The organism is Streptomyces sp. NPDC048623 (assembly GCF_040650755.1).
In the GTDB taxonomy this organism is placed as follows: domain Bacteria; phylum Actinomycetota; class Actinomycetes; order Streptomycetales; family Streptomycetaceae; genus Streptomyces.
In genome coordinates this window covers 70,188-126,445 of sequence record NZ_JBEZHV010000016.1, presented here as the reverse complement: position 1 = coordinate 126,445, position 56,258 = coordinate 70,188, and the positions used below count along the sequence as shown (strand labels likewise).

Sequence of the window (56,258 nt, the reverse complement as noted above, 5' to 3'; positions counted from 1 at the left end):
AGACGTACTGCGTGCACGAGCCCGAGGGCTTCTACGCGATCGGGCAGTTCTACACGGACTTCGCGCAGACCCCGGACGAGGAGGTGGTCGCCGCGCTGCGGCTGCGGCGCGGCGACCACGGGACGGACGCGATGGACGCCGGTGACGGCGTGGACACCGAGGTCCGGGTCCCGCTCGGCGAGGCCGGGGCCGGGGCCGGAGCGGGGGCCGTCGGGATCGAGGCCGGCGGGCGGCTGACCGTGCCCGGCGGTGCGACCGGCGTGGTCCTCTTCGCGCACGGCAGCGGCAGCAGCCGGCACAGCCCGCGCAACCAGGCCGTCGCCCGGACCCTCAACCGGGCCGGGCTCGGCACCCTGCTCTTCGACCTGCTGACCGAGGAGGAGGCGGCCGACCGGGCCAATGTCTTCGACACCCCGCTGCTCGCCGGGCGCCTGACGAGCGCCACCGAATGGCTGGCGAACCACCCCGGCACGGGCGGCCTGCGCACCGGCTACTTCGGCGCCAGTACGGGCGCGGCGGCCGCGCTGTGGGCCGCCGCCGAGCCGGACAGCGGCGTGGCCGCCGTGGTGTCCCGCGGCGGACGCCCGGATCTGGCCGAGGAACGCCTTGCCGACGTCACCGCCCCCACCCTGCTCATCGTGGGCGGCGCCGACCCGCTCGTCCTCGACCTCAACCGCCAGGCCGAAGCGCTGCTGCGCTGCGAGCACCGCCTCGTCACCGTCCCGGGCGCGAGTCACCTCTTCGAGGAGCCGGGCGCGCTGACGGAGGTGGGACGGCTTGCGGCCGGCTGGTTCGCCGAACGTCTGTGACACCGGGGCCCCGGAAGGCCTGCCTCGACGTCCTGGAAGTCCACCTGGAAAGCCTGGCGGCAGGCCCGGCACACGGCGGAGGAAGACGCCAGGGCCCGGGGCGGGCTACTTCCGCGCGCCGACGATCCGGTCGACCGCGGCCGCGATGAGCGCGTCGCGCTCCTCGTCGGAGAACACCTCGGGCAGCGTCAGCTGCTCCACGATCAGCCAGTTGAACGCGAGGATCAGCAGCTTCACGGCGGTCGCGTCGCCGGGGAGGTGGGTGCTCTCGTGGTACGCGACGTTCGCCTCGACGTCGGCCCGGACCCGCTCGGTGAGCACCGCCCGCAGCTCGGGCCGACGGGTGGCCTCCAGGCGCAGTTCCAGGAGCGCGAGATAGCCGGTGCGGAAGGAGCTGACGCGGCCGACGAGTTCGCGCATCAGGCGCGTGTACGTCTCGAGGTCGGGGCTCGCCACCCGCTGCCGGGCGATCGTCTCCTCGTCGGGCCGCAGCCGCTCGTACACCCGGGCGCCGGCCTGGGTGAGCAGGTCGTCGCGGTTGGCGAAGTAGTTGGACGCGGTCCCGGGCGGCACCGCCGCCTCGGTGTCCACCGAGCGGAACGTCAGCCCCCGCGCCCCCTCACGCGCGAGCACCTCGATCGCGGCGTCCACCAGCGCGGCCCTGCGCTCCGGGTTCCTGCGCGCCATCGTTCCCGCTCCCGTCCGTTGATCGGACCCCCTGCCTACTCCGGTGAGAGTACTACGGGTGGAGTGGATCCATGGCCCGGTGCCCCGCCCGGTGACGCGTCCGGGCAGCCGGAACCGGCCGCCCCCGCGGCGGGGGCGGCCGGGTGTGCACACACGGTCCTGCGTGGAACGGCGGATCGGCCCGGGGCGGCGCCGGCCCACACCGGCGGGGTCCCGGACGTGCTCCTCACGGTGGAGTAGACCACTGGGGCGCGTCAAGGCGGCGGACGCCCGTTGACGGAAAGGTCCGTACCAATTACCTTGCCGTTGGCTCCCGTTCGGCGGTCCCACAGCCGCAAGGCCGCACCCGAGCCGCCCCGCACACGGTCCCGCGACGCGCTCCCCACACCCCTCACACGCGTCCCAGGGAGACCCCATGGACAGCAGTCGGAGAAGTCGCTCACGACGGCACCACCGCGGCAGAGGCATCCTCGTCCTGCTCGCCGCCCTGCTCCTCCCGCTCGCCGCGCTCACCGCCCTCACCGGCCCCGGCGCCGCGCCCGCGCACGCCGCCGGCACGGTCACCGCGGGCTTCACCGCCGAGAACAACGGCAGCTGGTGGCGCGGGATCTACGTCATCCGCAACGGCACCACCGCCCCGCTGAACGGCTGGACCCTGGAGTTCGACCTGCCCGCCGGCGTGACGATCTCCTCCCACTACAACGGTGAGGCCACCGTCACCGGCAGCCATGTCACCGTCCGCAACGCGCACTACAACGGCACCGTCGCGGCCGGCGGCTCCACCGAGCCGTACAGCTACTGGTTCGTCGCGAGCGGCCCGATCACCCCGCCCACCCGCTGCACCGTCAACGGCGGCAAGTGCGACGGCAGCCCCGACGTGCCGCCCGGCGCCCCCGGCACCCCGCGCGCCACCTCCGTCACCACCCGCACCGTGACCCTCGACTGGACGCCCGCGACCGCCGGCGATCACCCCGTGACCGGCTACGACGTCCTCTCGAAGGGCGCCGTCGTCGCCACCTCCGCCACCACGACGGCCACCGTCGGCGGACTCGCCCCGGCCACCGCGTACGGCTTCACCGTCCGCGCCAAGGACGTCCGCGGCAACCTCGGACCCGAGAGCCCGCCGCTCGCCGTCACCACCGTCGACCCGGCGAGCGACCCCGAACCGCCCACCGCGCCCACCGGACTGCGCTCCACCGGCGTGACCTCCTCCAGCGTGAGCCTCGCCTGGAACCCGGCCGGCGACAACAAGGGCGTCGTCGCCTACGACGTCTACAAGGACGGTGCCCTCGCCCGTACCGTGCCCGGCACCGCGACGAGCGTCACCGTCAGCGGACTCGGCCCCGCCAACCCCTACACCTTCACCGTCCGGGCCCGTGACGCCGCCGACAACGCCTCGCCGTCCTCGAACGCCCTCACCGTCACCACCGCCGACCTGGCCGCCGGCCGGAACCTCAAGGTCGGCTACTTCGCCCAGTGGGGCATCTACGGACGCCAGTACTTCGTCAAGAACCTCGACACCTCCGGCGCCGCCGCCTCCCTCGACGTCGTCAACTACGCCTTCGAGAACATCGACCCCGTCAACCTCACCTGCCTCGCCGGAGTCACCAAGGGCGTCAGCACCGACCCGCAGGACCCCGACCAGGGCACTGGCGCGGGCGACGCCGACGCCGACTACGCCCGCCCCTTCAGCGCCGCCCAGTCGGTCGACGGAGTCGCCGACGACGGCTGGGGCAAGCTCCGCGGCAACCTCAACCAGCTGAAGAAGCTCAAGGCCAAGCACCCGAACCTCAAGGTCGTGGTCTCGGTCGGCGGCTGGACCTACTCCAAGTACTTCTCCGACGTCGCCGCCACCGAGGCCTCCCGGCAGAAGTTCGTCCGCTCCTGCGTCGACGTGTGGATCAAGGGCAATCTGCCGGTCTACAACGGCGCGGGCGGCGCGGGCGTGGCCGCCGGCATCTTCGACGGCATCGACCTCGACTGGGAGTGGGCCGGCTCGCCCGACGGGCACCCCGGCAACCACTACAGCGCCCAGGACAGGGCCAACAACGCCGCCCTCGTCGCCGAGTTCCGCAAGCAGCTCGACGAGCTCGGTGGCGAGCACAAGCTGTTGACCGCCTTCACCCCCGCCGACCCCGTCAAGATCGGGCAGGGCTGGGACCTCGCGAAGACCGGCACCGCCCTCGACTACTTCATGGTCCAGGGCTACGACTTCCACGGCGCCGGCAGCGACAACTCATGGGAGCCGAACCGGGCCGGCCACCAGGCCAACCTCTACACCGACGCCCAGGACCCCTACGGCTTCCACTTCAGCGTCGACGAGTCCGTGAAGCCGTATCTCGCGGCCGGTGTCGACCCCCGCAAGATCACGATCGGCATCCCGTTCTACGGCCGCGGCTGGCAGGGCGTCGCCGACGGCGGCGCGGCCGGCGAGTGGCAGTCCGCGACCGGGGCGGCCCCCGGCCAGTTCGCCGAGGAGGCCGGCGTACGGGGCTACTCCAACCTGCTCGCCATGGTGCCCGGGATGACCGTCCACCACGACGAACAGTCCGGCGCCACCTACGGCTACACCGGGCCCGGCGGCCAGTGGTGGAGCTTCGACGACCCCTGGTCCATCGCCCGCAAGACCGACTACCTCAAGTCCAAGGGCCTGCTCGGCGTCTTCATCTGGGAGATGTCCGGCGACACCGCCAACGGGACCCTGATGAACGCCCTGCGCACCGGCCTCGGCTGACCGCCCGCCGCCCGGCACGACGCTGTTCCCCGCCCGCGCCCGCACGGCGGCCGGGGAACAGCGGCCGGGCAACAGGGGCCGGGGAACAGGGGCCGGGGAACAGCGGCCGGGCGCCGTCACCAGGCCAGATCCTCCAGGGCGTCCAGATCCGGCACCGGCACCGCACCGCTCCCGCCCGGCAGCACGCCGTTCCCGCCCGGCTGGTCCGGACCCACCGGCAGCTCCGCCCAGATCGTCTTCCCCCGGCGCGCGTACCGGGTGCCCCAGCGCTGCGCGAACTGCGCCACCAGGAACAGGCCGCGGCCGCCCTCGTCGGTGTCCGCCGCGTGCCGCAGATGCGGCGAGGTGCTGCTGCCGTCGGACACCTCGCAGATCAGCACCCGGTCGTACACCAGACGCACCCGCACCGGCGGACGCCCGTACCGGATCGCGTTGGTGATCAGCTCGCTCAGCACCAGCTCCGCCGTGAAGGCCACCTCCTCCAGCCCCCACTCGGCGATCCGCGCGGACGCCGCCGCGCGCACGGGGGAGACCGCCGACGGATCCGCGGGCACCTCCCACTCCGCGATCCGGTCTGCCGGGACGCGCTCGGCACGCGCCACGAGCAGGGCGATGTCGTCCCCCGGCACCGGGAAGAGCATCGCCGCGAACACGTCCGCGCAGGTCTGCTCGGGCGTCCGGTCCGGCCGCGCGAGGGACTCGCGCAGCAGCGCGAGTCCCGAGTCGAAGTCCCGCTGCCGGTCCTCCACGAGCCCGTCCGTGAACAGCACCAGCTTGCTGCCCGGCTCCAGCTTGAGCCGCGCCGAGGCGAACGGCCGGTCGCCGAGACCGAGCCCGAGCGGCAGCCCGGCCGGCACCGCCGGGAACTCCACACTGCCGTCCGGCCGGACCAGGGCGGGCCCCGGATGCCCGGCGCTCGCCATCGTGCACGCCCCCGAGGTCGGGTCGTAGATCACATAGAGGCAGGTGGCGCCCGCCGTGCCCTCGCCCGGGCCGCCGTCCCCGCCGCCCGCCCCGGCCCCGCCCGGCATCCCCGGCTCGACCTCCTCGCCCAGCCGGTCGATCAGCTCGTCCAGATGGCTCAGGAGCTCGTCCGGGGTCAGATCGAGGGTGGAGAAGTTCGCCACCGCGGTCCGCAGCCGCCCCATCGTCGCCGCCGCGTGCAGCCCGTGGCCCACCACGTCCCCGACCACGAGTGCCACCCGCGCCCCCGGCAGCGGGATCACGTCGAACCAGTCACCGCCCACACCCGCCTTCGCCGGCAGATAGCGGAAGGCGACCTGCATCGCGTTCTGCTCCGGCAGCACCCGCGGCAGCAGACTGCGCTGCAGCGCCACCGCCATGGAGTGCTCCCGGGTGAACCGCCGCGCGTTGTCGATCGCGAGCGCCGCGCGCGCCGCCAGCTCCTCCGCGAACGACAGGTCGTCCTCGCCGTACGGCTCCGGCGTGTTCGCGCCGCGCCAGAAGTTCGCCATCCCGAGCACCACCCCGCGGGCGAGCAGCGGCACCGTGACGAGCGAGTGCAGGCCGTACGCGAGCGCTTGCGCCGCGCCCTCCGGGTCCTGCGCCCGCCAGCCCTGCGCGGCGGCCAGATCGGCCTGGATGACCGCCCGGCCCTCGTCGAGCGCCGTGGCCATCGGCGTGGTCGGCACCACGAAGCGGATCAGGTCGCCCACCGGCTGCAGCGGGGTGTCCGCGCGCACCCCGCTCAGCGCCGTCCGCCGCATCTCCGTGAACGCCCCCGAGGGCTCCTCGCCCCGCACCACCGGGTCGAGAAGCTCCACCGTGACGAAGTCGGCGAACCGCGGCACCGCCACCTCCGACAGCTCCTCCGCCGTCCGTACGACGTCCAGCGTCGTCCCGATCCGTGTGCCCGCCTCGTACAGCAGCCGCAGCCGCCCCCGCGCCACCTCCGCCCGGCCGGCCAGTGCGGCGAGTTCCGTGGTGTCCCGCATCGTCATCACACAGCCGCCCTCGGCGGCGCCGTTCTTCGTCGGCCGCACGTTCACCGCGAGCAGCCGGTCCCCGGCCAGGTGCACCTCGTCGGTCACGGCCCGCCCGGAGAGCAGCAGCGCGGCGGTACGGGGTTCCAGGCCGAGCTCGCGCACATGGCGCCGCTCCGCGTTCTCCGGCAGCTTCAGCAGGCGCCGTGCCTCGTCGTTCGCGAGCAGCAGCCGCCCGTCGCCGCCGACGATGACCACGCCCTCCTTCACCGAGTGGAGCACCGCCTCGTGGTGCTCCTTCAGACGCGTCATCTCCGCCGGGCCCAGACCGTGGGTCTGCCGCCGCAGCCTGGCGCTCACCAGACCCGCGCCGCTCACCGCGAGCGCGAGCCCGGCACCCGCCGCGCCGAGCAGCAGCGGCAGCCGGCCCTCCACGGCCTGCCCGACCGTCTCCACCGTGATGCCGCTGCTCACCATGCCGACGACGGTGCCGCGGTCGTCCCGGACCGGCACCACGGCGCGCACGGCGTCGTTCGGCTCGCCGTGGTAGATCTCCGTGAACGCCTCGCCGCGCGCCGCGCGCCCCACGTCGCCGGGGGACTTCAGGCCGATCAGGGACGGATCCGAGTCCGAGTAGCGCGTGCCGTCCGGCGCCAGCACGGCGACGAAGTCGACGCCCGAGCCCAGCCGGGCGGCCTCGGAGCGCGGCTGGAGCGTGGCGGTCGGATCGGGGGAGCGCAGGGCGACCGCGGTCCCCGGCGCGTGCGCGAAGGCCTCGGCGACGGCGAGGGAGCGGTTGCGGGCGTCGCGCTCGCTGTCGTACTTCCCCTGGAGCACCAGAGCGACCGCCGCCGCGGCGACGATGAGCAGCGCGATGACCGCCTGCAGGGCGAAGACCTGGCCCGCCACGCTCCGCAGCCCGGTCGGGCCCCTTGGTCCCGTCCGTCGCGCACCGGCGGACCGGTCCGCGCGTTTCGTCACGGTGCGCTCCTTCCCGCCCTGTTCGCCGGGGCCTCCTTCCATGCTGCCCCCGGCCCCAGTGCAGGGAAAACGGGGGACGGCCGGGAAGGGCCGGCGAGGGCCGGACGGGCCGGGAACGGTCACGGAGCGCGACCGGCGCGTGGGCCTTCCCCGCCGGCACCCCGCCGACACCCGGCCGTCGCCCGGCCGTCTTCCGGCCGTCTTCCGGCCGTCTTCCGGCCGGATCGGCGATCAGCCGGCCGTCCCCGCCGTGGCCGTCCGGGCGAGGCGGGCGAGCGTGGTGCGCATCCCGTGCCGGTTCACGGCGATCCGGCGCTGTGCGTTCGTCCCCGCGAAGACCGTGCCGAGCAGCGTCGCGAGCCCCGCGCCGCGCCCGGTGCGCAGGTCCTCCCAGGTCTCGGTCACCAGGGTGGCGCCGCCGGCGCCGTCGGCGTCACCGATGTCCTCGGCGCCTTCGGCGTCCTCGAAGCGGTAGCCCCAGCGTGCGATCGGCAGCCCGAACACCCCCACCTCGAAGACGAAGGCCTCGCCCGGGCGGGCCGTGGTGACCCGGCCCGTGGTGAACCAGACGAAGGGGCCGCGCCGGTTGAGCCCCACGAAGCGGGTGCCGGGCCGCACCGGCGGCCGCCGTACCCACACCGCGCGGCACTCCGGGCTCCAGCGCCCCATGTTCCGCAGGTCCGACACCAGTCCGTACAGCGTCGCGCGGTCCGCGTCCACCCGTACCGACTCCTCGAGACTCCACCGCCGTGCCGCGTCCGCCATGGGTCCGCTCCCCTCCGCCGTCGTGTTACCCGCGGGTACGGTAGCGGACGGGAGGGTCTGTGCGGACGCCGTCCGGACCGTTACGGTGGACGGAAGATCGTTTCGGCAGCCGGAAGGACACAGCATGTCGGTCACCGCCGACCTCCCCGAGCCCGAGGTCCTCGTCCACACCGAGGGCCGCGCCGGCTTCCTCACCCTGAACCGGCCGCGCGCCATCAACGCCCTCACCCACGGCATGGTGCGGCGGATCGACGAGGCGCTCACCGCGTGGGAGCACGACCCCGCCGTCACCACGGTCGTGCTGCGCGGCGCGGGCGAACGAGGACTGTGCGCCGGCGGCGACATCCGCGCCATCCACGCCGACGCCGTCGCCGGCGGCAGCGCCTCGGTCGCCTTCTGGCGCGACGAGTACCGGCTCAACGCCCGCATCGCCCGCTACCCCAAGCCGTACGTCGCCCTCATGGACGGCATCGTGATGGGCGGCGGCGTCGGGATCTCCGGCCACGCCTCCGTACGCGTCGTCACCGAACGTTCCCGGGTCGCCATGCCCGAGACCGGCATCGGTTTCGTCCCCGACGTCGGCGGCACCTGGCTGCTCGGCCGCGCCCCCGGCGAACTCGGCACCCACCTCGCCCTCACCGGCACCCAGGCCGGCGCCGCCGACGCGCTCCTGGCCGGCCTCGCCGACCACCACGTGCCCGCCGCCGACCTGCCCGCGCTCACCGCCGCCCTCACCCACGAGGACGCCGCCACCGCCGTCGCCCGCTTCGCCCGCCCCGCCCCGGCCGGCGAGCTCGCCGGCCGGCGAGCCTGGATCGACGCCTGCTACGCGGCCGGCACGGTCGAGGAGATCATCCAGCGGCTCACCGACTCCGGCATCCCCGACGCCAAGGAAACGGCCACGGTCCTCCTCACCCGCTCGCCCACCGCCCTCAAGGCCACCCTCGAAGCCGTCCGGAAGGCCCGCACCCTCACCTCCCTGGAAGCGGCCCTCCACATGGAGTTCCGCCTCTCCTGCGCCGCCCTCCGTTCCCCCGACCTGGCCGAGGGCATCCGCGCCCAGGTCGTCGACAAGGACCGCGACCCGCGGTGGACCCCGCCGACGCTCGCGGAGGTGACGGAACCGGACACGGCGCGCTGGTTCGCCCCGGGCCCGGAGGGAGAACTGGAGCTGCCGGCGCCGCCGGCGCGCTGAGCGCCCGGCCCGCGGGCGGACGCCCAGAGGCGGGGACCGCAAGAAGGTCAGTCCTCCGAGGTCAGTCCTCCGCCCACTCGTCCAGCGTGAACAGTCCGCCCTGCGGGTCCCGGACCGTCGTGCGGCGGCCCGGTGGGGCGGGCCAGCCGTGGTCGGCCTCGGGGACGAGCCGGCCGCCGTGGGCGAGGACCGCGGACTTCGCGCCTTCGAGGTCGGGGACCCGGAAGTGGACCAGCCAGCGGGGGCGGAGCTGGGGCTGCGGCGAGGCCGCCTCGACCGGGCCGCTGTTGAGGCGGGCCACCGCGTCGCCGCGGCGCCGGAGCACCACCTGTTCGTCCTCGTACGCGACCTCGAAGCGGTGCGGCGCGTCCTCGGCGCCGTCCACCCAGTCCAGGACGCCCCCGTAGAAGAGCGCCGCGTCGAACGCGTTGCGGGTGTGCAGCTCCAGCCAGGCCGGCGCGTGCTGCTCGCCGATCCGCCACCGGGACGACACCCGGCCCTCCCACACGCCGAACGCCGCGCCCTCCAGATCCGTCGCGAGCGCCGCGCGCCCCCGCGGCGGGAAGGCCACCGGCCCGACCCCGACCGTCCCGCCCCGCTCCCGGATCCGCGCCACCGCCGCGTCCGCGTCGGCCACCGCGAAGTACGCCGTCCACGCCACCGGCACGCCCATCCGGACCGCCACCTCGCCGATCCCGGCCACCGGCACACCGTCGCGCGCGCCGACCGAGAAACCCCGGCCCAGCGGCCCGTGCCGGAAGGTCCAGCCGAGCACCGCCCCGTAGAACTCCTCCGCCGCGCCGAGATCGCGCGCCGCCAGACTCAGCCAGCAGGGCGCGCCCGGCTCGTCCGCGCTCAGCGGCACCCGGCTCACCTCATTCCCGCTCGGCCCCCGACACGCCCCCTCCGGCCACCCTGACCCGTACGCCCCGGCTCTGCCACTTGTCACGGGCCGTGCGCCACCCGCTACCGGCCGTCCGCCGACGACACGGCATGATGTGATCATGCTGTTGACGTTCGAACCCGTCCTCGACCGGATCGCCGAGGAGATCGCCGGCCTCACGGAGCGCGGGCGGCCCGCCGACTACATCCCCGCGCTCGCCTCCGGCGACCCCGCCGACTTCGGCATGGCGGTCGCCGAACTCGACGGCACGGTGTACGGCGTGGGGGACTGGCAGCGGCCCTTCTCCACCCAGTCGGTCACCAAGGTCTTCACCCTCGCGCTCGCCCTCGCCCGCAAGGGCGACCCGCTCTGGGACCACGTCGGCCGCGAACCCTCCGGCAACCCGTTCAACTCGCTCGTCCAGCTGGAGTACGAGAACGGCATCCCGCGCAATCCGTTCATCAACGCCGGCGCCCTGGTCGTCACCGACCAGCTGCACCGCATCACCGGCGACGCCTCCGGCGTCCTGCTCGACTTCCTGCGCGCCGAGAGCGGCAACCAGGACCTCGACCTCGACCGCGACGTCGCCGCCTCCGAGACCGCGCACGGCGACCGCAACGCCGCCCTCGCGCACTTCATGGCCTCGTACGACAACATCGCCAACCCGGTGCCGACACTCCTGCGCGAGTACTTCCGCCAGTGCTCCGTCGAGGCGTCCTGCGCCGACCTCGCCCTCGCCACCGGCTTCCTCGCCCGCCACGGCATCCGCGCGGACGGCTCCCGGCTGCTCACCCGCAGCCAGGCCAAGCAGGTCAACGCGGTGATGATGACCTGCGGCACGTACGACGCCGCCGGCGACTTCGCGTACCGGGTCGGACTGCCCGGCAAGAGCGGCGTCGGCGGCGGCATCATCGCCGTCGTGCCGGGGCGCTGCACCCTGTGCGTCTGGAGCCCCGGCCTGGACGAGCGGGGGAACTCGGTCGCGGGCGTCACCGCCCTCGACCGGTTCACCACCATCACGGGCCTGTCCGTCTTCTGACGGTACGGGCCTCAGGGCGCCGCTGGGACGGGCGTCAGCGCCCGTCGAGGACCACCACGAACGCGTCCCGGCGCTCCTCGTCCTCCGCCGGACGCCACGGCGCCGTCACCGCGCCCCGCGCCCCCGCCGGCTCGTCGCCGGCGCCCAGCACCCGGTTCAGCCGCAGCGCCGGCGCACCCGGGCCGAGCACGACCAGCGTGCCCTCCGGACCGTCCTCGACGGACCCGGAGCCCTCCGCCGCCCAGTCGCCGTCACCCTCCAGGACCGCCGACACCGTCGGGTCCGGCGTGTGGGACACGCGCTGCGCCTGCGGCTCGGCGCGCCCCTGCAACAGCGCCGCCAGCCGGTCCACCAGAACCGGGTCGTGCGCCCCGTCGTACACATGACGGGTCCCGAGCACCCCGTGCTCGGACGTGCCGACGAGCCCCGCCTCCGCGCCCGCGAGCGGCGCCGCGCGGTACGTCATCGGCACCAGGTAGCCGCGCACCCCGCTCGCCCCGGCGCCCGAGAGGTCCCGCACCACCATGAACTCGATGCCCACCTCGCCCGCCGGGTCGTCGAGCCGGAACCCGCCGGCCCGCTCGAGCCGCGGGGCCGCGCCCGTGGCCACGTACCAGGGGCGCGTCGGCAGCCACGCCTCGAGGAGCTCCAGCTTGGTGGGGGTCATGGTGGTCTTGTGGATGACGGACATCGCGGCTGTTCTTCCCTCCGAGACGGTACGGGTCCCGGTCGTCGGACCGCCCGGGTCCCCGCCCCGGAACCGTACCGTCACGGACGGGCCGTCAGGCCTCCGCCCCCGGCGCGTGCAGCTCGCCCGAGCGGGCGACCCGCGCGTACCACCGGGCGCTCGACTTCGGCGTGCGCGCGAGCGTGTCGTAGTCGACGTGCACGGCGCCGAAGCGCTTCGCATAGCCGTACGCCCACTCGAAGTTGTCGAGCAGCGACCACAGGAAGTAGCCGTGCACCGGCGCGCCCGCCTCCACCGCCCGGTGCACCGCCTCCAGATGCGCGTGCACGTACGCGGTGCGCTCCGGGTCGTGCACCGAACCGTCCGCGGCGACCACGTCCTCGTACGCCGCGCCGTTCTCGCTCACCACCAGCGGAAGGTCCGGGTAACGGGCGGCGACCCGGGTCAGCAGGTCCGTCAGGCCCGACGGGTCCACCGGCCACCCCATCGCCGTCCTGGGCCCGTCCCCCTGGTGGAAGGCCACGTCGTCCGCGCCCGGCCACGGCGAGAACTCGCTGGCGCCGTGCCCGTCGTCCTGCGGCTTCTCGGCACCCTCGGCGACCCGCGAGACGACCGTCGGCGTGTAGTAGTTGATGCCCAGCCAGTCGAGCCGCTGCCCGGCCGTCGCCTCGTCCCCGGCCCGTACGAAACTCCAGTCGGTGACGTGCGCGGTGTCGGCGAACAGCTCCTGCGGATAGCGGCCCTCCAGCATCGGGCCCAGCCACACGCCGTTGCCGACGGTGTCGATCCGGCGGGCCGCCTCGCGGTCCTCCGCCGACCCGGTCAGCGGCCGCACCTCGTGCAGATTGAGCGACACGGCCAGCTTCGCCTCGGCCGACAGCGTGGAGCGCAGCGCCTGCACGGCGAGCCCGTGGCCGAGGTTGAGGTGGTGGGCGGCGCGCAGCGCGGCCACCGGGTCCGTGCGGCCCGGGGCGTGCACCCCGGAGCCGTACCCCAGGAAGGCGGTGCACCACGGCTCGTTGAGCGTCGTCCAGCGGCTCACCCGGTCGCCGAGCGCGTCGGCGACCAGCGTCGCGTACGCGGCGAAGCGTTCCGCCGTCGCCCGCTCGGGCCAGCCGCCCGCGTCCTCCAGCTCCTGCGGCAGGTCCCAGTGGTAGAGCGTGAGCGCCGGCTCGATCCCGGCCTCAAGGAGCTCGTCGACGAGCCGCCGGTAGAAGTCGAGCCCCTTCTGCACCGCCGGGCCGCGCCCGGTCGGCTGCACCCGCGACCACGACACCGAGAACCGGTAGGCGTTCAGGCCCAGTTCGGACATCAGCCGGACGTCGTCGCGGAAGCGGTGGTAGTGGTCCACGGCGACATCGCCCGTGTGGCCCTGGAAGACCTTCCCGGGAGTGTGCGAGAAGGTGTCCCAGATGGACGGCGTCCGGCCGTCCTCGGCCGCCGCTCCCTCGATCTGGTACGCGGCGGTGGCCGCGCCCCACAGGAAGTCGGACGGGAATCGGCGGACGGCGGTGAGCGGCCGGGTTTCGGACGCGGTCATATGAGAGCGCTCCCAACGGAAGACAGAAGGGGTGACATACGGCATACGGCATACGGACGTACCGGAGCGGTACGGGGAAGAAGTCGGCGCGCGGTCGCGCGGTCGCGCGGTCGCGCGGGCGTCAGCTCTTGACCGCGCCTGCGGTGATCCCGCCGACGATGTGCTTGCCGAGCACGGCGAAGACGAGCAGCAGCGGCACCGTCGAGATCAGCGCGCCGGTCAGCACCACGGCCTGGTCGACCGTGTGGTTGCCCGCTCCCAGGCCGGCCAGGGCCACCTGGAGGGTCGGGTTGCCGTCCGGGGTGAGGGCGATGAACGGCCAGAAGAAGTCGTTCCACGCCTGCACGAAGACCAGCATGCCGAGCACCGCCATCGCGGGCCGGGCGACCGGGAACACCACGTGCCAGATGATCCGCAGCGAGTGCGCCCCGTCCATCCGGGCCGCCTCCACCAGCTCGACGGGCAGCGCCTCGACGAGGAACTGGCGCATGAAGAACACGCCGAACGCGGCGACGAGCGACGGCAGCACCACCGACTGCAGCTGGTCGACCCAGCCCAGGTCGGTGACGATCTGGTACAGCGGGATCACGCTCAGCTGCGGCGGCACGGTCATCGTCGCGACCACCAGGGCGAGCAGTACGTTGCGGCCCTTGAACGGCAGCTTGGCGAAGGCGAAACCGGCCAGCGTGGAGAACAGCACGGTGGACACCGAGACCAGCGAGGCGACCACGGTCGTGTTCACCAGCGCCTCGCCCATGTCGACCTGGTTCCAGGCGAAGGACAGGTTGTCGAAGAGCCGCGGCCCGGGCAGCAGCGGCGCCGGCGGGCTGACCACCCGCTCGCCGGTGTGCGAGGCCGCCACCAGGTTCCAGTAGAGCGGGAAGAGCGAGACCAGCGCGGCGAGGCCGAGCAGGACGTAGGTCAGCGGACCGGCGTGATGCTGACGGCCGGCCGTCTGACGGAAGGACGAACGGAAGGACGGCCGCACGGACGGGCGGGACGACGGGCCGGACGACGGGCCGGACGACGGGCGAGAAGTCGGGCCGGACGACGGGCGGATACGGGTGCGCACGGGTTCAGCCCCCCAGCTTCTTGCGGTTCGCGCGGGCGACGAGCGACTGGACGCCGCCGATGAGGAGCAGGAGCAGCAGCATCACCCAGGCGATCGCCGAGGCCTGGCCCAGCGCGCCGGTGACCCAGCCCTTCTCGTACATCAGCAGGCTCAGCGTCTGGTACTGGTTGCCGCTGCCGCCGGAGATGCCGACACTGCCGCCGTAGAGCATCGGCTCGCCGAACAGCTGGGTCGCGCCGATGGTCGAGACGATGATCGTGAACAGGATGGTCGGCCGGATGGAGGGGATGGTCACGCTGAGGAACTGGCGCCAGCGCGAGGCCCCGTCGAGGGCGGCCGCCTCGTACAGATCCTGCGGCACGGCCTGCATCGCGGCCAGGTAGATCAGCGCGTTGTAGCCGGTCCAGCGCCAGGTCACGATCACCGAGATGGCTATCTGCGCGGGCCACTTGGAGGACTCCCAGTCGACCGGGTCGAAACCCACCAGACCGAGCGCCGAGTTGATGAGCCCGTAGTCCTTGTTGAAGAGCTGGGTGAAGACCAGCGTCGCCGCCGCGATCGAGGTCGCGTACGGGGCGAGGATCGCGACCCGGAAGAAACCACGGCCGCGCAGACGGTAGTTGAGCAGATGTGCCAGGCCGAGCGCCATGAGCAGCTGCGGCACGGTCGAGATCACACCGATGGTGAAGGTGTTGGCGAGCGCGTTCCAGAAGAACTCGCTGCCGCCGAGATCGGTGTAGTTCTCCAGACCCTTCCACTGCGGATCACCGCCCAGCTCCACCCGGTTGAGCGAGAGCCAGCCGGTGTAGAGCAGCGGGAAGAGCCCGAAGGCGGCGAAGGTGAGGAAGAAGGGGGCGATGAAGGCGTACGGGGTCGCCTTCAGGTCCCAGCGGTAGAGCCGGCGGCGCAGGGCGGACGGGCCGCCGCCGTCGGGGCGGCCGGCGCCGTGGCGCGGGGAGCGGGTGGGCGGTGCGTCGGGCGACGGGTTGCCGCCCTTCCTCGCCCGTACGGAGGTGGCCACGGGGGCGTCCTTCCAGTTCGGTGCGTACGGGTGGGGCGCTGCGGCGGGGACCCGGCGGCCTGTTCGGCGACCGGGCCCCCGCCGCCTCCCGCTACTGGTCGATCTTGTCGTCGACCAGCTTCTTGACGTTCTCCCAGGCCTTCGCCGGATCGGTGCCGCGCTGCTCGATGTCGAGGATGCCGTTGTCGGTGAGGAAGGTCTTCACCTGGCCGTCATAGCGGCTGATCGGGGCGGGCTTGATCTGGGCGGCCGCGGCCGCGTAGATCTCACCGACCGGGGTGTCGCCGAAGTAGGGGAGCTTCGCGCCGACCACGGCCGCCGAGGACAGGGTGTCCTTGGTGGACGGGATGTTGCCGTTGACCGCGAACACCTTGGCGTGCTGCGCCGGGGCGGTCAGCCACGCGGCCAGCTCCGCGGCCTCCTTGGCGTGCTTGCCGGACTTCGGCACGGCGAGGAAGGAACCGCCCCAGTTGCCCACCACCGGCGGCGTGGCGATGTCCCACTTGCCCTGGTTGCCCGGGCCCGCCTGGTCCTTGATGATGCCGGTCATCCAGCTCGGGCAGGCGACCGTGGCGAACTTCGAGTTCTTGAAGGCGGCGTTCCAGGTGCCCTTCTCGTCGAACTGGCGCAGCTTGGCGGTGATTCCGGCCTGCGCCGCCGAGACGGCGGTGTCCCAGGCCTTCTTCACGCCGGGGCTGGTCTCCCAGACGAGCTCGCCCTTGGTGTTCGCGTACTGCTCGGGGTCGCTGTTGACGACGGCGTTGAACAGACCGCTCGCCGAGTCGTGGAAGAAGGTGCCGGCCGGCGCGCTCTTCTGGTACGTCTTGCCGGTCTCCACGAACTTGGCCCAGTCGCCCGCCCACAGCTTGCCGACCTCGGCGCGGTCGGTGGGCAGCTTGGCCTTGGCGAAGAGCTCCTTGTTGTAGCAGATGGCCATGGGGCCGATGTCGGTGCCGAGAGCGATCACCTTGCCGTCGCCCGTGGTCGCCTGCTTGACCTTCCAGTCCAGGAAGGCGCCCAGGTCCGCGCCGCCGGTCTTGGACAGGTCCACCCACTTGTCCGCCATCGAGGGGCCGGTCGCCTCGGCGATGTAGCCCACCTCGACGGCCTGGATGTCCGCGAGGCCGCTGTTGCGGGAGAGGCGCAGCTTGAGGGTGTCCCAGTACTTCTGGCCGTCGGCCACGTTGGACTCGACGATCTTGATGTTGGGGTGGCTCTTCTCGTACTCGGCGTACAGCTTGGCGCCGGTCTTGTTGTCGTAGCCGAAGGAACCGTAGGTCCCGATCCGCAGCGTGATCGTGCCGCCGTCGGCGGAGTCCCCTCCGTCACCGCCGTCTCCGCAGCCGGTGAGCAGGGCCGTGCCGGTGACCAGGGCCGCCGTCGCCGCGAGCGCGGTACGGCGGGCGCGGCCGGGGGCCCGTCTGCTGCTGGATGTACGCATTCCACTCTCCTCGTCCCAAAGGTGGTGCTCGTCGTGCGCCGCGTTCGTACGTGAACGGGGTGCGTCACGTCGTGCGTGAAGCTCTTGTGTGCGGATGCTCGTGCATGCCGGTGCTGCTCGTGCATGCGGGTGGTGCGGGTGGTGCGGGTCGTGCGGCTCGGACGGCCGGAGCGTGCGTCTCTCTCCCGCCCGGTTGTCGGAGAACCGGGTGGGAGCGCTCCCACGTCGTCGATGCCGGAAGGTTCCTGCCTCCCGGGCGGCACTGTCAAGAGATGAACGCTGATTCGTTACGACCGGACGGGGGCGGCGCCTCCTGTCCCGGTTCGGGTACTGTGGGAGCGCTCCCATGGATCTCCCGGCGTTCGCTTGTCGAACGGCACCGGAGGGCGACGGGGGCCGGGAACGTGGCCTATCTTGACCTGATCGCCGCAAGGGACGGGGCGAGGCTCGACGAGGGGAGTACGAGGGTCGTGAGCGGACGCCGCAGTGGTAGGCCCACACTGGAACAGGTCGCGGTCCGGGCCGGGGTCGGCCGGGGCACCGTGTCCCGGGTGATCAACGGCTCGCCCCGGGTCAGCGAACAGGCCCGCGAGGCCGTCCACCGGGCCATCGAGGAGCTGGGCTACGTCCCCAACCAGGCCGCCCGCACCCTCGCCGGCAGCCGCACCGACGCCATCGCGCTCGTCATCCCCGAGACCGAGGCACGACTCTTCGCCGAGCCGTACTTCCTCGACATCATCCGCGGCATCAGCGCCGAACTGGGCGCGGCCGACCAGCAGCTGCTGCTGACTCTGGTCCGCTCCGAGCGGGAGCGGGAGCGCTTCGAGCAGTATCTCGCCGCCCGGCGCGTGGACGGCGTGCTGCTGGCCTCCGTGCACGCCGACGACCCGCTGCCCGAACGCGTCCGCGAACTCGGCCTGCCCGTCGTCCTCAACGGCCGGCGCACCACCGACGAACCCGCCGCCTACGTCGACTCCGACAACACCGGCGCCGGCCGCGCCGCCGTCGCCCACCTCGCCGGCCGCGGCCGCCGCCGGATCGCCACCATCACAGGCCCGCTCGACATGTACGTGGCCCGGGCCCGCCTCGACGGCTACCGCGAGGGCATCGCGGCGGCCGGCCTCGATCCCGACGAACTCCTCGTCGCCACGGGCGACTTCACCGAGGAGGGCGGCCGCCGCGCGATGCGCGCGCTGCTCGACCGCGCCCCCGACCTGGACGCCGTCTTCGCCGCCTCCGACGTCATGGCCGCCGGCGCCCGCGGTGTCCTGCGCGAGGCCGGCCGCCGTGTTCCGGAGGACGTCGCCCTGGTCGGCGTCGACGACTCGGCCGTCGCCCGCCTGATGGACCCGCCGCTCACCAGCGTCCGGCAGCCCATCGAGGAGATGGGGCGGACGATGGCGCGGATGCTGCTGCGGGAGCTGGCGGGTGAGTCCGGCGAGTACGGGGAGGGGCCGGCGGGCGCCGGGGAGGGTGCGCGCGAGGTGCTGCCGACGGAGCTGGTGGTGCGGGAGTCGTCCTGAGGGGCGCCGTTCCGAGCGCGGGGCGCGCCCACCGGGCGCCGCCCCGCGCCTGTGTCAGCCTCAGCCGAGGTGGCGGGCGAAGAACCTGAGCGTGCTGTCCAGCTCGTACGCCGGAAGGTCACCGTGCTTGCCGGGGTTGGCGTGCAGGGTCTTCTCGGCCGAGCCCAGGGCGTCGAACAGGGCCAGACCCTCGGCCCGCGGCACCCGCTCGTCGTCCCACTGCACCAGGAACTCCACCGGCACGGTGATCCGCGCGGCGGCCTCGGCCGAGGCGAGCGCCCCGCCCAGGCCCAGGACCGCGGCCCTGACCCGGGGTTCGGCGGCGACGAAGGGCACGCCGAGCCCGCAGCCGAGCGAGACGCCCCAGTAGCCCACCGGACCGGCGCCCACGTGGGGGATCTGCTGCACGGCGTCCAGGACGGCCCGCCATTCCGGCACGGTCTGCCGGGCCACGAGCGCCTGGAACCCGGCGATCAGCGGGGCCGGTTCCGCCCCGGCCTCGATGCGTGCCTGGTTCTCGGCCGCGAGCCGGTCGTACTCCTCGACCTTCGGCCGGTCGCCGTGGGCGGGGATGTCGACCGCCACGACGGCGAACTGACACTCGGTCACGAAGCGGCGGGCGCGCTCCCGTACGTCCGGGGCCTTCTTGTGCTGCCCGCCGCCGTGTCCCATCAGGATCAGCGGACGCGTACCGACGGCGCCGTCCGGCGTCCAGAGCACGCCGGGGATCTCGCCAGGGATCTCGTCGAGGGTGAAGAGCTGTTCGCGGACGCCGTCGACCGACGTCTCGGAGGTGAAGCGCATAGCGTTCAAGCCTTTCGGGATGCCTCTGCGGGCACTCCCCGAGCCATGCGGGGGAGGGAGGCCCGATCTGTCATCGTGTGGATCGGACTCACCTCCTTGATTCGCGGTAACGCACGGCGACGCGGAACCTATCACGGAGGGGGCGCGGGCATCGTCCCGCGCCCCCTCCGCGTCCATCGGTCAGTGCGTCACAGCGCCGGGTACGCGTTCTTCATGAGCTCCTGGAACTGGGCCGAGAACCACTTGCCCGACAGCGGGGCGTTCGGCAGGGCGCCGGACATGTTGTTGTTGTTCCGGGGGTTGCCGGTGTACGTCGGGTCGCACATGCGGTCGAAGCCCTTGCCCTCGTCGTTCGGGATCTCGGAGCTCGCCCCGTCGGACTCGCCCGGGGGCTTCATCCAGACGTACGCGTCGATGCCCGGCTCCGGGGCCGCCTTCGGACGTTCGCCGAGTCCCGCGCCCGCCTGGTTGCACCAGTTGCCGGGGTTGATGCGGCGGTCGTAACGACCGCCGTCGACATAGGTGTTGACGTCGGTCGTCGCGCCCGGGCCGGTCGGCCGGGCGGTGCCGCCCCAGCCGTTGCGGGAGGTGTCGATCAGCATGCCGATCTTCGGGTCGAAGCCGATCGAGACCAGCTTGTCGCGCATGGCCTGGGCGTACGACAGCTCGTCGGTGTAGCGGTTCCAGTCCACCCATGTGGACTGGCGCACCGAGGTCCCGTTCACCGTGTCGTTGATCGTGAAGTGGTCCTCCTTCAGGGCGCTGTAGTTGGCGGTGTTGACGATGAAGCCGGTCACGTTGGCGAGGGTCGATCCCTGGGCGGTCGCCGCCGTCTTGAACAGCTCGGCGGAGGGCCCGAAGTTGTCGTCCCAGCCGAGCCAGCCGTGGTGGCCGGCGTCCAGGTAGTTGTAGACGTTGGGAATCGCGCCCAGCTTGTTGAGGGCGTAGCCGACGCCCTTGATGTAGTTGCCGTTGGACTTCATCACGTCGCAGTTCGCGGTCGCCGTCGGGCGTCCGCTCACGTTGGTGACGAGGTTGGGCAGCGAGTCGAGCTCGACCGTGGTGACGATCCGCAGGCCCGCGTACTTCGGGTCGGAGAAGATCGCCGCGATCGGGTCGATGTACTGCGTCTCGTACTTGTCGATCTCCGTCGGGCCGAGTTCGCCGTTGGAGGCGAGGGCCGCGCAGTCCCGGCCGGGCAGGTTGTAGATGACGAACTGGACGACCATCTCGCCGTCGCCCTTCTGCCGGAGCGCTTCGTCGAGGTGCTCGCGCACGCCCATGCCGCCGTTCGCGCCGTCGATGGCGGCGATCCGGTCCACCCAGACACCGGTGGGCTGGTTGGACACCCGGGTGCCGCCGGGCTCCGCGGCCGCGTTGGCGGACCACTCCGGGTTCACGTACACCCGGGCGCCGGCGTAGGGGTTGTCGGCCTTGCCGCCGGCCGGCGGCGGCGTGGTGGGCGGGGTCGTCGGGGGAGTGGTGGGGGGTGTCGTGGGCGGGGTGGTGGGCGGAGTGGTCGGAGGGGTCGCACCGTTGCAGACGACACCGTTCAGCTTGAAGACCGTGGGCACCGCGTTCGTGCCGCTGTACGAGCCGTTGAAGCCGAAGGAGGTCGAACCGCCGGTCGCGAGCGTGCCGTTGTACGACATGTTCTTCGCCGTCACGGCGGTGCCGGACTGGGTGATCGTGGCGTTCCAGCCCTGGGTGACCTTCTGGTCGCCGCCGAAGGACCATTCCAGGGTCCAGGCGGAGACCGGGTCCCCGGTGTTGGTGACGATGACGTTGGCGCCGAAGCCGGTGTTCCACTGGCTGGAGATCTGGTAGTCGACCCGGCAGCCAGGTGTGGCGGCGCCGGCGGCGGCCGTGCCGAACACGGTCGCCGTGGCGCCGGTGGCCGTGATCAGCCCGAGCGCCGCGAGCAGGGCGGTGCGGCTGGTGGTTGTGCGGCTCATGGAGTGGATGGCCCTTTCCGTTTCCGTTCGGGCCGCGCGGAATGTGGCGCAACCCGATGCCGACGGTGCTGGATCCGCTCCCACTGGTCCGGCCGACCGTAGCGCCAACTGCCGCCAAGGAAAAGAGGAGTTGAGGAAATTTCCGTAGCCGTGTGTTCACCTCTTCGGCTCTCTTGACGGGGTCTCGTCGGCTCTGCACAGTGGGAGCGCTCCCACTGGTTCAGAGCTTGACCACTCACCTCGCACCACCCCACCCCCACCACCGCGCGAGGAGAACCACCCCATGCCCCCACGCCCGACCCCGGGAAAACCGGATGACCGGTCCCGGCGTTGCTTCCTACCCTGCCGTCATGAACCCCCTGGACGGCACGGACCACGCGTCTGACCAGCTGCTGAACGTCGTCGACATCGAGGCCACCTGCTGGGACGGGCAGCCACCGCCCGGCGCCGTGAGCGAGATCATCGAGATCGGGCTCGCCGTCGTGGATCTGACGGAACACCGGCGTGTGGCGCGGCACCGGATTCTGGTGCGGCCCGCCCGGTCGGAGATCAGCGCGTTCTGTACCGGGCTGACCGGGATCACTCCGGAGGAGGCCGCCGGCGGGGTGAGCTTCGCCGAGGCCTGCCGGATCCTGGCCGACGAGCACGACGCGCGGCGGCGTCCCTGGGCGAGCTGGGGCGACTACGACCGCAAGCAGTTCGACCGGCAGTGCCGGGCCACCGGCGTGGCCTACCCCTTCGGGCGGCCCGCCGAGGCCGGTCACACCAACGCCAAGGCCGTCTTCACCGAGGCGTACGGGCTGCGCAAGCGGCCCGGTATGGACGGCGCCCTGAAGATCGCGGGACTTCCCCTGGAAGGGCGCCACCACCGGGGTGAGGACGACGCCTGGAACATCGCCGCGCTCGTCCTCGACCTGGTGGGGCGTGAGGCCTGGGCCTGAGCCCGAGCGCAGGAACGCGGGCGGTCGGCCGGCGGGCGGCGGCGCCGGACGGGCCCGCAGCACCGGACGGGCCCGCGGTGCGGACCCGGCCGGCGCCGCCGCCCCCACGGCGGATCAGCGCACCGCGAGCAGGTGCTCCAGGGCGAGCTGGTCGAGGCGCTCGAAGGCCATCGAGCGCTCGGCCGCCGCCGTGGCGTCGAAGTCCTCGTACGCGGCACGGTCCCCGAGGAGGGCCGCGAGCCCGTCCGGGGCGGTCGGCTCGGCGAGTTCGTCGAGGCGCGAGGCGGCGAGGGCGGCGACCACCTCGGGGTCGGCGCGGAAGGCGGCGGCGCGCTCCTTGAGGATCAGGTAGTTCCGCATGCAGTTCTTCGCGGACTCCCACACCCCGTCGAAGCCGTCCGTGCGCACGGGCTTGAAGTCGAAGTGGCGCGGCCCGGCGTACCCGGCCGTCTCCAGCAGATCGACCAGCCAGAACGCCTGCCGCAGATCGCCCGCGCCGAAGCGGAAGTCCTGGTCGTACTTGATCCCGGACTGCCCGTTGAGGTCGATGTGGAAGAGCTTGCCCGCCCACAGCGCCTGCGCGATCCCGTGCGGGAAGTTGAGGCCCGCCATCTGCTCGTGCCCGGTCTCCGGGTTGACGCCCACGAGTTCGGGCCGCTCCAGGCGCTCGATGAACGCGAGCGCGTGCCCGATCGTCGGCAGCAGGATGTCGCCGCGCGGCTCGTTCGGCTTCGGCTCGATCGCGAAGCGCAGGTCGTAGCCCTGCTCCGTGACGTACTCGCCGAGCAGGTCGAAGGCCTCCTTCATCCGGTCGAGGGCCAGCCGTACGTCCTTCGCCGCGCCCGACTCGGCGCCCTCCCGGCCGCCCCAGGCCACGTACACCGAGGCGCCGAGCTCGACGGCGAGGTCGATGTTGCGGATCGTCTTGCGCAGCGCGAATCGCCGCACGTCCCGGTCGTTGGCCGTGAAGGCGCCGTCCTTGAAGACGGGGTGGGTGAAGAGGTTGGTGGTGGCCATGGGCACCGTGAGCCCGGTGCGGTCGAGCGCCGCCCGGAACCGCTTGACCGCCGTCTCCCGCTCGGTTTCCTCCGCTCCGAACGGAATGAGGTCGTCGTCGTGGAAGGTCACGCCGTACGCACCGAGCTCGGCGAGCCGCTCGACCGACTCGACCGGGTCGAGGGCCGGCCGGGTGGCGTCGCCGAACGGGTCGCGGCCCTGCCAGCCGACCGTCCACAGGCCGAAGGTGAAGCGGTCGCCGGGGGTGGGGAGGTATCGCTGCGGCATGTGCGGCTCCTTCGTGTCCTTCGTGGCGCGGCCCTGTGTTCCCGGCACGGGGAGGCTGGCCGCGAGATTTGTTTTCTGAGATAACTAATACAGCCGGGCGCCGCCCGGCGCCAGAGCCGACCCCCGGCCCAGGGGAACGAGACCCCGCTTCAGAGGGACGAGACCCCGCCTCAGGGGGAAACTTCCTCTCGCAGCGGAAAGAAAGGTGGCCCATGACCCAGCGCCCGGTGGTCATCGGCGTCGACAGCTCCACCCAGTCCACCAAGGCGGCCGTCGTGGACGCGGAGCACGGCACCCTCCTCGCCCTCGGCCGCGCCCCGCACACCGTCAGCGGCGTCGGCGGCGCCCGCGAGTCCGACCCCGAACAGTGGTGGTCCGCGCTCGCCCGGGCCGTCGCCGACGGCCTCCGGCAGGCCGCCGTACCGCCCGCCGCCGTGACCGGCATCGCCGTCGCCGGACAGCAGCACGGCCTCGTCACCCTCGACACCGCCGGCCGCCCCCTGCGCCCCGCCCTCCTCTGGAACGACACCCGCTCCGCACCCCAGGCCACCGCCCTCACCGACGCCCTCGGCGGCCCGAAGGCCTGGCTCGCCCGCACCGGCTCCGTCCCCGTCGCCTCCATGACCGCCGCGAAATGGCAGTGGCTGCGCGAGACCGAACCCGCCGTCGCCGCCCGCGCCGCCGCCGTCCGGCTGCCGCACGACTTCCTCACCGAACGCCTCGGCGGCACCGCCGTCACCGACCCCGGCGACGCCTCGGGAACCTGCTGGTACGACACCGGGCGCGCCGCCTACGACCCCGAACTGCTCACCCTCCTCGGCCTCGACCCCGATCTCCTCCCGGCCGTCGCCCCCACCGCCGCGACCCGGGTCGGCACCCTCACCCGAGCCGCCGCCGACACCCTCGGCCTCCCGGCCGGAGTCGCCGTCGCCGCCGGCACCGGCGACAACATGGCCGCCGCCGTCGGACTCGGCCTCGGCGCGGGCGGCCTGCTCGACCACCCGGTGCTCAGCCTGGGCACCTCCGGCACCGTCTTCGCCGCCACCCGCACCCGCCCCGCGAGCCCCGGCCTGGCCGGCTTCGCCGCCGCCGACGGCGGCTACCTGCCGCTCGGCTGCACCCTCAACTGCACCCTCGCCGTCGACCGCGTCGCCACCCTCCTCGGCCTCGACCGCGAGGCCGCCGAACCCGGCGACGGCCTCGTCCTCCTCCCGTACCTCGACGGCGAACGCACCCCCGACCTCCCGCACGCCACCGGACTCCTCACCGGCCTGACGCACGCCACCACCCCCGGTGCCCTGCTCGGCGCGGCCTACGAAGGCGCCGTCTTCACCGTCCTGCGCGCCCTCGACGACGTCCTCGCCGCCTGCGGTCTCGACCCCGCCGACCCGGCCGTACGGGACCGGCCCCTGCGTATCGTCGGCGGCGGCGCCCGCGGCCGGGCCTGGACCGACACCGTCCGGCGCCTCTCCGGCCGCCCCCTCGTCCGGCCCGCGGCGACCGAACTCGTCGCCCTCGGCGCCGCCGCCCTCGCCGCGGCCGCCGCCACCGGCGCCGATCCGGTCGCGCTCGCGAGCGAGTGGGGTACGGGGGAGGGCGAGGTGCTGCCGCCGGTGCCGCGCGACACGGCCACCTGGGACCGCATCGCCGGGGTCCTGGACCGGGCGGAGCCCCTGCTGACGGACTGAGGGACGCGAACTCCGGGCCGGGGAGGGGTCAGTACGCCGGCACCCGGGCGAACCGCTCCGTCACCCGCAGATCGGCCTCGATGCCGGCGATCGCCGCCGCCAGCTCCGGCAGCACCTCTGTCACGCACTCCTCGGGGGACCGGCGGCTGGCGTGCATGGCGACGTTCACGGCGGCCACCGCCCGGCCCGCCCGGTCCCGCACCGGCATCGCGATCGACCGCAGCCCCTCCTCCAGCTCCTGGTCGACCAGCGCGTACCCCGCCCGCCCCACCTCGTCGAGCAGGGCCCCGAGTTCGGCGCGCCCCGTCACCGTGTACGGGGTCAGGGCGCGCGGCTCCGAACCGGCGAGGCGCGCGGCCCGTTCCGCGGCCGGCAGACCGGCGAGCAGCACCCGGCCCATGGACGTGGCGTACGCCGGGAAGCGGGTGCCGATGGTGATGTGGACGTTCATGATGCGGCTCGTCTCGACCCGCCCGGTGTACTGCACCTCGTCGCCGACGAGCACCGCCAGCGACGTGGACTCGCGCACCCGTTCCGCCAGGGCCGCGAGGTGCGGCTGGGCGATCCCGGTGAGCGTCGTGCGGGAGAGCGGTGCGTAACCGAGGGCGAGGACGCGGGGCGTGAGCCGGAACTCCCGTCCGTCCACCGCCACACAGCCGGCATGCTCCAGGGTGATCAGCGCCCGCCTCGCGGTGGCCCGGGCCAGGCCCGTGGCCTCGGCGACCGCCGTCAGAGGCAGCGCCGCCCGGCCCGCGCCGAACGCCGTGAGCACCGTGAGCCCGCGCGCCAGCGACTCCACGAACCCACGGCCCAGCTCCCGCTTGGACCCGGCCGTCCATGCGGCGAGCCCTCCCGGCGCCGCCGCCGGGGTCTCGGGCGCCTCCCTGAGCACCTGCTCCATCGTCGCGGCCGCCTCCCGCAACCGCGGCAGGACTCGCGTGCGCAGCGACACGGGGTCGTGCCGGCTGGTGTGGCTCACCACGCTCAGCGCGCAGGCGATCCGGCCGGCCCCGCCCCGTATCGGCACCGCGAGTGCCACCAGGCCCGGCTCCACCCCCTGGTCGTCCAGCGCCCACCCGCGCCGCCCCGCCTCGGCCGCCCGCGCCGCGAAGTCCCCGGCGCCCGCACCCCGCCCGCCCGCGGGAGCGGTCGGGCACCCGTGTTCTTCCGGCCCGCCCGCTCGCCGCTGCCGCCAGGCCTCCCATTCGGATTCGTTCCACTCCGAGGCGAACAGAACCCCCGGCGCCGTGCGTTCGGCCGGCAGCAGGTCGCCGATGCGGAAGCTCACCGCCATCGCCCGCCGCCGGGTCGCCTGGTGCACGAAGCGGATCCCGCCGCCGTCGGCCACGGCCAGCGACACCGACTCGTCCAGCTCGTCCGCGAGCGCGTCCGCCCGGCCACCGAGGAGATCGGGCAGGCGTACGGAGGCCAGATAGGCGTTGCCGAGGGCGAGCAGCGGCGGCGCGAGCACCACGTCACGCCCCTCGAACCGTACGTACCCCATGCGGGCGAGTGTGCCGGTGATCCGGTCCACCGTGGACCGGGCGAGACCGGTCGCCCGCTCGAGCTCCCCGACCGGCATCCGTCCGTCGGCCTCGGTGAGCCGGCGCAGCACACCGATCCCGCGCAGCAGCGGCGTGACCGCCTCGGGCGGGACCTCGGCCTGGGCGGCGCCGGGCGCGGGAGCATCGACGGGAGCGTCGATCGGTGACATGGGCTCTCCGTGGTGGATCTTTCTTCCCCCGTAGTGAACACGACCCGGCCCGGGTGCGACATCCCGTCGATGGCTTCACGATCGAGGCCGGGTGTCGGGGCTGCCCGGTGTCAGAGCTGCCCGTCGGGAGCCGGGAGCGCGTCGAGCCGCGCCAGCAGACGGGCTCCCTCGCGGCTCATCACCTCAGGATCGCGCAGGGCGTTGGCCAGGAGCGACATGCCCTGGTACGCGGCGACCAGGGTGAGCGCCAGGCCCTCCGGGTCGGCCATGCCCAGGGCGCGGAACTGCTCCCCGGCCCAGTCGAGCAGCGCCCGGATCACCGCGCCGGCCTCGGCGTCGAGCGTCCCGTCGGCCCGCTTGTCCAGCTCGACCGCCAGCGTGCCCGTCGGACAGCCGCGCCGCGCCGCCAGTTCCCGCTGCCCCACCCAGGTCTCGACCAGGCCCTTCAGCCGCTCGCGCGGATCCGGCAGTTCCTCCAGGCGGGCGGTGAGCCCTGCCAGATACACGCGGTGCTCGGAGAGCGCGGCCAGGACCAGATCGTCCTTGGTCTTGAAGTAGTAGTAGACGTTCCCGACGGGGACCTCGGCCTCGCGCGCGATGTCGGCGAGCGTGGTCCGCTCGACGCCCTGTTCGTGCAGCACCCGGGTGGCCGCCGCCACCAGGCGTTGCCGCTTCTGCGAGGCCTGCGCCCGTCGATTCACTGAGTCAGTCACCCAACTCACTATAGACAGCCGCCCGTCCGCTGTGGTCTGCTGTCTCTCGCTCAAGTAAGTCAGTTAGCTGACTAACTCTGAACTCTGAACCCTGGGGGAGAAAAATGATCACCGTGACCGGCGCCACCGGAAACATCGGACGCACGCTGGTGGAGCTCCTCGCCGGAGCCGGCGAAGAGGTCGTCGCCGTGTCCCGCCAGGCCGCACCTGCCGCACCCACCGGCCCCGCCGCACCGGCGGCGCCCGGCGTGCGCTGGGCCCGAGCCGATGCCGGCTCCGCCGAGAGCCTGCGGCCCGCCCTCGACGGGGCACGCGCCCTGTTCCTTGTTCTCGGAGGGGAACTCAACAGCCGGGGCGAGCACCCCGCCGCCCTCCTCGACGTGGCGAAGGCGGCCGGCGTCGAACGCGTCGTCCTCGTCTCCTCCCTGGCCGGCGCGACCCGCCCGGAGGCGGTCTCGCACGCCCGGCTGCGCGAGTTCGAGGCGGCGGTACGGGAGTCGGGACGGGAGTTCACCGTGCTGCGCCCCGGCGGCTTCGCCTCGAACGCCTTCGCCTGGGCGGAGAGCGTCCGCACCCGGCGTACCGTCCTCGCCCCCTTCGGGGACGTGGCCCTGCCCGTCGTCGACCCGGCGGACATCGCCGCGGTCGCCGCGGCGGCGCTCACCGAGGACGGCCACGCGGGCCGCACCTACGAACTGACCGGCCCCGAGACGATCAGCCCGCGCCGCCAGGCCGCGGTGCTCGCCGAGGCGCTGGGGGAGGAGGTGGCCTTCGTCGAGCTCTCCCGCGCGGACGCCCACACCCACCTCGCGGGCTTCATGCCCGAGGAGGTCGTCACCGGCACCCTGGACATCCTCGGCGTGCCGCTCCCGGCGGAACTGCGGATCAGCCCGGACACCGAGAGGGTCCTCGGCCGCCCGGCGGCCCCGTTCGCCGACTGGGTCGCCCGCAACCTCCCGGCATTCCGTTAGGGCCTGTACGGACCGGGGCTCCGGGTCCCCCGGCGCTCACTCCGAAAGGAGGACGACCTCCAACCGGCGCGGGCCGTGCACCCCCTCCACCCGGTCGAGTTCGATGTCGCTGGTCGCCGACGGCCCGGAGATCCAGGTCAGCGGCCGTCGCGGGTCGAGCCGCGGCAGCGCGAGCGGCACCGACGCCACCACCTGCGCCGGGACCCGTACGACACACACGTGCAGATCGGGTACGAGGGTGAGCGCGCGCCGCCCCTGGGCGGGGCCGCCGTCGAGGACGAGGGTCCCGGTCTCGGCGACGGCCACCGCGCAGCCGGTGATCACGGCATCCGTGCCGTCCAGCTGTCGCGGCGTCAGATCACCTCCGTCCGGGCGGAGTTCGACGTCGTCAGGCAGTCCGTCCAGCCACTCCTCCGGCAGTCCCTGCGGTACGGCGACACTGCGTGCCCCGTGTCCGGCGAGGAGCCGGGCGACGAGGCCCGCGAGGCCGGCGGTGTCGGTGCGGTGGACGACGGCCCGGTAGTCCGCGAGGTTCTCGTGCAGCAGATCGACCAGCGCGGCCGGATCTCCGGGCGCATGCTGCTCCAGATACGCCCGCTCCGGTTCGGGAGCCTCGGGCGCGCCGGCGACGGCGGCCCGGATCCGGCCCAGGATCCGCTCACGGGAGCCGGAGCCGGGGCCGGTTCCCGACAGGCCGGCACGGGCGTCGGCGGGGGTGTTCTCGGCGCTCATGAGCGGTTCTTCCTCCACCAGTCGCGAAACGGCTCCTCCGGCATCTCCGGCAGGTCGCGGCTCTCCGTCCACGCCCCGGCGCCCGGCGGGTTCTTCGGGTGCAGGGCGCGGGTGCGGGAGGCGAGACGTTCACCGGCGGCGAGCACTCCCGGGTGGTCGAGGACCCACCCCGCCGCCTTCATCGCCGCGCGTTCCACGCGGTGGCCGGGGCCGCCCTGCCCGGCGACGCGCTCGCGCAGGTGCACCAGGACCTCGGGGATGTCGATGGCGACCGGGCACACCTCGTAGCAGGCCCCGCAGAGGGAGGAGGCGTACGGCAGCGAGGCGTCGATCTCGCTCGCGGTGCCCCTGAGCTGGGGCGTGAGGATCGCGCCGATCGGCCCCGGGTAGACGGAGCCGTAGGCGTGGCCGCCGGCCCGCTCGTACACCGGGCAGACGTTGAGGCAGGCCGAGCAGCGGATGCAGCGCAGCGCCTGCCGACCGGTGGCGTCGGCGAGGACGTCGGTGCGGCCGGCGTCGAGCAGCACCAGATGGAAGGCCGTCGGTCCGTCGCCGTCGGTGGTGCCGGTCCACATCGTGGTGTACGGGTTCATGCGCTCGGCCGTCGAGGAGCGGGGGAGTGTCTGCAGAAACACCTCCAGGTCCCGCCAGGACGGCACCACCTTTTCCACGCCCACGACCGAGATCAGCGTCTCGGGAAGGGTGAGGCACATCCGGCCGTTGCCCTCGGACTCGACGACGACGAGGGTGCCGGTCTCGGCCACCATGAAGTTGGCGCCGGAGATGCCGACCTTGGCCCGCAGGAACTTCTCCCGGAGGTGCAGGCGGGCGGCCTCGGCGAGCTCGGCGGGGGTGTCGGTGAGGTCCTCGGGCGCCGGGCGGCCCCATTTGTTCATCTCGGAGCGGAAGATATCCCGGATCTCGCCCCGGTTGCGGTGGATCGCCGGCACGAGGATGTGCGAGGGCCGGTCCTCGCCCAGCTGCACGATGAGTTCGGCGAGATCGGTCTCGTAGGCGCGGATGCCCTCCGCGGCCAGCGCCTCGTTCAGCCCGATCTCCTGCGTGGCCATCGACTTGACCTTGACGACCTCGGTCTCGCCGGTCGCCCTGACCAGGTCGGCGACGATCCGGTTGGCCTCCGCGGCGTCCGCGGCCCAGTGCACCGTGCCGCCCGCCGCCGTCACCGCCTCCTCCAACTGGAGCAGATACCGGTCGAGATGCCGCAGCGTGTGGTCCTTGATGCGCCGCCCCGCCTCGCGGAGCTCGGCCCAGTCGGCGAGCTCCGCCACCGCCCGGGCCCGCTTGTCGCGGATGGTGCGGGTGGCGTGCCGCAGGTTGCCGCGCAGCGTCTCGTCGCGCACGGCCTCCCGCGCGGCCGCGGGGAACGCCGGGAAGGCCGGCATCCCCAGGAACGCGGTGCCCGTGCCAGGGGCGCCTCTCATACCCATGCCAGGGGCTCCTTCTCCGTGCTCGCCAGGATCTCCGCGAGATGCACCGGCCGCAGCTCCGGCAGCACCCGCATCCGGCTCATCGTGCCACCCAGGTGCATCAGACAGGAGTTGTCCGCCCCGCACAGCACCTCCGCGCCGCTCGCCACGGCGTTGCGCACCTTGTCGGCGCCCATCGCCGCCGACACGTCGGGGTTCTTCACCGCGAAGGTGCCGCCGAAGCCGCAGCACTCCTCGGCTCCCGGCAGCCCGACGAGTTCCAGGCCCCGCACCGCCCGCAGCAGCCGCAGCGGCCGTTCGCCGAGCCCGAGCATCCGCAGTCCGTGGCACGACGGGTGGTAGGTCACCTTGTGCGGGAAGTACGCGCCGACATCCGTCACACCGAGCACGTCGACCAGAAACTCCGTCAGTTCGTAGGTGCGCGGGCCGAGTTCGGCGGCCTCGGGGCCGAACTGCCCGTAGTGCCCGCGGATCATCGCGGCGCACGAACCGGACGGGGTGACGACGTACTCGTACCCCTCGAAGGCGCGCACCGTGCGCCGGACCAGGGGCGCGGTCTCGGCGCGATAGCCGGTGTTGAACTGGGGCTGCCCGCAGCAGGTCTGGGCGGCGGGGAAGTCGACGGAGACGCCGAGGCGTTCGAGCAGCCGGACGGTCGCCACCCCCGTCGCCGGATACAGGGCGTCGTTGACGCAGGTGACGAACAGGGCGACACGCATGTGCGGGGGGCCTTCCGGGTCAGGGGCGGGGCCAGGGCCGCCCGTCGAGTCGTTCGATGTCCCGGTTGAAGCGTTCCAGGGCGGCGGCGAAATCCGCCACCTCCGCGGGCGTCCAGTCGGCGAGCACCCGCTCCAGGCCCCCGATGTTGAAGGTGCGGTCGGCGTCCAGGAGCCTCGCGCCCTCCTCGGTGATGCGGAACTTCCGCGCGATGCCGCCGTCCGGGTCGGGAATCCGCTCGACGACCCCGGACCGCACCATCGCCGCCGTCTGCCGGTTGAGCGTGGAGGCGTCCAGGCCGAAGGCGTCGCTGAGCTGGCTGATGGACATCGGCCCGTCCATGCGGATCCGGGTGAGCAGGACGTACGCGCTGCGGTCGAGGTTGCCGCCGCCGGCCCGCGAGCGCGGCGCGTGGAGCAGGGAGTGCCGCGTCAGCAGCATCGTCTCGAACTCGATCAGGTGCGTCGCCTTGTCCATCGCCCCAGCATATGCAGTCTGCATCGCTTGTGCATCATGCACATCGTGTGTACGTTACATAACTCCTGTCGTACGCGCGCCACCGACCGTACGCACGCCACCCAGGGAGAACCCCGCAGCCATGTCCGCCGCCCCCCGGCCCGCCCCCACCCCCGCCGCCCGCCCCGCCGGCGGCATCGTCGGCGTGCTCGCCCTCGCCGGCATCGTCGCCGCCCTCATGCAGACGCTCGTCGTCCCCCTCATCGGCGACCTGCCCACCCTGCTCCACACCAGCGCCTCGAACGCCTCCTGGGTGATCACCACCACCCTCCTGGCCGCCGCCGTCGCCACCCCCGTCTCCGGCCGCCTCGGCGACATGTACGGCAAGCGCCGCCTCCTGCTCGCCTCCACCGTCCCGCTCGTCGCGGGCTCCGCGATCTGCGCGCTCTCCGGCTCCGTCCTCCCGATGGTCGCCGGCCGCGCCCTCCAGGGCCTCGGCATGGGCGTCATCCCGCTCGGCATCAGCCTGCTGCGCGACGTCCTGCCGCCCGAGAAGCTCGGCTCCTCCATCGCCCTGATCAGCGCATCCATGGGCGTCGGCGGCGCCCTCGGCCTGCCGTTCTCGGCCGCCGTCGCCGAACACGCCGACTGGCGCGCGCTGTTCTGGGTCGCCGCCGGCCTCAGCGCCCTCGTCGGCGTCCTGATCGCGTTCGTCGCCCCCGCCGGCCGGGTCACCGCCTCCGCCGGCCGCTTCGACGTCCTCGGCGCCCTCGGCCTCGGCGGCGGACTCGTCGCCCTCCTCCTCGCCGTCTCCAAGGGCTCCGTCTGGGGCTGGGACAGCGCCACCACCCTCAGCCTCTTCGCCGCCGCGGCCGTCGTCCTGCTCGCCTGGGGCTTCTGGGAACTGCGCACCCGCGACCCGCTCGTCGACCTGCGCACCACCGCCCGCCCGCAGGTCCTGGTCACCAACGCCGCCTCGATCCTGGTCGGCTTCTCGATGTACGCGCAGTCGCTCGTCGTCCCGCAGCTGCTCCAGCTCCCCGAGGCCACCGGCTACGGCCTCGGCCAGTCGATGATGGCCATGGGCCTCTGGATGGCCCCCGCGGGCCTGATGATGATGGTCCTCGCCCCGCTCGGCGCGAAGCTGTCCGCCGCCCGCGGCCCCAAGGTCACCCTCTCCGTCGGCAGCCTCGTGATCGCCGCCGGCTACCTCTCCTCGCTCGTCCTCATGGGCGGCACCTGGGGCCTGCTCGTCGTCACCCTCATCTGCAGCACCGGTGTCGGACTCGCGTACGGCGCCATGCCGGCGCTCATCATGGGCGCCGTGCCGCAGCACGAGACCGCCTCCGCCAACAGCTTCAACACCCTGATGCGCTCCATCGGCAGCTCGGTGTCCGCCGCCGTCATCGGCGTCGTCCTCGCCCAGCTGACCACCGACTTCGCCGGCCACGCGCTGCCGTCCGAGAACGGCTTCCGCGTCGCCATGCTCATCGGCGGTGGTGTCGCGCTCGCCGCCGCGGCCGTCGCCGCGCTCATCCCCGTACGCCCCCCGGCCGCGCCCGCCCCGGCCCACGCCGAGCCCGTCCCGGCGGCCGCGGCCGCGGCCGAGCCCGCGGCCTGATCCCCGTACTCCTCCCCGTACTCCCGGACATCCCCAGAACGGAACCACCCCCATGAACAGCCCCCTTCCCCACCCCGCCACGGGTCCCCAGGACTTCGCCGGGCGCGCCGTCGTCGTCACCGGCGCCGGTTCCGGCATCGGCCGTGCCACCGCCCTCGCGTTCGCCCGGCGCGGTGCCCGCGTCCTCGTCGCCGACCTGAACGCCGACGCGGCCGCCGAGACCGCGGCCCTGGTCGGCGGGCTCGGCGCGGACGTCGTCGCCGTCGTCGGCGACCTGTCCGAGCAGGCCGTCGTCGACCGGGTCGTCGCCACCGCCGTCGACTCCTTCGGCGGCCTGGACGTCCTCGTGAACAACGCGGGGATCATGGACAGCATGGCGGCCGTGGCCGATGTGACCGACGCCGAGTGGGAGCGGCTGCTCCGGGTGAACCTCACGGCGCCGTTCCTGCTCACGCGCGCCGCCCTGCCGCACCTGCTCGCGACCGGGCGCGGCGCCATCGTGTTCACCGCCTCGGAGGCGTCCCTGCGCGGCTCCGCCGCGGGCGCCGCCTACACCGCCGCCAAGCACGGCGTCATCGGCCTCACCAAGTCGCTCGCCGTGACCTACCGCGACCGGGGCATCCGCACCAACGCGGTCGCCCCCGGCGGCACGATCACCAACATCCAGGTCCAGGCCGACCCCGAGGGCACGGGCCCGCGCGCCCTCGCCGGCTACATGGGCAACGTCGGCCGGCCCGCCGAGGCCGACACCCAGGCCGAGGCGATCGTGTTCCTCGCCTCCGACGCCGCGCGCAACATCAACGGCGCGGTGCTGCCCGTCGACGGGGGCTGGTCGGCGGTCTGAGGCGCCCATGGGCGCGGCACGGTCCGGGGACGGTCCGCAGGACCGTCTCAGGAGCGGCGGCGCGGCTTCCCGGAGCTTCCGGAACGGGAGCTCTTGGGGGCGCCGCCGCCCGCCTTGCGCCGACCGCCGGCACCCTGCCCCTTGCCCTGCCCCTTGCCCTGTCCCTGGCTCTTGCCCTGCGGCTTCCCGCCGCGCCCGGACCCGGAGCCGGAGCCTGACCCGGAAGCCTTCGCGGAACCCTTCGTGGCGTCCTTGCCGCCGCCCTTCGCCTGCTTCTTCTCGTCGGGCCGGCGGCCGCGCGAACTGTTCACGGTCCGCCCGCGCACGATCCCGATGAAGTCCTCCACCAGATCGGTGGTGGCGTCCTCGGGCCAGGACAGCGCCACCCGCGACTGCGGGACGTCGGTGATCGTGCGGTACGTGAGGTCCTTGCGGTGGTGCAGTCGCGCCAGCGACTGCGGCACGATCAGCAGCCCGATCCCCGCCGCCACCAGCTCGATCGCGTCGGCCGTCGTCGCCGGGCGCTCGAACGCGGGCTCGCCCGGCGGCTGCTCCCAGTCCAGGGTGTCGTCCAGCGGGTGCAGCACGACCTCCTCGACGAGGTCGTCGACGGTCACCTCGTCCGCCGCCGAGACCAGGTGGTCCTTGGGGCACACGACGACGGTCGTCTCGGCGTACAGGGGGATCGCGCTGAACACCGTACGGTCCACCGGCAGGCGCAGCAGCGCGGCGTCCGCGCCGTGCTCGCGCATCAGCCGCTCCGCGTCGGCGGCGGTCACCTGGAGCAGTTCGAGCCGCACGTCGGGCTGCCGCTGCTGCCAGACCCGTGCCCACTTGCCGGGCGTCACGCCGGGCACGTACGCCAGCCGGAAGGACGGGCCGGCGGGCTCCTCCGGAGCAGGGTGGGCGGGGGCGTGGTCCGGCGCCGCCTGAGCCGAGGACTGCTCCAGGGCCTGATCAGGGGTGTGATCCCGGTCCTGGTCCGGGGCATGATCCCGGTCCTGGTCCGAGGCCTGATGCAGGCCGGGCTCCTGGGCCGGTGCGGAAACGGGGGAGAGGGATGCGTCCGAGCCTGTCACCAGGCCAGATTACCGGCCGTGGTCGGCGGCCGCGCACCTGCCCGATAGTCTTGTGGGCATGACGCAGCACCAGAACGCCCAGACCATGAAGCCCGCCACCGCGGCGAAGAAGCTGGGCGTCTACCTCGACGCCACCCCCGCCGAGTTCCGCGAGGGCACCGTCACCCGCGGCGAACTCACCGCCCTCCAGGCCGACCCGCCGGAGTGGCTGCTGGAACTGCGCCGCAACGGCCCGCACCCCCGCCCCGTCGTGGCCGCCAAGCTGGGCATCTCCATCTCCGGCCTCGCCCGCGGCGGCGTCACGGAGGCCCTGACCACCGAGCAGATCGAGGCCCTGAAGGCCGAGAACCCGGAGTGGCTCCAGAAGGAGCGCGCCACCCAGGCCGACGTCCGCAAGGAGAACGTCCGCATCAAGGAGATGCGCGCGGAGAAGGCCGAGAAGGCGACCCGCGCCACCGACCGCGACTGACGCCCCCCTCTCGCCCTGGCGGGCGTGCGGCCGCAAATCCGGGTGCGCCCGCCTCGTACCCGGTGGTGCAATCGCCGGATGCGCAACGAGGCGGGAAGCGAACCCGGAGCGGGCACGAGGGCCGCGGCCACGCCGGCGGCCGGGACCGGGGCCGGGGCCGGGGCCGGGGCCGGTGGACGGACCCGGGCCGCGACCGAGGCAGGGACAGAGCCCGGAGCCCGGACCAGGGCTGAGGCCGAGACAGCGCCCCCGGCCGGGACCGAGGCGGACATGGCGTCCCCGGCCGGTGCCGGGGTACGGTCCGAGGCCCGCGCCACGGTACGGACCGGGCCCGCGGCCCCCGCCCCGGACGCGCCCCCGCCCACCACGGTCGACCGCGGCCGTTTCACCGAAGCCGTCACGCCCTGGGAGCGCCCCGACTGGCGCGAGGCCGCCCTGCACTGGGCCGAAGCGCAGCTGGCCCGGCACGGGCTGCGCGAGACCGGGCCCCGCGAGGCGCGCATCCGCCCCTGGTCGGTCCTGGTCCGCTTCCGCACCGGACCGGCCGACCGCGACGCCGTCTGGTTCAAGGCGAGCGCCCCGGCCGCCGCCTTCGAGGCGGCCCTCGGCGCCGCGCTCGCCGCGTGGGTGCCGGAGCATGTGATGACCCCGCTCGCGGTCGACGCCGAGCGCGGCTGGTGCCTTTTGCCCGACGGCGGCCCGCTGCTGCGCGGCGCGCTCGACCGGGGCGAGGCCGGCCGGGCCGACTGGCTGACGGCGGTCGGCCGGTACGCGCGGATGCAGCGCGCCCTCACCCCGTACACCGACCGCATGACGGCGCTCGGTGTCCCCGGCGCCCGCACCGCCGACCTGCCGGAGATCTTCGACGGCCTCGTCGAGAGCAACCCCACCCTCGCCCCCGACACCCGCCGTGCTCTGCGCGCCCGCCGGCCGCGGCTGCTCGACTGGTGCGCCGAGCTCGACACCCTCGGTGTCCCCGACTCGCTCGACCACAGCGATCTGCACGACGGCCAGGTCCTCACCCCCGCCCCCGGTCGCTTCACCTTCTTCGACTGGGGCGACGCCGCCGTCGCCCACCCCTTCGCCAGCCTCCTCGTGCCCGCCCGCGACGTGCGCGAACGGTACGGCCCCGAGGCCGTGACCGCCGTCCGTGACGCCTACCTGGAGCCGTGGACCGACCTGGGCGTCCCGCTGCCCCGCCTCCGGCGGGCCGCGACGCTCGCCGTCCGTCTCGCCGCGCTCTCGCGCGCCGTGTCGTGGTTCCGGCTCTTCCCCGGCACCCCGGCCGCGGACTGCCACGAGGCGAGCGCCTACTGGGTCGAGGCGCTGTTCGCCGAGCCCGACCTGTTCTGACCGCGCGCCAGCGAGTCACCCCGCCCTTGGTGTTCCCACCCTTGACGGCGACGAGATGCAGCAGCCGGGCGGTGTGCCGGTACGGCGCGCGGCCGGCGGTCGCGATCTCCAGGCGTTCGAGGCGGGCGTCGGGCGTAGTAGCCGGGGTCGGCTCCGCGCCCCTTTCGGCCTGCGGGTGGCCTACGGTACGGGGCCGGGCACGTGCGGTTCCTCGGCGACGCCCAGCCCGTCGGGTACGGACGCGCGCAGCGCGCGGGTGAGGGCGGCCACCGCCGGGTGTGGTCCGGCGCCGCTGCGGAAGGCGATCCGGGTCCGGCGGCGTACCGGCAGGGGGGTGAGGCACACCCCGGGCGGCGGATCCACGGCCCCCAACTGCGGTACCACGGCCACGCCTTGCCCGGCCGCGACGAACGCCAGGACGGTCGCGAACTCGTCCACCTGGTGCCGTACCCGGGGCACGAACCCGGCGGCCCGGCAGACCTGTTCGGTGACCGCCCGGCACAGTGTGTCCGGGCCCGGCATGATCCAGGGCGCGTCCCGCCACCGCGCGAGCACCGTGAGTCCGGCGCCGGCCGCGCCGTGCGCCGCGGTCGGCCCGGGCACGGGGGAGGCGACGTACATCGCCTCCTCGCACAGGGACTCCGCCGCGAGCCCCGGCTCCAGCGGCGCCGGCACCAGGTCGTAGTCGTGGATCAGCGCCACGTCCAGATCCCCGGCGCGCAGCGCGTGCGCCGCGCCCGCCGGATCGGTCTCGGAGACCATCGGCTCCAGCGCGGGGTGCCGGTCCGCGAGACGCGCGAGCGCCGCCGGGAGGATGGACCGCGTCGCGGTCGGGAAGGCGCCGATCCGCAGCGGGCCGGCGGGGCCGTGCCGGGCCTCGGCCAGCTCCGCGGCCGCCCGCTCCAGGCGTTCCAGGACCGCCTCCGCGTGCAGCACGAGGTTCTGGCCGGCGGGTGTGAGCCGTACCCCGCGTCCGGAACGTTCGAGCAGGGGCACCCCGGCCTCCCGCTCCAGGGTCGCGAGCTGCTGGGACACCGCCGAGGGGGTGAAGGACAGGGCCTCCGCCACGGCGGCGATGGTGCCGCGCAGGGCCAGTTCGCGCAGCAGGCGCAGCCGTCGTACATCGAGCATCAGCTCAGCTTACGGTTTCCATCGGAAAAGCGAACTGGACCTGAGGCTTCGGTGCCCGCCACCCTCGAAGACATGGCACACGCATACGTACAGGAGCAGGCGGATGTCCAGGCGCGGGAGTTCACCCCGCACGGCATCTACGTCCCTCTCGTCACCCCCTTCGGCATCGACGGGCGCCCCGACCTCGACGCGCTCGAAGCCCTCGCCCACTCGGTCCTCGACGCCGGCGCCGCGGGCCTCGTCGCGCTCGGCACCACCGGCGAGGTCGGCGCGCTCGACCCTGAGGAGCGCACGGCCGTCATCGACACCTGCGCCCGGGTCTGCCGCCGGCGCGGCGTCCCGCTGATCGTCGGCGCGGGCGGCGGCGCCACCGAGACGGCCGCCCGGGAACTCGCCGAACTGGGCGGTCGGCCCGAGATCAGCGCCGCCCTGGTGATCGTCCCCGCGTTCGTACGGCCCTCGCCCGAGGGCGTACTCGCCCACTTCCGCCGCCTCGCCGCCGCCAGCGCCGTACCGCTGATCGTCTACCACATCCCGTACCGCACCGGCCGGCCCCTCGACGCGGCCACCCTGCGCGCCCTCGGCACACTCCCCGGCGTCGTCGGCATCAAGCACGCCGTCGGCGGCGTCGACCAGGACACGGTCTCCCTCCTCGGCGACCTCCCCGACGGCTTCGCCGTTCTCGCCGGCGACGACACCTTCCTCTCGCCGCTCCTCGCCCTCGGCGCCGCCGGCGGCATCCTGGCCTCCGCCCATCTGGCCACCGCCCGCTTCACCGCCCTCGCCGAGGCCTGGCACGACGGCGACGTGGCCCGCGCCCGCCCCCTCGGTCACCGCCTCGCCCGCCTCTCCACCCTCCTCTTCGCCGAACCCAACCCGTCCGTCGTCAAGGCCGTCCTCCACGCCCAGGGCCGCATCCCGACCCCTGACGTGCGCCTGCCGCTGCTCCCGGCGTCGGAGGCGTCGGTCGCGGCGGCCCTGAAGGCGCTGGCCGAGCTGGAGGAATCGGCGGAGCCGGAGGAACCGGCCGGGCTGGAGGAGCCGGCCGAGCCGGAGGAGAGCGCGGAAGCGGTGGCCACCGCCGCTGTCTAGCGCTCGGACGGCTCGGACGGCTCGGGCAGCTCGGGCAGCTCGGACGACGACCGGCCGCCCGGCCCGGCGGCCTCCCGCTCCGCACCCGCGGCGGATTCCCGCCAGGGCAGCAGCAGCGGCGTCGCGATCAGCAGCGCCCCGCAGACCGCCAGCGCGGTCCGCACCCCGACGCCGGCGGCGAGGAGGCCCGATCCGGCCGTGAGCAGGGCGACGGCGGCGCGGCGGGTGACCGCCCAGGCCGAGAGGGTGCGGGCGGCGACGCGCTGCGGGGTGCGTTCGAGGCGGCGGGTGGCGAAGAGCGGGTTGAAGACGCCGATGCAGAGGATCAGGGCGAACTGCAGCACCATGACGAGCGCCATCCCCGGCACGCCGGGGCCGACCAGGGCGAGCCCGACCGGCCAGATCGTCCGCAGCGTTCCCGACACCAGCAGGACGCGGCGCGCCCCGAAGCGGGCGGCCAGCGGGCGGGCAAGGCGTGAACCGATCAGGCCGCCCGCGCACGGCAGCGCGAGGACGAGGCCGAACTGCCAGGGGCTGTAACCGAGTCGGTCGAGGAGAAGGACGGCGAGCAGCGGCTCGGTCGCCAGGATCAGGCTGTTCACCAGGACGGTGTGGAAGAACAACGGGCGCAGCACCGGGTCGCCCAGGATGTGCCGCCAGCCCTCCGCGAGATCGCCCCCGCGGGGCCGCGCCGTCGCCTCCTCGGGGCGCGCGTCTTCGCGGTGGGCGTCTTCGCGGCGCGCGTCTTCCGGGCTCACCCTTGCGGGGCGCACCCCGCCGTGCACCCCGCCGCGCACCCCGCCGCGCGCGCTCTCGCGCCGTGGCGGGGGCGGCTCCTGGCCGCCGATCGCGCGGATGCCGAGCGCCGAGAGCAGATAGCTCGCCGCGTCGGCGAGGACCGTCGCCACCGGGCCGAGGAGGCCGACCAGCAGGCCGCCCAGCGGCGGCCCGACCAGGGTCGTCGTCCACATCGTGGACTCCATCCGCCCGTTGGCGACCAGCAGGTCCTCCCGCGGCACGAGCCCCTTCAGGAACGCGCCGGACGCGGCGTCGAAGGTGATGCCGGCCGCCGCCGCGGCCACCGACACCACCAGGAGCTGGGTGAAGCCGAGCAACCCCAGCGCGTACGCCGCCGGCACGCTCAGCATCGCCGCGCACCGCAGCAGGTCCATCGTGATCATCACCGGCCGCTTGCGCCGGAACTCCACCCACGGCCCGAGCGGTACCGCGACCGCCGCGCCCACCGCGGCGCCGACCGAGGCGAGCAGGGCGACCTGCGCGGGGCCCGCGTGCAGCTCGCGGATCGCGAGCAGCGGCAGCGCGTTGAACGCGAGGGTCGAGCCGAGGGCGCTCACCCCGTACGCGGCCCACAGGCATCCGAACCGCCGCCCCAGGACCGCCACTCGTCCGCCTCCAGCCCTCGTATCGGTCGTCGCGCCGTTCGGCCGACCCGAGGAATCCAAGCGAGGGGCGGACCCCGGGTCAAACCGTGCGGCACGGGGAGCCCGTCGGATCCGGCCGGAACCATGGCATGTACACAGCGCGTCCCCGTCGATGCGCCGGGTGCGCACCGCGAGTCCGTGACGGACCGGATCACCGCGACCGCTCACCCTCCCCGTGCGTCCCCGGCCCCCGTCCCGTCCGTCCCCTCCGTCCCGTCCATCCCCTCTGTCCCGTCCGTCCCCTCTGCCCCGTCTCCGCGAGGCCCGCCACGCGCCCGCCTCGGCACGATGTGCAGCACCCCGATCAGGAGGATCCCCATGGCCACGCCCAGCCCGACCCCGCAGCCGCCCGCCCGGAGGCAGGGCGGCTGCCTTCCCGCCCTGCTGATCCTCGCCGTCCTCCTCGGCCTCGGCTACGGCGCCTCTCGGATCTTCGGCGACAGCGATGCGTCGTCCTCGTCCTCCTCGTCGTCCTCTTCCGCCGGCAACGACAAGGAAGCCTCCTGGAACGTCGGCGACTGCGGCGGCCCCGACCCCGACGACCGTCCCGACGGCTACCGCGCTGTCGACTGCGGCGACTCCGGTGCCACCTTCAAGGCGCTCGCCGTCATGGAGGCCAGCATCCTTCCCGACGCCATCCAGTGCCCGGCCGGCACCGACCTCATCATCCAGGTCAAGATCACCTTCGGCTCCAGCGGCAGCAAGAGCGGCGGCCTCCCCAGCAAGACGGTCTGCGGACGCAACCTCTCGGCCAGTCACCCGGGCGACGCGGGCGCCGGCGGCGGTCAGCTCGTGAAGGGCGACTGCATCACCGACACCGCCCAGGAGATCGCCTGCGCATCCGCCGCCGGCAGCGGCTACAAGGTGCTCGACCTCGTGAAGGACGCGAAGTCCTGCCCGTCCGGCACGACCGAGCCGATGCGGCTCACCCTCGCCATCGGACGTCCGTACGACGTGATCTGCGCGGCGAAGGTCTGACGCGGGCGGCGCGGCGGACGCCGGGAACGCCGTGGTGGTCGGGATCGGCTGAACCGGCTCCCGCTCGGCCGCGGTGCATCGCCGCTCCCCGGTCCGCCGTCGCCAGCGCCGTGTTCACGACGGCCACCGCGGCGAAGGCGACCGCCCATGCGGGGCGGTCCAGCGCGTACAGCGCGAGGGTGGCCGCGCCGAAGACCAGGGCCTTGACCGCGAGGACGGCCGGCAGGGGGACCGGGAAGCGGGCGCGGGGGGCGGCGAAGAGGCCCCAGAGGGTCGCGGCCGACGCCGGGGCCGCCACGGCGAGGAGGACGCGCAGGACGGTGGCGTCGGGGAACGCCCAGCCCCACCACGCGAGGGCGGCGAGGGCCGCGAGTTCCAGGAGGAAGGCGAGGCCCTCGTTGAGGACGTGGAGGGGAGTGGGAAGCCGCATGGCGCCATTCTGAGCCATGATCGGCCGCCCATCGAGGGGCATTCCGGGTCCGGCGTCGGAATGCCCCAACAGCCCCCGTACGTCCCTGACATGGCGTCCCGTCAGATCAACAATGGGTAACGGAAAGGGATATGGCGGGCAGAATCCTTCCCTCCGCTCCCGCCGCCCTGCGATCTTGCGTCCACCCCACACAACACAGGGCCCGTCCGGCGCCACCCGCGCCGCCACCGGGCCATCGGAGGACGCAGTGTTTTCCCACATATCGAGCCGGCTGAGAATCCCGCTCGCGGTCGCCGCCGTCGTCGGTGCCACCGTCGCCATCGCCACCCCGGCACAGGCCGACGTCCAGCCCCTGGGCGCCCAGGACAGGACCGCGGCCACCACCTCCAAGGAATCGGCGAAGACCGAGACCTTCCGGGCGGCGGCCCCTCGGACGGCCGCGGCCCAGACCGCATGGGCCGCCGGCACCCGCGCGTACCTCGTCATCACGACGCCCGGTGACACCACCGCCGTACGCTCGGCCGTCACCGCCAACGGCGGCACCGTCTTCGCCGCCTACGACGCCATCGGCGTCATCGTCGCCCACTCGACCTCCGCCTCCTTCGCCGCCACCCTGCGCGGCGTCGCCGGCGTCCAGCAGGTCGGCGCGACCCGTACCTCCGACGTGCCCGCCGACGCGTACAGCCCGGCGCTGCCCGCCAACCCCGCCCAGTCCACGACCACGCTCACCGAGTCGAACCGCTGGGACATGACGCAGATCAAGGCCGACCAGGCCTGGGCCGTCACCACCGGCTCCGCCGCCGTCAAGGTCGGCGTCCTCGACACCGGCGTCGACGACCAGCACCAGGACATCGCGCCCAACTTCGACGCCGCCGACTCCGTCTCCTGCGCCTACGGCAAGGCCGACACCCGCGCCGGCGCCTGGCGCGATGTCGACACCCACGGCACCCACGTCGCCGGCACCATCGCGGCGGCCAAGAACGGCAAGGGCGTCATCGGCGTCGCACCCGGCGTGAAGATCGCCTCCGTCCGCATCGCCGAGCCGACGAGCACCCTCTTCTTCGCCGAGAACACCGTCTGCGGCTTCATGTGGGCAGGCGACCACGGCTTCAAGGTCACCAACAACAGCTATTACACCGACCCGTGGCAGTTCAACTGCCCCGACAACATCGACCAGGCCGCCATCATCGAGGGCGTCCGCCGCGCCCAGGCCTACGCCGAGTCCAAGGGCTCCCTCCAGGTCGCCGCGGCCGGCAACTCGAACTACGACCTGGCCAACAAGACGACCGACAGCGACAGCCCCAACGACTCCACCCCGGTCACCCGCACGATCACCAACGCCTGCATCGACATCCCGACCGAACTCCCGGGCGTCGTGACCGTCTCCGCGCAGGCCAGCGGCGGCGCCAAGGCCTCGTACTCCAACTTCGGCGACGGCGTCATCGACATCGCCGCGCCCGGCGGTGACGGATCCACCGGCGTGTACTCGACGCTGCCCGGCGGCAAGTACGGCACCAAGAGCGGTACGTCGATGGCGTCCCCGCACGTGACGGGCGTCGCCGCGCTCATCGCGAGCACCAACCCGACGTACACCCCGGCGGACATCCGCAACGCGCTCGCCACCCAGGCCACCGACAAGGCCTGCCCGTCCGACAGCCGTTGCACCGGCACCACGACCAAGAACGGCTTCTTCGGCGAGGGCCAGGCCGACGCGCTGAAGGCCGTCTCGGGAACGACCCCGCCGCCCACCGGCCCGTACTTCGAGAACCTCACCGACGTCACCATCGCCGACAACAACACCGTCGAGAGCCCGATCACCGTCTCCGGCGTCACCGGCAACGCCCCGGCGACCCTCAAGGTCGGCGTCGACATCAAGCACACCTACCGCGGCGACCTCGTGCTCTCCCTCGTCGCCCCGGACGGCACCGTGTACCTGCTTGAGGACTTCCCCAACAGCGACAGCACGGACAATGTGGCCAAGACCTACACGGTCGACGCCTCCGCCGAGACGGCCAACGGCACCTGGAAGCTGCGCGTCCAGGACATCGCGTCCCAGGACACGGGCCGCATCGATGCCTGGAACCTCACCTTCTAGTTCCTTCCGGCCGCCTGCAGTGAGGGATCCCCGCCGCCGCGCGGCAGGGATCCCGGCCGCTGCCGGTAAGGTCCCTCCTCACATGCGTGATCACAAGGGGTGGGGATGACGAAGGGCGTGTCGGGCAGACCGGCGGACACCGGCATCGATACGGACACGGACACGGACACCGGTGCGGGCGCGGCTGCCGCCGATCCGGTGGCGGAGCGGGACTGCCCCGAGTGCGGCGAACGGATTCCCGTCGACCCGCGCTTCGTGGCGTGGTGCTCCGCCTGCGGCTGGAACGTGAACCCGGAGGACGCGGCGGCCGACGAACCCGAGCCCGACCGCATCGAACGCGCCCGCCGCGCCCTCGCGCACCGCTACGGCGAGCAGCTCTTCGCCGAACTCACCCGACTCGCCGACCGTTCCGAAGGTACGGACCGCGCGGACGGGCCCGGCCCGGCCTCCCCGCCCCGGCGCGGCGGAGCCGGAGCGCTGGCGACCGTCCTCGCCGCCGTCGTGCACGGGCTCACCGCGGGGCTCGCCGTCCTCGGACTGTGGCTGCTCGTCGCCCGCTGGGGCGTGGGCTTCCAGCCCGTGGTCGGCGCGTTCCTCCTCGGCCTCGCCTTCCTCCTGCGGCCCCGGTTCGGCCGTGTGGACAGGGACCGCACGGAGCTGCCGCTGCTCGAACGCGCCGACGCGCCCCGGCTCTTCGCCCTGATCGACGAGATCGCCGAGAGCGTCGGCACCCGCGGCGTCGACCTCGTGGCCCTGGACACGGAGGTGAACGCCTCCGTCAGCGCGTACGGCATCCGCCGGCGGCGTCTCCTCACCCTCGGCATGCCGCTGTGGACCACCCTCGACCCGCAGGAGCGGATCGCGCTGCTCGGCCACGAGTTCGGGCACTACGCCCACGGCGACGTCCGGCACGGGTTCTTCGTCGGCAGCGCCCTGGAGTCGCTCGCCGGCTGGCGGTACGTGCTCGCGCGGAGTGAGGACGGCGACTCCCTGTCGGACACGTTCATCAATGTGCTCACCGCACTGCCGCGCTGGGCCGTGCACGGCCTGACCGTGCTCCTCGACGGGGCGACCCTGCGCGCCACCCAGCGCGCCGAGTACCTCGCCGACAGCGCCGCCGCCCGCCTCGCGGGCCGCGACGCCGCCGTCGGGCTGATGCGACGCCTGCTCGTCTCCCGGAGCACCGACACGGCCATGCGCCGCGAGGTCATCGCCGCCCGCAGCCGCACCGGCGCCCGCGCCCGCCGCGACGAGCAGGCCGAGGGGCTCTGGGAACGGGTCGTCGCCGAGGGCCGGTCCGTGCCGGAGCACGAGTACGAGCGCCTGCGCCGCGTCGCCGAACTGCGCGGCCACTGCGTCGACGCCACCCACCCGCCCACGCACCTGCGCATCCGCGCCCTCGCCGGCGGCGAGCTGCGGGCCCCGGGCCTCGCCCTCGCGCCGGACCGGGCCGCCGCCCTCGACGCCGAGCTCGCGGGACCGGGCCGAAAGGTCGCGTCCCTGCTCCTGCGCGACACGGACGTGTGAACCGACGGCGGACGGCCGCCTCGTGCCGCCCGTCCTCCGTCACGCCTCCGCCGCCTCCGCCTCCGACGCCGCCCGCACCGCGATCGCCCGCACCGGACACGCGCGGGCGGCCTCGCGGACGAGCGGGCCGGAAATACGTTTCCCCGCGCCTGCCCCCGCTCTAGGCTCCTGCCCATGTCACAGCCTTCGCACCAGCCCCACGCCCGGCCTCACCTCCAGCCCCGGCCGACGTCCGAGTCCGTACGCCTGCACGTGCACATCACCACGCTCCCGGGCCGCGGCCGGGACCAGATCGCGGCCTACGAGCGCCTCGCCCCGCTCGTACGGGCGGAGGAAGGCTGCCTGCAGTACGACCTCCACCAGGTGGCCGGGGACGCCGACCGCTTCGTGCTGGTCGAGCACTGGGCCTCGCGGGAGGCGCTCGCGGCGCACGACGTCGCCCCGCACATGACCGAGGCTGCCGCGGGCAACTCGGCCTTCCGGGCCGGCCCCGCCCAGGTCATCGAGATCGCCGCCGACCCGGTGGCCTGATCAGGTGCCGGAACCCCACGCAGCCGTCACGGTCCTCTTCCCCGCCGACCCGCTGCGCCCCCACCGCCCCGACCCCCACTACGCGACGGAGGCGCGGTGCGTCGCGGGCCTCGGCGGGGCGTTCGCGGTCGTCGACCACGACGCCCTGACGGCCGGAGACCTCCGGGAGGCGGTACGGCGGGTGCCGGCCGCCCGCGGTCCGCTCTGGTACCGCGGCTGGATGCTGACCCCGACGGCGTACGCGGCGCTGGAGACCGCCCTCGCCGCCCTCGGGCGCAGCCTGCTCACCCCGTCCGCCGCCTACGCCCGCGCCCATGAACTCCCGGGCTGGTACGCGTACTTCGCCGGGCACACGCCGCCCAGCGCATGGCTCCCCGGTACGGGCATGCCGGGCGACGCCCGACTCGCCGCGGCGGCCGCGCGGCTCGGCGGGGCCGGCCCCGCCGTCGTCAAGGACTACGTGAAGTCGCGCAAGCACGAGTGGGCCGAGGCCTGTCATGTGCCGGACCTCGCCGACCAGGCCGGACTGCGCCGGGTGGTCCGGCGCTTCGTCGAGCTGCAGGGCGAATTCCTGGCAGGCGGCGTGGTGTTGCGGCGCTTCGAGGAGTTCGTACGGGGCGCGGACGGGCGCGCCGAGGAGGCGCGGGTCTGGTGGCTGGACGGCGAGCCGGTCCTCGTCGGCCCGCACCCCGACACCCCCGACGTCCGACCGGACCCGGACCTCACCGCCGTGCGCCCCCTGGTCCGCGCCCTCGGCTGCCGTTTCGTCACCACCGACCTGGCGCGGGCGACCGGGGACAGGGACGGGGACGGCGTCGGCGCCGGTGACCGTGGCGGCGTGTGGCGGGTGGTGGAGGTCGGCGACGGGCAGGTCAGCGACCTGCCGAGCGGAGCCGACGGGTACGCGTCCGGGCTGTACGCGGCGCTGCTGGCGGCACGGACCCCGGGGGAGGGGCTGCCGGAGTGACCGGGGTTCAGGTCGGCCGGCGCTCCGCCGTGCCGAGGATGTGCGTGGCGGCGGGGGAGGGGAACCGGGACTCCGGGAACGGGAAGGTGTCGAGCGAGGTGATCACGAACCCCGCCGCCTCGATGGCCGCGCGGCTGTCGCGCCCGGTGTGGCAGCCGCCCACGAGGAGCGGCCAGACCGTGGCGTCGAGCACGCGCTGCACGCGGCGCATCCCCGGGGTCTCGGCGCGCACGTGCTCGAAGAAGCGCAGCTGCCCGCCGGGCTTCAGTACGCGGTGGAGTTCGGCGAGCGCGGCGTGCGGGTTCGTCACCGAGCACAGCGTCAGACAGACCACGGCCGCGTCGTATGAGGCGTCCGCCACCCCGGTCAGGTCCTCCGCGATCCCGGCGGTCACCTCGACCGGCACCGGGGCCGTGCGGGCGGCCTCCTCGGCCAGGGCGCGCAGCCGCGGCTCCGGCTCGACGGCGAGGACCCGGTGCACCCCGGACGGGTAGTGGGCGAAGTTCAGTCCGTTGCCGGCGCCGATCTCGACGACCTCGCCGGTGAGCCCGGCGAGGAGCCGGCGACGGTGCTCGACGACCCCGGCCTTGTCGAGTGCGGGGCCGGCGACCCCGGCGTAGAAACGGGCGAACAACGGGTGGGGACGGTCGGGCGCTCGGCTCGGTCCTGACATGGTCACCCTCCTCTGCCGTCACCCCACGATAGTCCCGGAAGGCGCGTCGCTACCGGTCCGTGTGCCAGGGCGCGTCGGGCCGTGTCGTCCGCGCTCCCGCCGAGAGGCGCAGCGCGTAGACGGGCCGCTCCTGGTGGGGGAGCGGGCCGAGGTAGTCGTGCCCGGTCATGTGACACCAGGCGGGCAGGTCGAGCGGGGCGGCGGGATCGGTCGCGACCACGTGCACGACGGTGCCGGGCGCGGCACCGTCGATCGCCGTGCGGAGACGGAGCAGCAGGGCGACGCAGAGCAGCCCGGTGCCGTCGACGGTGATGCCGGGGGCGCCCTCCGCCGTTCCCTTCGTCTGCGTGTCCCCCTCGCCCGTCACACCGCTTCCCCCGCCTCGACGGGCAGGTCGGCCAGGCGCCATTCGAGCATGCCGTCGTTGAGCCGGATGGCCCGCCGGCCGCGGTCGGTGAGGAGCCGGACGGCGTCGTAGGCGAGGACGCAGTACTCGCCGCGGCAGTACACGACGATCTCCACGTCCTCGGGCAGTTCGTCGATGCGCCCGGTGAGCTCGTCGACGGGGAGGGAGAGCGCGCCCGGGATGTGCCCGGCGCGGTACTCCTCGGCCGGGCGCACGTCGAGCACCACCACGTCGCCGGCCGCGACCCGCGCCCGCAGCTCCTCCCTGTCCAGTTCCTCCGCCCCGCCCTCACCCAGATAGGCGTCGCGCGCCGGGGGCACCGTGGCCTGGTGGGTCTCGGCGACCTTGCGCAGCAGGGCGAACAGCTGGGCGACGTCGTCCCCCGCGAGCCGGTAGTGGATGCGCACGCCCTCGCGGCGGGTCGTGACGAAGCCCGCCTGCTTGAGGGTCTGCAGATGCGCCGAGGCGGTCGTCAGGTTCAGCCCGGACGCCTTCGCGAGCGCGTCCACGGTGCGTTCGCCCTGGGCGAGGAGATCGAGCAGCTCCAGACGCTTTCCGCTGGCCAGCGCCTTGCCGCTGGCCGCGAACGCGTCGTAGAGCCGCGCCTTCGAGCCGGTGGGGGTGGTCTCCGTCATGACATCCTCCATGAATCCATGGAATATTGTAGATGAGGGCGGAGGCGCCCGGCCATCTCAACCTCAGCCTCAACCTCGCCCTGCCATCGCCGCTCCCCGGAGGACCGTCATGGGCTTCGCCGACGACCACCTGATCCCGCTGGTCGACACCGGTCTGGGCAACAGCGCCTACCTCGTCGACCTCGGCGACGGCCGCGCCCTCGCCGTCGACGCCGGCCGTGACCTGCGCGCCCTGTACGGCACCGCCCGGCGGCGCGGGCTCACCGTCACGTACGCGGCGGACACCCACCTGCACGCCGACTTCCTCTCCGGCGCCGTCCAGCTCGGCCACGACAGCGGCGCCACCGTGCTCGCCTCCGCCGCCGGCCACCGCGCGTTCCCCCACCAGGGCCTCGCCGACGGCGACGAGGTCGACCTCGGCGGACTGACCCTGCGCGCGCTCGCGACCCCCGGGCACACCGACGAGCACCTGTCCTTCCTCCTCCTCGACGGCACCCGCACCCTCGGCGTCTTCACCGGCGGATCACTCCTCGTGAACTCCGCCGCCCGCACCGACCTCCTCGGCCCCGACCGCACCGACGCGCTCGCCCGCGCCCAGTACCGGTCCCTCCAGCGTCTCGCGGCCCTTCCCGACTCCACCGCGGTCTGGCCCACCCACGGCGCCGGATCCTTCTGCTCCGCCCCGCCCGGCGCCGAACGCACCACCACCATCGGCGCCCAGAAGCACGCGAACCCGCTGCTCGCCGCGCCCGACGAGGACGCCTTCGTACGCCTGCTCACCGCGAGCCTCGGCAGCTACCCCGCGTACTTCGACCGCCTCGCCGCACACAACCGGCGCGGCCCCGCCGTTCTCACCGCCGACCCCGTGCTCCCCGCCCTCGGCGCCCGCCGGGTCCGCGAACTCCTCGCCGCCGGCGGCGGGATCGTCGACGTGCGGCCCGCCGCCGCGTACGCCGCCGGGCACATCCCCGGCGCGCTGTCCGTACCGCTGCGCGACCAGTTCGCCACCTGGCTCGGCTGGCTGCTGCCCGACGACGTCCCGCTCGCCTTCGTCCTCGACGCCGGCCAGGACCCCGACGAGATCGTCCGGCAGGCGTACAAGATCGGTTACGAGCGCCTGGCCGGCCGGCTCCGGGGCGGCATGGCCGCCTGGCTGGCCGACGGCAACGTGCAGACCCGCACCCCCTTCGTCACCGCCGACCGGGCCGGCGACCGCCCCTACCTCGATGTGCGTCAGACGGCGGAGTTCACCGCCGGGCACGTCCCCGCCGCCGGACACCTCGAACTCGGCGAACTCGCCGCCCGCGCCGCCGACGTCCCCGCCGACGCCCTGGTCGCCTGCGGCCACGGCGAGCGCGCCATGACCGCCGCCAGCCTCCTGGAGCGCGCCGGCCGCACCGACGTCGCCGTCCTCGACGGCGGACACCACCAGTACGCCGCCGCCCACGGGCAGCGCCTCGTCCAAGGCCCGGAGGCACCCCGCCCGTGAACCCCGTGACACCCCCGACCCCCGAGGTGCCCGCCCCGATGCCCGCAGCCCGGCCCTCCACCAACCCTCAGGCGTCGAAGGACCCCGTGCGCCTCGGCCTCCGTGAGAACTGGCCGCAGTTCACCCTGCTCGTCATCGTCAACATCGCCGTCGGCGGACTCGTCGGCCTGGAGCGCACCACCGTGCCGCTCATCGGCAGCCAGGTCTTCGGCCTGACCAGCGACCTGGCCGTCTTCTCCTTCATCATCGCCTTCGGCGTCACCAAGGCCCTCACCAACCTCGCCGCCGGCGCGCTCACCGCCCGCTTCCGCCGCCGGCAACTCCTGCTCGCCGGCTGGGTGATCGGCGTGCCCGTGCCGTTCGCGCTCGCGTGGGCGCCGTCCTGGGGCTGGATCGTCGCCGCGAACGTGCTGCTCGGCCTGAGCCAGGGACTCACCTGGTCGATGACCGTCAACATGAAGATCGACCTGGTCGGACCGGCCCGCCGGGGCCTGGCCACCGGCCTCAACGAGGCCGCCGGATACACCGCCGTCGGCGTCACCGCCCTACTCACCGGCTATCTCGCCACCAGCTACGGACTGCGTCCCGTCCCCGAGCTCATCGGCGTCGTCTTCGTGGCCGCCGGCCTCGGACTCTCCCTCGTCGTCCGGGACACCGCGGCGCATGTCGCGCTCGAACTCTCCCGGCACGCCGCGCCGCTCCCCGCCCGGGAGCAGACCGGACTCGCCGCCGTCTTCGCCCGCACCTCCTGGCGCGACCGCTCCCTGCGCGGAGCCAGCCAGGCCGGCCTGGTCAACAACCTCAATGACGGCCTGACCTGGGGCGTCTTCCCGCTCCTCTTCACCGACCACGGACTCGGTATCGCCGCCGTCGGCCTCATCAAGGGCCTCTACCCGATCCTCTGGGGCCTCGGCCAGATACCCACCGGCCATCTCGCCGACCGCGTCGGCCGCAAGCCCCTCATCGTCACCGGCATGCTCGTCCAGGCCGGCGGCTTCGTCCTCGCGCTCGCCCTCCTCGACCGGCCGCTGCTCGCCGGCCTCCTGTCCGCCGTCGCCCTCGGCATCGGCACCGCCCTCGTCTACCCGGCCCTCATCGCCTCGGTCTCCGACCACGCCCACCCCGCCTGGCGGGCCAACGCACTGGGCACCTACCGCTTCTGGCGTGACATCGGCTACGCCGTCGGCGCCCTGCTCGCCGGACTCCTCGCCGACACCCTCGGCCTGAACGCCACGGTCATCGCCGCCGCCGTCCTCACCGCCGGCTCGGGCCTGCTCGCCGCCCGCTGGATCACCGAGCGGCGCACGGAGCCGCCGCTCACCGCGTAGGTTCACGGCATGAACTCCTCCGCCTCCTCGGGCTCTCCCGACTCCTCCGACTCCTCCGACTGGCGCGCGGACCGCATCGGAGCGGCACTGCGCGGCGAGAACCCGACGGTCGTACGGCGGCTCGACGCGGGCTTCGCCGTGATCGGCGACGTCCAGTTCCTGCCGGGCTACTCGGTCCTGCTCGTGGACGACCCGGAGGTGCAGCGCCTCTCCGACCTGCCGCGGCCGAAGCGGCTGGCCTTCCTGTCCGACCTGGACCGGCTGGCCGAGGCCGTCGAGCGCGCCTGCCGCCGCCTCGACCCCGCCTTCCGACGGGTCAACCTGGAGATCCTCGGCAACCGCGACCCCTTCCTGCACGCCCATGTCTGGCCGCGCTACGCGTGGGAGCCCGCCGAGCTCGTCCACGTACCCGTGTGGCTCTATCCGCGCGACCACTGGACCGGCGAACGGCATCGGCTCGGCCCCGCGCACGACCGGCTGAGGGAGGAGACAGGGCGCGAGCTCGACCGGTCCGCGGCGCCCGGGTGACGGGGGAGGACTGTCCGACATCCGGGACAAGTCCCCTGCCTGGCAAGGGTGTTGACGGTTGGTCTGGACCAATCTACGGTCGTGGGGACCGTACGTCATGCTCATGCCCTTCCCCCACATCCTCAGGGAGCACGCATGTCAGGCCACCGGATCGCCCATGCCCTCGGAGCGGGCCTCGCCACCCTGCTCGCCGCCATCACCGCGCTCGCGGCCCCGGCCGCGGCCGAGAGCGCCGCACCCATCAGGACCACCATCACCGCCACCGCCGCCGAGACCTGCGCGCTCAAGCCGAAGCCCGCCGGAAAGGTGCTCCAGGGCTACTGGGAGAACTGGGACGGCGCCGCCAACGGCGTCCACCCGCCCTTCGGCTGGGCGCCCATCGACGACCCCCGCTTCGCCGCCCACGGTTACAACGTCATCAACGCCGCCTTCCCGGTGATCCGTTCGGACGGCACCGTCCTGTGGGAGGACGGCATGGACAGCACCGTCCGTGTCCCCACGCCCGCCGAGATGTGCCGCGCGAAGGCCGCCGGAGCGACCGTCCTCATGTCGATCGGCGGCGCCGCCGCGGGCATCGACCTCAGCTCGCGCGCCGTCGCCGACCGCTTCATCGCGACCATCGTGCCGATCCTGAAGGCGAACAACTTCGACGGCATCGACATCGACATCGAGACCGGTCTCGTCGGCAGCGGCAGCATCGGAACCCTCTCCGCCTCCCAGGCCAACCTGATCCACATCATCGACGGCGTCCTCTCCCAGATGCCCGCCGGCTTCGGTCTGACCATGGCCCCGGAGACGGCGTACGTGACCGGCGGCAGCATCGTCTACGGCTCGATCTGGGGCGCGTACCTCCCGATCGTGAAGAAGTACGCCGACAACGGGCGCCTGTGGTGGCTCAACATGCAGTACTACAACGGCAGCATGTACGGCTGCTCCGGCGACTCCTACTCCGCCGGCACCGTCGCCGGCTTCGTCGCCCAGACCGACTGCCTCGACCGCGGCCTGGTGATCCAGGGCACCACGATCCGTGTGCCGTACGACAAGCAGGTCCCCGGCCTCCCGGCCCAGCCCGGCGCGGGCGGCGGTTACCTGTCCCCGAGCCTGGTCGCCCAGGCCTGGAACCACTACACCGGCAGGCTGAAGGGCCTGATGACCTGGTCCGCCAACTGGGACGGTTCGAAGAACTGGACCTTCGGCGACAACGTCAAGTCCCTGCAGTCCCGCTGACCCCGGCGCACACCGCAGTCGCCGCAGCCGCGGCGCCGCCGGGTAGCCTCCGTGGTCATGACACGTGCCTGGACGCTGCCGATCCTGTTCCTGCTCTGCGGACTGCTCGTCGCCACCCCCTTGATGCTCCGGGGGAGCCTGGTCAAGGGCGTCGTCCTCCTCGTGGTCTTCCTGGCCTTCGCCTGGACGCACTCGCCGCTGCTGTTCCCGCGGGCGCTGAGCCACGAGGAGGCGCGGCGGCGCAGCGCGGAGGACGGGCGGCCGATCGTGTACTGGCGGCCGGGATGCAAGTACTGCATCCGGCTGCGGGCGCGCCTCGGCCGCGCCGCCGGGCGGCTGCACTGGGTGGACATCTGGCGCGACCCCGAGGCCGCGGCGGCGGTGAGGGCCGTCAACGACGGGAACGAGACCGTGCCCACCGTCTTCGTCGACGGCCGCCCTCAGGTGAACCCCGACCCCGCCCGGCTGCGCGAGCAGCTCACGCGCCGCGCATGACCGGGCGGGGCGACACCCTCACAGGCCGCTGGTGTTCGACTTCGCCGCGATCTCGTACGCCAGGGTGAGCGTCCGCCGGCCGCCCGGCGGCAGCGCGACCTCCCAGCGGACGATGCCGTCCGCGTCGACCTCGTCCGGCACCGGCACGCACGCCTCCTTGCGGAGACGCACCTGCACCGCCGACACCTCGGACACGGGTATCCGTTCCCGGACCGTCACCACCCGCTCGCCCTCGTCCCCGGGCCCGGAGAGCCGGGAGAGATGCACGCGCACCGTGCGGGAGACGACGGTCCGCTGAGCGAGCGCCGTGGTGTCCCGGGTCTCCTCGACGCGGCGTACGACCCGGTAGGCGTCCTGGCTGCCGAAGGCCAGTTCGGCCGGGGCGCCGGGCGCCGTGAAGTCCAGCGTGCCCCGGCCGCCGAAGCCGCTCGCGCGGACCAGGTCGACCGGCCCGGAGAGCAGAGCGTGCCCCGACTGGTTGTCGAACCGCACGAGCTGGGTGACGAGCGGTGACAGCTCCGCCGAGCACGCGTACTCCGTCGCCGCCTCCGTCGTGAAGGAACTCAGCGGTACGCGATGGGCGCGCCCGTCGGACCGGACCCGCACCGGCGCCGGCGCGGACAGCACCCGGGTCTCGCCGCCGTCGTCGACGCCCGGCAGTCCGACCACGGGCAGTGGGCCGAGGGCGGAGATCGCCTCCTCGCGTATCTCCAGGTCGATCGTGCGGCGTTCGGCCGCCGAGCGCTCGACGAGCGTCAGCCGGTCCTCGACGAGCCGGGGCGGCTCGGCCGACAGCGCGGTCCTGGCCGTGGACAGGGTCAGCCGGACGTCGGTCCAGTCCTCGCCGGTCCGCTGCCACACCACCGCGTCGGTCTCCAGGGTCAGGGAGCCCTGGTCGAGCACCGCCTTGTAGGCCGGCCGCCACAGCGCGCACGGCGTGAGGTGGGTGACCCGCAGCTGGGCCGGACCCGCCGCCGCGGCCCGTACCGTCAGCTCGATGTGGCCGACCAGCTCGGCCGGTTCCTCCTCGGCCCGGTACATCGCCTCGGCGGCCGCGCCCAGCTCCTCGCCGATCCGGGCCAGGCCGGACTCGACGGCGCGCAGCCGCTCGGCGTACGTGTCGCGTTCGGCGTCCACCCGGTCGAGCTCACCGGTCCAGCGGGCGGTGTCGGTCTGCCCGGACCCGGCGCCCTCGGCGATCTCGCGCAGCAGGTCGGCGGAGAGCCGGCCGAGCAGGTCGAGGCGGGCCGTGAGCCGGTCCTTCTGCTGTTCGAGGGCGGTCTGTTCGGTTTCGAGGGCGTGGACGCGGTGGCGCAGCGCGGAGTCGTCCTCGGACGGGCGCGGTGCGCGCGGGGTCCAGTCCCGGACGATGCGCACGTCCAGGACGTCGACCGCCCCCTGCGGCCCGTGGGGCTGTTCGGACTGCCCGGGCTGCTCGGGCGTCAGCTCGGCGTGCAGCGTGCGGTCGACGGCCAGCGCGCTGACCGGGCCGAGCCGCAACCGCTGCACCCCCGCTTCGAGTGGGAGCCGGGCGGTGCGCTCGACATGGGCGCGGTCCTCCAGGCAGGTGACGGAGGTGACGGGCAGGGCGATCGGAGGCGCGTCCGCGGAGGGGTCCGCGGACGTCCGGGCCGTGGTGTTCGGGGCCGTGGTCATGTCGGTCAGCTCCTCCGGTCGCCGCCGGCGAGGGTCTTGCCGGCCGGGATGCGGATCTCGTAGCCGCCGTCGAGGGCGGTGGTGGCGCCCGCGGGCAGGTCGACCCGCCACACGCGGGTGCCGGGGGCGAGGGTCTCCGGCTCGGGCCCGGCACCGGACGCGTCGCCGTCGCGGCCCGCGGGCTCGGTCCAGTCGGCCCGCTCCTGGATCTTCACGTCCGCCTCGGAGGTGACCGGAACCCGCTCCTGCACCTCGACGGTGACGGGCCGGGCCAGCGTGTTGGCCAGCTCGACGCGCACCCGGTGGTCGAGCACGATCGTGCCGCCGCGCAGGCCCGCGGTCGACTCGTGCAGCTGGGTCCGCCGGCTCACCCGGATGCCCTCGGCCGGGCCGAGGCCCACGCGCCGCTCGCCACCGGGCGCGAGGGTGGGCAGCGCGGCCGTCACCATCTGGCCGCCGCCGCCCGTGACCTCCATGCCGCCGGCGAGCAGCGCCTGCCCGCTGGTGTTGGACAGGAC

The 56,258-nt window shown here is 73.9% G+C and carries 50 protein-coding genes (2 of these 50 cut by a window edge); 23 read left to right on the top strand and 27 right to left on the bottom strand.

Annotated features, from left to right (window positions below; genetic code table 11):
- On the top strand, positions 1-809 hold the 3' portion of the coding sequence (locus tag AB0C73_RS23140; protein ID WP_362533183.1) for a phosphoribosyltransferase family protein. Its footprint begins 520 nt before the window's first position; only the last 809 of its 1,329 coding nucleotides appear in the window; its start codon lies beyond the left edge, outside the window; it ends in the stop codon at positions 807-809.
- A 105-nt stretch (positions 810-914) separates the two neighbouring features.
- On the opposite strand, the gene AB0C73_RS23135 is transcribed toward AB0C73_RS23140, so the two are convergent.
- Positions 915-1,496 carry a TetR family transcriptional regulator gene (locus AB0C73_RS23135; protein WP_362533180.1) on the bottom strand — a complete coding sequence of 194 codons (582 nt, stop codon included), beginning with the start codon at positions 1,494-1,496 and terminating at the stop codon, positions 915-917.
- Between the two features lie 415 nt (positions 1,497-1,911).
- Between AB0C73_RS23135 and AB0C73_RS23130 the strand changes: the two genes are divergently transcribed.
- Entirely contained in the window at positions 1,912-4,230 is a 2,319-nt protein-coding gene (locus tag AB0C73_RS23130) for a glycosyl hydrolase family 18 protein (RefSeq protein ID WP_362533177.1), read from the top strand.
- Positions 4,231-4,346: 116 nt separating this feature from the next.
- Here AB0C73_RS23130 and AB0C73_RS23125 read toward each other — a convergent pair whose 3' ends face one another.
- Together AB0C73_RS23125 and AB0C73_RS23120 are read right to left on the bottom strand one after the other, a co-directional pair.
- Positions 4,347-7,082 (bottom strand): SpoIIE family protein phosphatase, encoded by a 2,736-nt coding sequence (locus AB0C73_RS23125; RefSeq protein ID WP_362533308.1) that lies wholly within the window; start codon positions 7,080-7,082, stop codon positions 4,347-4,349.
- Between the two features lie 303 nt (positions 7,083-7,385).
- Entirely contained in the window at positions 7,386-7,919 is a 534-nt protein-coding gene (locus AB0C73_RS23120) for an SRPBCC family protein (RefSeq protein WP_362533174.1), read from the bottom strand.
- Positions 7,920-8,043: 124 nt separating this feature from the next.
- Between AB0C73_RS23120 and AB0C73_RS23115 the strand changes: the two genes are divergently transcribed.
- Positions 8,044-9,114 carry an enoyl-CoA hydratase/isomerase family protein gene (locus AB0C73_RS23115; RefSeq protein WP_362533171.1) on the top strand — a complete coding sequence of 357 codons (1,071 nt, stop codon included), beginning with the start codon at positions 8,044-8,046 and terminating at the stop codon, positions 9,112-9,114.
- A 61-nt stretch (positions 9,115-9,175) separates the two neighbouring features.
- On the opposite strand, the gene AB0C73_RS23110 is transcribed toward AB0C73_RS23115, so the two are convergent.
- Positions 9,176-9,979 (bottom strand): VOC family protein, encoded by an 804-nt coding sequence (locus AB0C73_RS23110; RefSeq protein WP_362533168.1) that lies wholly within the window; start codon positions 9,977-9,979, stop codon positions 9,176-9,178.
- Positions 9,980-10,118: 139 nt separating this feature from the next.
- On the opposite strand from AB0C73_RS23110, the gene AB0C73_RS23105 reads away from it, so the two are divergent.
- Entirely contained in the window at positions 10,119-11,036 is a 918-nt protein-coding gene (locus tag AB0C73_RS23105) for a glutaminase (protein ID WP_362533166.1), read from the top strand.
- A gap of 34 nt (positions 11,037-11,070) precedes the next feature.
- On the opposite strand, the gene AB0C73_RS23100 is transcribed toward AB0C73_RS23105, so the two are convergent.
- The 5 genes from AB0C73_RS23100 to AB0C73_RS23080 all read right to left on the bottom strand — a co-directional run bounded on the left by AB0C73_RS23100 (position 11,071) and on the right by AB0C73_RS23080 (position 16,798).
- On the bottom strand, positions 11,071-11,727 hold the full coding sequence (locus tag AB0C73_RS23100) for a 1,4-alpha-glucan branching protein (protein WP_362533164.1): 657 nt from the start codon (positions 11,725-11,727) through the stop codon (positions 11,071-11,073).
- 91 nt (positions 11,728-11,818) lie between these two features.
- Complete coding sequence (locus AB0C73_RS23095) at positions 11,819-13,264, bottom strand: GH1 family beta-glucosidase (protein WP_362533161.1); 1,446 nt, start codon at positions 13,262-13,264, stop codon at positions 11,819-11,821.
- 121 nt (positions 13,265-13,385) lie between these two features.
- Positions 13,386-14,252 (bottom strand): carbohydrate ABC transporter permease, encoded by an 867-nt coding sequence (locus tag AB0C73_RS23090; RefSeq protein WP_362533158.1) that lies wholly within the window; start codon positions 14,250-14,252, stop codon positions 13,386-13,388.
- A gap of 88 nt (positions 14,253-14,340) precedes the next feature.
- Entirely contained in the window at positions 14,341-15,357 is a 1,017-nt protein-coding gene (locus tag AB0C73_RS23085; RefSeq protein WP_362533155.1) for a sugar ABC transporter permease, read from the bottom strand.
- Positions 15,358-15,448: 91 nt separating this feature from the next.
- Complete coding sequence (locus AB0C73_RS23080; RefSeq protein WP_362533153.1) at positions 15,449-16,798, bottom strand: ABC transporter substrate-binding protein; 1,350 nt, start codon at positions 16,796-16,798, stop codon at positions 15,449-15,451.
- A gap of 470 nt (positions 16,799-17,268) precedes the next feature.
- Between AB0C73_RS23080 and AB0C73_RS23075 the strand changes: the two genes are divergently transcribed.
- Positions 17,269-18,321 (top strand): LacI family DNA-binding transcriptional regulator, encoded by a 1,053-nt coding sequence (locus AB0C73_RS23075; RefSeq protein WP_362533150.1) that lies wholly within the window; start codon positions 17,269-17,271, stop codon positions 18,319-18,321.
- Between the two features lie 60 nt (positions 18,322-18,381).
- Here AB0C73_RS23075 and AB0C73_RS23070 read toward each other — a convergent pair whose 3' ends face one another.
- Complete coding sequence (locus AB0C73_RS23070; RefSeq protein ID WP_362533147.1) at positions 18,382-19,125, bottom strand: alpha/beta hydrolase; 744 nt, start codon at positions 19,123-19,125, stop codon at positions 18,382-18,384.
- A 188-nt stretch (positions 19,126-19,313) separates the two neighbouring features.
- Complete coding sequence (locus AB0C73_RS23065) at positions 19,314-21,080, bottom strand: glycoside hydrolase family 6 protein (protein ID WP_362533144.1); 1,767 nt, start codon at positions 21,078-21,080, stop codon at positions 19,314-19,316.
- Between the two features lie 350 nt (positions 21,081-21,430).
- Here AB0C73_RS23065 and AB0C73_RS23060 point away from each other — a divergent pair, with 350 nt between their 5' ends.
- Positions 21,431-22,021 carry a 3'-5' exonuclease gene (locus AB0C73_RS23060; RefSeq protein ID WP_362533142.1) on the top strand — a complete coding sequence of 197 codons (591 nt, stop codon included), beginning with the start codon at positions 21,431-21,433 and terminating at the stop codon, positions 22,019-22,021.
- 114 nt (positions 22,022-22,135) lie between these two features.
- Here the strand turns inward: AB0C73_RS23060 and xylA are convergent, their stop codons facing one another.
- Positions 22,136-23,305, bottom strand: a complete 1,170-nt coding sequence (xylA, locus tag AB0C73_RS23055) for a xylose isomerase (protein WP_362533139.1) — start codon at positions 23,303-23,305, stop codon at positions 22,136-22,138.
- Between the two features lie 212 nt (positions 23,306-23,517).
- Between xylA and xylB the strand changes: the two genes are divergently transcribed.
- A complete protein-coding gene (gene xylB, locus AB0C73_RS23050) occupies positions 23,518-24,993 on the top strand; it encodes a xylulokinase (protein ID WP_362533136.1) in 1,476 nt (491 codons plus the stop codon).
- Positions 24,994-25,021: 28 nt separating this feature from the next.
- Here xylB and AB0C73_RS23045 read toward each other — a convergent pair whose 3' ends face one another.
- Both AB0C73_RS23045 and AB0C73_RS23040 read right to left on the bottom strand, forming a co-directional pair.
- Positions 25,022-26,707, bottom strand: a complete 1,686-nt coding sequence (locus tag AB0C73_RS23045) for an IclR family transcriptional regulator C-terminal domain-containing protein (protein ID WP_362533133.1) — start codon at positions 26,705-26,707, stop codon at positions 25,022-25,024.
- Between the two features lie 110 nt (positions 26,708-26,817).
- Positions 26,818-27,420, bottom strand: a complete 603-nt coding sequence (locus AB0C73_RS23040; RefSeq protein ID WP_362533130.1) for a helix-turn-helix domain-containing protein — start codon at positions 27,418-27,420, stop codon at positions 26,818-26,820.
- 104 nt (positions 27,421-27,524) lie between these two features.
- Between AB0C73_RS23040 and AB0C73_RS23035 the strand changes: the two genes are divergently transcribed.
- Positions 27,525-28,391, top strand: coding sequence for an NAD(P)H-binding protein (locus AB0C73_RS23035; protein WP_362533127.1), 867 nt, complete (start codon positions 27,525-27,527; stop codon positions 28,389-28,391).
- Between the two features lie 36 nt (positions 28,392-28,427).
- Here the strand turns inward: AB0C73_RS23035 and AB0C73_RS23030 are convergent, their stop codons facing one another.
- From AB0C73_RS23030 to AB0C73_RS23015, 4 genes are read right to left on the bottom strand one after another with little or no spacing between them, the layout of a single operon-like run.
- Positions 28,428-29,123, bottom strand: a complete 696-nt coding sequence (locus AB0C73_RS23030; RefSeq protein WP_362533124.1) for an LUD domain-containing protein — start codon at positions 29,121-29,123, stop codon at positions 28,428-28,430.
- A complete protein-coding gene (locus AB0C73_RS23025; RefSeq protein WP_362533121.1) occupies positions 29,120-30,571 on the bottom strand; it encodes a lactate utilization protein B in 1,452 nt (483 codons plus the stop codon). Before AB0C73_RS23025 ends, AB0C73_RS23030 begins: the two co-directional genes overlap by 4 nt.
- Entirely contained in the window at positions 30,562-31,290 is a 729-nt protein-coding gene (locus AB0C73_RS23020) for a (Fe-S)-binding protein (RefSeq protein ID WP_362533118.1), read from the bottom strand. The genes AB0C73_RS23025 and AB0C73_RS23020 overlap by 10 nt, the downstream gene beginning before the upstream one ends.
- Positions 31,291-31,309: 19 nt before the next feature.
- On the bottom strand, positions 31,310-31,765 hold the full coding sequence (locus AB0C73_RS23015) for a MarR family transcriptional regulator (RefSeq protein ID WP_362533115.1): 456 nt from the start codon (positions 31,763-31,765) through the stop codon (positions 31,310-31,312).
- Positions 31,766-31,886: 121 nt separating this feature from the next.
- Here AB0C73_RS23015 and AB0C73_RS23010 point away from each other — a divergent pair, with 121 nt between their 5' ends.
- Both AB0C73_RS23010 and AB0C73_RS23005 read left to right on the top strand, forming a co-directional pair.
- Complete coding sequence (locus AB0C73_RS23010) at positions 31,887-33,365, top strand: MFS transporter (RefSeq protein ID WP_362533113.1); 1,479 nt, start codon at positions 31,887-31,889, stop codon at positions 33,363-33,365.
- Positions 33,366-33,417: 52 nt separating this feature from the next.
- Positions 33,418-34,209: an SDR family NAD(P)-dependent oxidoreductase gene (locus tag AB0C73_RS23005; protein ID WP_362533110.1), complete on the top strand. Its 792-nt coding sequence runs from the start codon at positions 33,418-33,420 to the stop codon at positions 34,207-34,209.
- 47 nt (positions 34,210-34,256) lie between these two features.
- Here the strand turns inward: AB0C73_RS23005 and AB0C73_RS23000 are convergent, their stop codons facing one another.
- Complete coding sequence (locus AB0C73_RS23000) at positions 34,257-35,075, bottom strand: LysR family transcriptional regulator substrate-binding protein (protein ID WP_362533306.1); 819 nt, start codon at positions 35,073-35,075, stop codon at positions 34,257-34,259.
- A 271-nt stretch (positions 35,076-35,346) separates the two neighbouring features.
- Between AB0C73_RS23000 and AB0C73_RS22995 the strand changes: the two genes are divergently transcribed.
- Both AB0C73_RS22995 and AB0C73_RS22990 read left to right on the top strand, forming a co-directional pair.
- On the top strand, positions 35,347-35,757 hold the full coding sequence (locus tag AB0C73_RS22995) for a DUF5997 family protein (RefSeq protein WP_362533108.1): 411 nt from the start codon (positions 35,347-35,349) through the stop codon (positions 35,755-35,757).
- Between the two features lie 270 nt (positions 35,758-36,027).
- A complete protein-coding gene (locus AB0C73_RS22990) occupies positions 36,028-37,110 on the top strand; it encodes an aminoglycoside phosphotransferase family protein (RefSeq protein ID WP_362533106.1) in 1,083 nt (360 codons plus the stop codon).
- A gap of 180 nt (positions 37,111-37,290) precedes the next feature.
- Here the strand turns inward: AB0C73_RS22990 and AB0C73_RS22985 are convergent, their stop codons facing one another.
- Positions 37,291-38,241 carry a LysR family transcriptional regulator gene (locus tag AB0C73_RS22985; protein WP_362533104.1) on the bottom strand — a complete coding sequence of 317 codons (951 nt, stop codon included), beginning with the start codon at positions 38,239-38,241 and terminating at the stop codon, positions 37,291-37,293.
- A 72-nt stretch (positions 38,242-38,313) separates the two neighbouring features.
- On the opposite strand from AB0C73_RS22985, the gene AB0C73_RS22980 reads away from it, so the two are divergent.
- Complete coding sequence (locus AB0C73_RS22980) at positions 38,314-39,333, top strand: 4-hydroxy-tetrahydrodipicolinate synthase (protein ID WP_362533102.1); 1,020 nt, start codon at positions 38,314-38,316, stop codon at positions 39,331-39,333.
- On the opposite strand, the gene AB0C73_RS22975 is transcribed toward AB0C73_RS22980, so the two are convergent.
- On the bottom strand, positions 39,330-40,736 hold the full coding sequence (locus tag AB0C73_RS22975) for an MFS transporter (protein ID WP_362533099.1): 1,407 nt from the start codon (positions 40,734-40,736) through the stop codon (positions 39,330-39,332). The two genes, AB0C73_RS22980 and AB0C73_RS22975, sit on opposite strands and share 4 nt — an antisense overlap.
- Positions 40,737-41,093: 357 nt before the next feature.
- Between AB0C73_RS22975 and AB0C73_RS22970 the strand changes: the two genes are divergently transcribed.
- Complete coding sequence (locus AB0C73_RS22970) at positions 41,094-41,753, top strand: hypothetical protein (protein WP_362533097.1); 660 nt, start codon at positions 41,094-41,096, stop codon at positions 41,751-41,753.
- Here the strand turns inward: AB0C73_RS22970 and AB0C73_RS22965 are convergent.
- Positions 41,701-42,183, bottom strand: a complete 483-nt coding sequence (locus AB0C73_RS22965; protein ID WP_362533094.1) for a YrdB family protein — start codon at positions 42,181-42,183, stop codon at positions 41,701-41,703. The genes AB0C73_RS22970 and AB0C73_RS22965 overlap by 53 nt on opposite strands.
- Before the next feature lie 247 nt (positions 42,184-42,430).
- Between AB0C73_RS22965 and AB0C73_RS22960 the strand changes: the two genes are divergently transcribed.
- From AB0C73_RS22960 to AB0C73_RS22945, 4 genes are all read left to right on the top strand, one after another.
- Positions 42,431-44,278, top strand: coding sequence for a S8 family serine peptidase (locus AB0C73_RS22960; RefSeq protein ID WP_362533091.1), 1,848 nt, complete (start codon positions 42,431-42,433; stop codon positions 44,276-44,278).
- A gap of 105 nt (positions 44,279-44,383) precedes the next feature.
- Positions 44,384-45,805 (top strand): M48 family metalloprotease, encoded by a 1,422-nt coding sequence (locus AB0C73_RS22955; RefSeq protein WP_362533088.1) that lies wholly within the window; start codon positions 44,384-44,386, stop codon positions 45,803-45,805.
- A gap of 174 nt (positions 45,806-45,979) precedes the next feature.
- Positions 45,980-46,336, top strand: coding sequence for a putative quinol monooxygenase (locus AB0C73_RS22950; RefSeq protein WP_362533086.1), 357 nt, complete (start codon positions 45,980-45,982; stop codon positions 46,334-46,336).
- Positions 46,337-46,340: 4 nt separating this feature from the next.
- Positions 46,341-47,303, top strand: coding sequence for an ATP-grasp domain-containing protein (locus AB0C73_RS22945; protein ID WP_362533084.1), 963 nt, complete (start codon positions 46,341-46,343; stop codon positions 47,301-47,303).
- Between the two features lie 7 nt (positions 47,304-47,310).
- On the opposite strand, the gene AB0C73_RS22940 is transcribed toward AB0C73_RS22945, so the two are convergent.
- The 3 genes from AB0C73_RS22940 to AB0C73_RS22930 are packed head-to-tail and all read right to left on the bottom strand — an operon-like array spanning position 47,311 to position 49,017.
- Positions 47,311-47,976, bottom strand: a complete 666-nt coding sequence (locus AB0C73_RS22940) for a class I SAM-dependent methyltransferase (protein ID WP_362533081.1) — start codon at positions 47,974-47,976, stop codon at positions 47,311-47,313.
- A 49-nt stretch (positions 47,977-48,025) separates the two neighbouring features.
- Positions 48,026-48,343 carry a sulfurtransferase TusA family protein gene (locus tag AB0C73_RS22935; RefSeq protein ID WP_362533078.1) on the bottom strand — a complete coding sequence of 106 codons (318 nt, stop codon included), beginning with the start codon at positions 48,341-48,343 and terminating at the stop codon, positions 48,026-48,028.
- A complete protein-coding gene (locus tag AB0C73_RS22930) occupies positions 48,340-49,017 on the bottom strand; it encodes a metalloregulator ArsR/SmtB family transcription factor (RefSeq protein WP_362533076.1) in 678 nt (225 codons plus the stop codon). Before AB0C73_RS22930 ends, AB0C73_RS22935 begins: the two co-directional genes overlap by 4 nt.
- 109 nt (positions 49,018-49,126) lie before the next feature.
- On the opposite strand from AB0C73_RS22930, the gene AB0C73_RS22925 reads away from it, so the two are divergent.
- The 5 genes from AB0C73_RS22925 (at position 49,127) to AB0C73_RS22905 (ending at position 54,084) form a co-directional block, all read left to right on the top strand.
- Positions 49,127-50,506 carry an MBL fold metallo-hydrolase gene (locus tag AB0C73_RS22925; RefSeq protein WP_362533073.1) on the top strand — a complete coding sequence of 460 codons (1,380 nt, stop codon included), beginning with the start codon at positions 49,127-49,129 and terminating at the stop codon, positions 50,504-50,506.
- A 38-nt stretch (positions 50,507-50,544) separates the two neighbouring features.
- Entirely contained in the window at positions 50,545-51,834 is a 1,290-nt protein-coding gene (locus AB0C73_RS22920; RefSeq protein WP_362533070.1) for an MFS transporter, read from the top strand.
- Positions 51,835-51,843: 9 nt separating this feature from the next.
- Positions 51,844-52,362, top strand: coding sequence for a diadenosine tetraphosphate hydrolase (locus tag AB0C73_RS22915; protein WP_362533067.1), 519 nt, complete (start codon positions 51,844-51,846; stop codon positions 52,360-52,362).
- A 135-nt stretch (positions 52,363-52,497) separates the two neighbouring features.
- Complete coding sequence (locus tag AB0C73_RS22910; protein ID WP_362533065.1) at positions 52,498-53,589, top strand: chitinase; 1,092 nt, start codon at positions 52,498-52,500, stop codon at positions 53,587-53,589.
- A gap of 57 nt (positions 53,590-53,646) precedes the next feature.
- A complete protein-coding gene (locus AB0C73_RS22905) occupies positions 53,647-54,084 on the top strand; it encodes a glutaredoxin domain-containing protein (protein WP_362533062.1) in 438 nt (145 codons plus the stop codon).
- 18 nt (positions 54,085-54,102) lie between these two features.
- Here the strand turns inward: AB0C73_RS22905 and AB0C73_RS22900 are convergent, their stop codons facing one another.
- Positions 54,103-55,740, bottom strand: coding sequence for a DUF4139 domain-containing protein (locus AB0C73_RS22900; RefSeq protein WP_362533058.1), 1,638 nt, complete (start codon positions 55,738-55,740; stop codon positions 54,103-54,105).
- Positions 55,741-55,745: 5 nt separating this feature from the next.
- A protein-coding gene (locus tag AB0C73_RS22895) for a DUF4139 domain-containing protein (RefSeq protein WP_362533055.1) crosses the window boundary here: on the bottom strand, positions 55,746-56,258 show its final stretch. It continues 1,563 nt past the right edge of the window; 513 of the gene's 2,076 nt are visible here — the last part of the coding sequence; the start codon falls outside the window, past its right edge; its stop codon occupies positions 55,746-55,748.

Excerpts from the sequence above, each read along its gene's own strand:
- AB0C73_RS23135 (WP_362533180.1), bottom strand. The coding sequence starts at position 1,496 with ATGGCGCGCAGGAACCCGGAGCGCAGGGCCGCGCTGGTGGACGCCGCG.
- AB0C73_RS23130 (WP_362533177.1), top strand. The coding sequence starts at position 1,912 with ATGGACAGCAGTCGGAGAAGTCGCTCACGACGGCACCACCGCGGCAGA.
- AB0C73_RS23120 (WP_362533174.1), bottom strand. The coding sequence starts at position 7,919 with ATGGCGGACGCGGCACGGCGGTGGAGTCTCGAGGAGTCGGTACGGGTG.
- AB0C73_RS23115 (WP_362533171.1), top strand. The coding sequence starts at position 8,044 with ATGTCGGTCACCGCCGACCTCCCCGAGCCCGAGGTCCTCGTCCACACC.
- AB0C73_RS23105 (WP_362533166.1), top strand. The coding sequence starts at position 10,119 with ATGCTGTTGACGTTCGAACCCGTCCTCGACCGGATCGCCGAGGAGATC.
- AB0C73_RS23100 (WP_362533164.1), bottom strand. The coding sequence starts at position 11,727 with ATGTCCGTCATCCACAAGACCACCATGACCCCCACCAAGCTGGAGCTC.
- AB0C73_RS23095 (WP_362533161.1), bottom strand. The coding sequence starts at position 13,264 with ATGACCGCGTCCGAAACCCGGCCGCTCACCGCCGTCCGCCGATTCCCG.
- AB0C73_RS23080 (WP_362533153.1), bottom strand. The coding sequence starts at position 16,798 with ATGCGTACATCCAGCAGCAGACGGGCCCCCGGCCGCGCCCGCCGTACC.
- AB0C73_RS23070 (WP_362533147.1), bottom strand. The coding sequence starts at position 19,125 with ATGCGCTTCACCTCCGAGACGTCGGTCGACGGCGTCCGCGAACAGCTC.
- AB0C73_RS23065 (WP_362533144.1), bottom strand. The coding sequence starts at position 21,080 with ATGAGCCGCACAACCACCAGCCGCACCGCCCTGCTCGCGGCGCTCGGG.
- AB0C73_RS23060 (WP_362533142.1), top strand. The coding sequence starts at position 21,431 with ATGAACCCCCTGGACGGCACGGACCACGCGTCTGACCAGCTGCTGAAC.
- xylA (WP_362533139.1), bottom strand. The coding sequence starts at position 23,305 with ATGCCGCAGCGATACCTCCCCACCCCCGGCGACCGCTTCACCTTCGGC.
- xylB (WP_362533136.1), top strand. The coding sequence starts at position 23,518 with ATGACCCAGCGCCCGGTGGTCATCGGCGTCGACAGCTCCACCCAGTCC.
- AB0C73_RS23045 (WP_362533133.1), bottom strand. The coding sequence starts at position 26,707 with ATGTCACCGATCGACGCTCCCGTCGATGCTCCCGCGCCCGGCGCCGCC.
- AB0C73_RS23035 (WP_362533127.1), top strand. The coding sequence starts at position 27,525 with ATGATCACCGTGACCGGCGCCACCGGAAACATCGGACGCACGCTGGTG.
- AB0C73_RS23030 (WP_362533124.1), bottom strand. The coding sequence starts at position 29,123 with ATGAGCGCCGAGAACACCCCCGCCGACGCCCGTGCCGGCCTGTCGGGA.
- AB0C73_RS23025 (WP_362533121.1), bottom strand. The coding sequence starts at position 30,571 with ATGGGTATGAGAGGCGCCCCTGGCACGGGCACCGCGTTCCTGGGGATG.
- AB0C73_RS23020 (WP_362533118.1), bottom strand. The coding sequence starts at position 31,290 with ATGCGTGTCGCCCTGTTCGTCACCTGCGTCAACGACGCCCTGTATCCG.
- AB0C73_RS23015 (WP_362533115.1), bottom strand. The coding sequence starts at position 31,765 with ATGGACAAGGCGACGCACCTGATCGAGTTCGAGACGATGCTGCTGACG.
- AB0C73_RS23010 (WP_362533113.1), top strand. The coding sequence starts at position 31,887 with ATGTCCGCCGCCCCCCGGCCCGCCCCCACCCCCGCCGCCCGCCCCGCC.
- AB0C73_RS23005 (WP_362533110.1), top strand. The coding sequence starts at position 33,418 with ATGAACAGCCCCCTTCCCCACCCCGCCACGGGTCCCCAGGACTTCGCC.
- AB0C73_RS22995 (WP_362533108.1), top strand. The coding sequence starts at position 35,347 with ATGACGCAGCACCAGAACGCCCAGACCATGAAGCCCGCCACCGCGGCG.
- AB0C73_RS22990 (WP_362533106.1), top strand. The coding sequence starts at position 36,028 with ATGGCGTCCCCGGCCGGTGCCGGGGTACGGTCCGAGGCCCGCGCCACG.
- AB0C73_RS22985 (WP_362533104.1), bottom strand. The coding sequence starts at position 38,241 with ATGCTCGATGTACGACGGCTGCGCCTGCTGCGCGAACTGGCCCTGCGC.
- AB0C73_RS22980 (WP_362533102.1), top strand. The coding sequence starts at position 38,314 with ATGGCACACGCATACGTACAGGAGCAGGCGGATGTCCAGGCGCGGGAG.
- AB0C73_RS22970 (WP_362533097.1), top strand. The coding sequence starts at position 41,094 with ATGGCCACGCCCAGCCCGACCCCGCAGCCGCCCGCCCGGAGGCAGGGC.
- AB0C73_RS22965 (WP_362533094.1), bottom strand. The coding sequence starts at position 42,183 with ATGCGGCTTCCCACTCCCCTCCACGTCCTCAACGAGGGCCTCGCCTTC.
- AB0C73_RS22955 (WP_362533088.1), top strand. The coding sequence starts at position 44,384 with ATGACGAAGGGCGTGTCGGGCAGACCGGCGGACACCGGCATCGATACG.
- AB0C73_RS22950 (WP_362533086.1), top strand. The coding sequence starts at position 45,980 with ATGTCACAGCCTTCGCACCAGCCCCACGCCCGGCCTCACCTCCAGCCC.
- AB0C73_RS22940 (WP_362533081.1), bottom strand. The coding sequence starts at position 47,976 with ATGTCAGGACCGAGCCGAGCGCCCGACCGTCCCCACCCGTTGTTCGCC.
- AB0C73_RS22930 (WP_362533076.1), bottom strand. The coding sequence starts at position 49,017 with ATGACGGAGACCACCCCCACCGGCTCGAAGGCGCGGCTCTACGACGCG.
- AB0C73_RS22925 (WP_362533073.1), top strand. The coding sequence starts at position 49,127 with ATGGGCTTCGCCGACGACCACCTGATCCCGCTGGTCGACACCGGTCTG.
- AB0C73_RS22920 (WP_362533070.1), top strand. The coding sequence starts at position 50,545 with ATGCCCGCAGCCCGGCCCTCCACCAACCCTCAGGCGTCGAAGGACCCC.
- AB0C73_RS22915 (WP_362533067.1), top strand. The coding sequence starts at position 51,844 with ATGAACTCCTCCGCCTCCTCGGGCTCTCCCGACTCCTCCGACTCCTCC.
- AB0C73_RS22910 (WP_362533065.1), top strand. The coding sequence starts at position 52,498 with ATGTCAGGCCACCGGATCGCCCATGCCCTCGGAGCGGGCCTCGCCACC.
- AB0C73_RS22905 (WP_362533062.1), top strand. The coding sequence starts at position 53,647 with ATGACACGTGCCTGGACGCTGCCGATCCTGTTCCTGCTCTGCGGACTG.
- AB0C73_RS22900 (WP_362533058.1), bottom strand. The coding sequence starts at position 55,740 with ATGACCACGGCCCCGAACACCACGGCCCGGACGTCCGCGGACCCCTCC.